Origin of the sequence: Calothrix sp. NIES-2100 (assembly GCF_963875285.1) — a bacterium.
In the GTDB taxonomy this organism is placed as follows: domain Bacteria; phylum Cyanobacteriota; class Cyanobacteriia; order Cyanobacteriales; family Nostocaceae; genus Aulosira.
This window is the reverse complement of the sequence record NZ_CAWNLA010000001.1, coordinates 9,580,205-9,637,875: the sequence shown is the minus strand read 5'-3', so window position 1 is coordinate 9,637,875 and position 57,671 is coordinate 9,580,205. Positions and strand designations below refer to the sequence as shown.

Annotated in this window: 42 protein-coding genes and 2 pseudogenes (1 of these 44 cut by a window edge); 22 read left to right on the top strand and 22 right to left on the bottom strand. The window is 41.6% G+C overall.

Going from position 1 to position 57,671, the window contains the following annotated elements:
* From AACU32_RS39210 to uvrC, 3 genes are all read left to right on the top strand, one after another.
* Nucleotides 1–804: the 3' portion of an LL-diaminopimelate aminotransferase gene (locus AACU32_RS39210; protein WP_096607588.1), read on the top strand. The gene continues 396 nt to the left of window position 1, outside the view; the window shows 804 of its 1,200 coding nt (coding positions 397–1,200); the start codon falls outside the window, past its left edge; it ends in the stop codon at nt 802–804.
* Between the two features lie 372 nt (nt 805–1,176).
* Nucleotides 1,177–1,590 carry a response regulator gene (locus AACU32_RS39205; RefSeq protein ID WP_096607587.1) on the top strand — a complete coding sequence of 138 codons (414 nt, stop codon included), beginning with the start codon at nt 1,177–1,179 and terminating at the stop codon, nt 1,588–1,590.
* 288 nt (nt 1,591–1,878) lie between these two features.
* A complete protein-coding gene (gene uvrC / locus AACU32_RS39200; RefSeq protein WP_096607586.1) occupies nt 1,879–3,750 on the top strand; it encodes an excinuclease ABC subunit UvrC in 1,872 nt (623 codons plus the stop codon).
* Here the strand turns inward: uvrC and tnpA are convergent.
* On the bottom strand, nt 3,712–4,008 hold the full coding sequence (gene tnpA / locus AACU32_RS39195; protein WP_096607585.1) for an IS200/IS605 family transposase: 297 nt from the start codon (nt 4,006–4,008) through the stop codon (nt 3,712–3,714). The genes uvrC and tnpA overlap by 39 nt on opposite strands.
* Nucleotides 4,009–4,017: 9 nt before the next feature.
* Between tnpA and AACU32_RS39190 the strand changes: the two genes are divergently transcribed.
* Nucleotides 4,018–5,283, top strand: a complete 1,266-nt coding sequence (locus AACU32_RS39190; protein ID WP_096608374.1) for an inorganic phosphate transporter — start codon at nt 4,018–4,020, stop codon at nt 5,281–5,283.
* Nucleotides 5,284–6,128: 845 nt separating this feature from the next.
* On the top strand, nt 6,129–8,642 hold the full coding sequence (locus AACU32_RS39185) for an EamA family transporter (protein WP_096607584.1): 2,514 nt from the start codon (nt 6,129–6,131) through the stop codon (nt 8,640–8,642).
* 207 nt (nt 8,643–8,849) lie between these two features.
* On the opposite strand, the gene bchI is transcribed toward AACU32_RS39185, so the two are convergent.
* The 3 genes from bchI to AACU32_RS39170 form a co-directional block, all read right to left on the bottom strand.
* Entirely contained in the window at nt 8,850–9,974 is a 1,125-nt protein-coding gene (gene bchI, locus AACU32_RS39180) for a magnesium chelatase ATPase subunit I (protein WP_096607583.1), read from the bottom strand.
* Between the two features lie 165 nt (nt 9,975–10,139).
* On the bottom strand, nt 10,140–10,775 hold the full coding sequence (locus tag AACU32_RS39175; protein WP_096607582.1) for a hypothetical protein: 636 nt from the start codon (nt 10,773–10,775) through the stop codon (nt 10,140–10,142).
* 264 nt (nt 10,776–11,039) lie between these two features.
* Nucleotides 11,040–11,366: a YbjQ family protein gene (locus tag AACU32_RS39170; RefSeq protein WP_096607581.1), complete on the bottom strand. Its 327-nt coding sequence runs from the start codon at nt 11,364–11,366 to the stop codon at nt 11,040–11,042.
* Nucleotides 11,367–11,580: 214 nt separating this feature from the next.
* Here AACU32_RS39170 and AACU32_RS39165 point away from each other — a divergent pair, with 214 nt between their 5' ends.
* A complete protein-coding gene (locus AACU32_RS39165; RefSeq protein ID WP_339378632.1) occupies nt 11,581–11,742 on the top strand; it encodes a hypothetical protein in 162 nt (53 codons plus the stop codon).
* 213 nt (nt 11,743–11,955) lie between these two features.
* Here the strand turns inward: AACU32_RS39165 and AACU32_RS39160 are convergent, their stop codons facing one another.
* Complete coding sequence (locus tag AACU32_RS39160; protein WP_339378631.1) at nt 11,956–12,096, bottom strand: hypothetical protein; 141 nt, start codon at nt 12,094–12,096, stop codon at nt 11,956–11,958.
* A gap of 600 nt (nt 12,097–12,696) precedes the next feature.
* Here AACU32_RS39160 and AACU32_RS39155 point away from each other — a divergent pair.
* Nucleotides 12,697–13,377 (top strand): tetratricopeptide repeat protein, encoded by a 681-nt coding sequence (locus tag AACU32_RS39155; RefSeq protein WP_096608373.1) that lies wholly within the window; start codon nt 12,697–12,699, stop codon nt 13,375–13,377.
* Nucleotides 13,378–13,379: 2 nt separating this feature from the next.
* On the opposite strand, the pseudogene AACU32_RS39150 reads toward AACU32_RS39155, so the two are convergent.
* The 3 genes and pseudogenes from AACU32_RS39150 to AACU32_RS39140 all read right to left on the bottom strand — a co-directional run.
* A pseudogene (locus AACU32_RS39150) lies at nt 13,380–13,511 on the bottom strand (ABC transporter ATP-binding protein); the annotation flags it as partial.
* 122 nt (nt 13,512–13,633) lie between these two features.
* Nucleotides 13,634–13,816, bottom strand: coding sequence for a zinc ribbon domain-containing protein (locus tag AACU32_RS39145; RefSeq protein ID WP_339378630.1), 183 nt, complete (start codon nt 13,814–13,816; stop codon nt 13,634–13,636).
* Nucleotides 13,817–13,931: 115 nt separating this feature from the next.
* Nucleotides 13,932–14,837, bottom strand: coding sequence for a peptidoglycan-binding protein (locus AACU32_RS39140; RefSeq protein WP_096607580.1), 906 nt, complete (start codon nt 14,835–14,837; stop codon nt 13,932–13,934).
* 467 nt (nt 14,838–15,304) lie between these two features.
* Here AACU32_RS39140 and AACU32_RS39135 point away from each other — a divergent pair, with 467 nt between their 5' ends.
* Complete coding sequence (locus AACU32_RS39135; protein WP_096607579.1) at nt 15,305–15,919, top strand: hypothetical protein; 615 nt, start codon at nt 15,305–15,307, stop codon at nt 15,917–15,919.
* Between the two features lie 233 nt (nt 15,920–16,152).
* On the opposite strand, the gene AACU32_RS39130 is transcribed toward AACU32_RS39135, so the two are convergent.
* Nucleotides 16,153–16,527: a DUF4870 domain-containing protein gene (locus AACU32_RS39130; protein WP_096607578.1), complete on the bottom strand. Its 375-nt coding sequence runs from the start codon at nt 16,525–16,527 to the stop codon at nt 16,153–16,155.
* A 327-nt stretch (nt 16,528–16,854) separates the two neighbouring features.
* Between AACU32_RS39130 and AACU32_RS39125 the strand changes: the two genes are divergently transcribed.
* Complete coding sequence (locus AACU32_RS39125; protein WP_096607577.1) at nt 16,855–17,115, top strand: hypothetical protein; 261 nt, start codon at nt 16,855–16,857, stop codon at nt 17,113–17,115.
* 187 nt (nt 17,116–17,302) lie between these two features.
* Here the strand turns inward: AACU32_RS39125 and ilvC are convergent, their stop codons facing one another.
* The 3 genes from ilvC to AACU32_RS39110 form a co-directional block, all read right to left on the bottom strand.
* Nucleotides 17,303–18,298 (bottom strand): ketol-acid reductoisomerase, encoded by a 996-nt coding sequence (ilvC, locus tag AACU32_RS39120; RefSeq protein ID WP_096607576.1) that lies wholly within the window; start codon nt 18,296–18,298, stop codon nt 17,303–17,305.
* A 185-nt stretch (nt 18,299–18,483) separates the two neighbouring features.
* Complete coding sequence (locus AACU32_RS39115) at nt 18,484–19,350, bottom strand: aldo/keto reductase (RefSeq protein ID WP_096607575.1); 867 nt, start codon at nt 19,348–19,350, stop codon at nt 18,484–18,486.
* Between the two features lie 155 nt (nt 19,351–19,505).
* Nucleotides 19,506–19,946, bottom strand: coding sequence for a thermonuclease family protein (locus AACU32_RS39110; RefSeq protein WP_096607574.1), 441 nt, complete (start codon nt 19,944–19,946; stop codon nt 19,506–19,508).
* Between the two features lie 198 nt (nt 19,947–20,144).
* On the opposite strand from AACU32_RS39110, the gene AACU32_RS39105 reads away from it, so the two are divergent.
* The 4 genes from AACU32_RS39105 (at nt 20,145) to AACU32_RS39090 (ending at nt 27,218) form a co-directional block, all read left to right on the top strand.
* Nucleotides 20,145–21,059, top strand: coding sequence for a DUF4349 domain-containing protein (locus AACU32_RS39105; RefSeq protein WP_096607573.1), 915 nt, complete (start codon nt 20,145–20,147; stop codon nt 21,057–21,059).
* Nucleotides 21,060–21,212: 153 nt separating this feature from the next.
* Nucleotides 21,213–22,745, top strand: coding sequence for a SagB family peptide dehydrogenase (locus AACU32_RS39100; RefSeq protein WP_096608372.1), 1,533 nt, complete (start codon nt 21,213–21,215; stop codon nt 22,743–22,745).
* 152 nt (nt 22,746–22,897) lie between these two features.
* Complete coding sequence (locus tag AACU32_RS39095; RefSeq protein ID WP_096608371.1) at nt 22,898–25,699, top strand: PAS domain S-box protein; 2,802 nt, start codon at nt 22,898–22,900, stop codon at nt 25,697–25,699.
* A gap of 7 nt (nt 25,700–25,706) precedes the next feature.
* Nucleotides 25,707–27,218, top strand: a complete 1,512-nt coding sequence (locus tag AACU32_RS39090; protein ID WP_096607572.1) for a hybrid sensor histidine kinase/response regulator — start codon at nt 25,707–25,709, stop codon at nt 27,216–27,218.
* A gap of 48 nt (nt 27,219–27,266) precedes the next feature.
* Here AACU32_RS39090 and AACU32_RS39085 read toward each other — a convergent pair whose 3' ends face one another.
* The 4 genes from AACU32_RS39085 to AACU32_RS39070 all read right to left on the bottom strand — a co-directional run bounded on the left by AACU32_RS39085 (nt 27,267) and on the right by AACU32_RS39070 (nt 32,148).
* A complete protein-coding gene (locus AACU32_RS39085; protein WP_096607571.1) occupies nt 27,267–29,798 on the bottom strand; it encodes a DUF3769 domain-containing protein in 2,532 nt (843 codons plus the stop codon).
* Between the two features lie 218 nt (nt 29,799–30,016).
* Entirely contained in the window at nt 30,017–30,133 is a 117-nt protein-coding gene (locus AACU32_RS39080) for a photosystem II reaction center protein I (protein ID WP_096608370.1), read from the bottom strand.
* A 464-nt stretch (nt 30,134–30,597) separates the two neighbouring features.
* Nucleotides 30,598–31,341: an acyltransferase gene (locus AACU32_RS39075; protein WP_096607570.1), complete on the bottom strand. Its 744-nt coding sequence runs from the start codon at nt 31,339–31,341 to the stop codon at nt 30,598–30,600.
* A 678-nt stretch (nt 31,342–32,019) separates the two neighbouring features.
* Nucleotides 32,020–32,148: a hypothetical protein gene (locus tag AACU32_RS39070; protein WP_339378629.1), complete on the bottom strand. Its 129-nt coding sequence runs from the start codon at nt 32,146–32,148 to the stop codon at nt 32,020–32,022.
* Nucleotides 32,149–32,619: 471 nt separating this feature from the next.
* Between AACU32_RS39070 and AACU32_RS39065 the strand changes: the two genes are divergently transcribed.
* On the top strand, nt 32,620–32,934 hold the full coding sequence (locus AACU32_RS39065; RefSeq protein WP_096607569.1) for a hypothetical protein: 315 nt from the start codon (nt 32,620–32,622) through the stop codon (nt 32,932–32,934).
* 538 nt (nt 32,935–33,472) lie between these two features.
* Complete coding sequence (gene glgP / locus AACU32_RS39060) at nt 33,473–36,037, top strand: alpha-glucan family phosphorylase (RefSeq protein WP_096607568.1); 2,565 nt, start codon at nt 33,473–33,475, stop codon at nt 36,035–36,037.
* A 43-nt stretch (nt 36,038–36,080) separates the two neighbouring features.
* On the opposite strand, the gene AACU32_RS39055 is transcribed toward glgP, so the two are convergent.
* The 4 genes from AACU32_RS39055 to AACU32_RS39040 all read right to left on the bottom strand — a co-directional run bounded on the left by AACU32_RS39055 (nt 36,081) and on the right by AACU32_RS39040 (nt 47,404).
* The gene (locus tag AACU32_RS39055; RefSeq protein ID WP_096608369.1) at nt 36,081–36,815 is read right to left on the bottom strand and encodes a DUF429 domain-containing protein; all 735 of its coding nucleotides are present in this window, start codon (nt 36,813–36,815) and stop codon (nt 36,081–36,083) included.
* A 262-nt stretch (nt 36,816–37,077) separates the two neighbouring features.
* A complete protein-coding gene (pip, locus tag AACU32_RS39050) occupies nt 37,078–38,028 on the bottom strand; it encodes a prolyl aminopeptidase (protein ID WP_096607567.1) in 951 nt (316 codons plus the stop codon).
* Nucleotides 38,029–38,128: 100 nt separating this feature from the next.
* The gene (locus AACU32_RS39045; protein ID WP_096607566.1) at nt 38,129–43,570 is read right to left on the bottom strand and encodes a trifunctional serine/threonine-protein kinase/ATP-binding protein/sensor histidine kinase; all 5,442 of its coding nucleotides are present in this window, start codon (nt 43,568–43,570) and stop codon (nt 38,129–38,131) included.
* A gap of 486 nt (nt 43,571–44,056) precedes the next feature.
* Complete coding sequence (locus AACU32_RS39040) at nt 44,057–47,404, bottom strand: S8 family serine peptidase (protein WP_096607565.1); 3,348 nt, start codon at nt 47,402–47,404, stop codon at nt 44,057–44,059.
* A gap of 1,120 nt (nt 47,405–48,524) precedes the next feature.
* Here AACU32_RS39040 and trpS point away from each other — a divergent pair.
* The 3 genes and pseudogenes from trpS to AACU32_RS39025 all read left to right on the top strand — a co-directional run.
* On the top strand, nt 48,525–49,535 hold the full coding sequence (trpS, locus tag AACU32_RS39035; protein ID WP_096607564.1) for a tryptophan--tRNA ligase: 1,011 nt from the start codon (nt 48,525–48,527) through the stop codon (nt 49,533–49,535).
* A gap of 60 nt (nt 49,536–49,595) precedes the next feature.
* Nucleotides 49,596–50,525, top strand: coding sequence for a methylenetetrahydrofolate reductase (locus AACU32_RS39030; protein WP_096607563.1), 930 nt, complete (start codon nt 49,596–49,598; stop codon nt 50,523–50,525).
* Between the two features lie 113 nt (nt 50,526–50,638).
* Nucleotides 50,639–50,849, top strand: a pseudogene (locus tag AACU32_RS39025) (Uma2 family endonuclease); the annotation flags it as partial.
* Here the strand turns inward: AACU32_RS39025 and AACU32_RS39020 are convergent.
* The gene (locus AACU32_RS39020) at nt 50,835–51,971 is read right to left on the bottom strand and encodes a serine/threonine protein kinase (protein WP_096607562.1); all 1,137 of its coding nucleotides are present in this window, start codon (nt 51,969–51,971) and stop codon (nt 50,835–50,837) included. The pseudogene AACU32_RS39025 and the gene AACU32_RS39020 overlap by 15 nt on opposite strands.
* 62 nt (nt 51,972–52,033) lie before the next feature.
* On the bottom strand, nt 52,034–53,068 hold the full coding sequence (locus AACU32_RS39015) for a serine/threonine protein kinase (protein WP_096607561.1): 1,035 nt from the start codon (nt 53,066–53,068) through the stop codon (nt 52,034–52,036).
* A gap of 147 nt (nt 53,069–53,215) precedes the next feature.
* Here AACU32_RS39015 and AACU32_RS39010 point away from each other — a divergent pair, with 147 nt between their 5' ends.
* From AACU32_RS39010 to AACU32_RS38995, 4 genes are all read left to right on the top strand, one after another.
* Complete coding sequence (locus tag AACU32_RS39010) at nt 53,216–54,001, top strand: Uma2 family endonuclease (protein WP_096607560.1); 786 nt, start codon at nt 53,216–53,218, stop codon at nt 53,999–54,001.
* Complete coding sequence (locus tag AACU32_RS39005) at nt 53,985–54,125, top strand: hypothetical protein (RefSeq protein WP_339378628.1); 141 nt, start codon at nt 53,985–53,987, stop codon at nt 54,123–54,125. Before AACU32_RS39010 ends, AACU32_RS39005 begins: the two co-directional genes overlap by 17 nt.
* Nucleotides 54,126–54,159: 34 nt before the next feature.
* Nucleotides 54,160–55,428 (top strand): ATP-binding protein, encoded by a 1,269-nt coding sequence (locus AACU32_RS39000; protein WP_096607559.1) that lies wholly within the window; start codon nt 54,160–54,162, stop codon nt 55,426–55,428.
* A 71-nt stretch (nt 55,429–55,499) separates the two neighbouring features.
* A complete protein-coding gene (locus tag AACU32_RS38995; protein ID WP_096607558.1) occupies nt 55,500–57,527 on the top strand; it encodes a tetratricopeptide repeat protein in 2,028 nt (675 codons plus the stop codon).
* Nucleotides 57,528–57,671: the final 144 nt, after the last annotated feature.

Below are 57,671 nucleotides of genomic sequence, written 5' to 3'. Positions count from 1 at the left end.
GTATACTTAGCTAGCGGTCAAATCTACCCGATGCCATTACGGGCAGAAAATGATTTTTTACCCGTATTTAACGATATTCCCGCTCCTGTGTTGGCACAATCGCGGATGATGGTTTTAAGCTATCCCCACAATCCTACTTCCGCGATCGCTCCTTTAGCTTTCTTCCAAGAAGCAGTAGCTTTTTGTCAGCAGCATAATATCGCCCTGGTTCACGACTTTCCCTACGTAGATTTGGTATTTGCAGAAGACCAGAACAGGGGACTGTTAATCAACTCAGATTTGTCCCTCGTTCCCTCAATTCTGCAAGCTGACCCAGATAAAAGCATCTCGATTGAATTGTTCACCCTTTCCAAATCCTACAATATGGGTGGCTTCCGGATTGGCTATGCCATTGGTAATGCCGAATTAATTCGGGCTTTACGTCAAGTCAAAGCAGCCGTTGATTTTAATCAGTATCGGGGAATTTTGAATGGTGCGATCGCCGCTTTGAGTGGTCCCCAAATCGGAGTGGAAAAAGCTGTGGCGACCTTCCGCCAACGTCGTGATACATTCATTAGTGCTTTACATCGTATTGGCTGGCAAGTTCCCACACCCAAAGCCACAATGTATATTTGGGCAAAATTGCCAACTACTTGGAGTCATAATTCCCAAGAGTTTTGTACGCAACTAGTTAAAAAGACTGGAGTAGCAGCAGCCCCTGGTGCTGGCTTTGGCAAATCTGGTGAAGGGTATGTTCGCTTTGCCTTAGTACACGAGCCACCTATTTTAGAAACTGCTGTTGAGAGAATTGCTGAGTTCCTGTAGGAGCATGGAGTCAATAGTCATTGGTCATTGGTCATTGGTCAATAAATTCTCCACTCTCGACTCTGGACTATTGACTCTGGACTCTTAACCATTGACTATTGTTGATGCCAGTGGGCAAAAATAGCGGAAAATACACCAATTTATTTATTATCATAAATTACCACAAAAAGAGTTAAAGAAATTATTAATTTTTTAATTAGATCCTTTTTAGGATAATAATATAAAGCGTAATTAAACAAAAGCTAAGTTCAATTTATTGAAATATTACCGACATTCATGAAGTAAATTGGCTATCTTCCTAATACTTTATAAGGAGTTTTGTTTAATTTTTTTAACAGAAAGTCAGGGTTTGATAACAAATTATAACTAACAATGACAGCACAATTACTCCCTATAAATCAGCGTTTAAAGTCCCAACGACTTAGACGAATTTTGCTAATTGAGGATAATGATGTAAATAGAATGTTGCTGAGCGACTATCTAAGTTACTGTGGATACAATGTCCACAGTTTGTCGGTAGGCTCTGCTTTATTCTCAACTGTCAATAAATTCCAGCCGGAGTTAATATTATTGGATTTAAAATTACCCGACATTGATGGTTATTCATTGCTAGAAAAAATCCAGCATAATCCGGTTTTATCACCGATACCGATCATTGTAGTTTCAGCCTTTGCTTTTAGGGACGATCGAGAACGAGCAATGAATTTGGGCGCTGCTCACTATTTTGTGAAACCTGTCAATCTGAAAGAGCTAACGATGATAATTGAAGAAAAATTAGCGTCTTGATCGCTCTACTTTCATTAGTAACTAGGACTTACGCATTAAGTACGGAATGTAGGGGCAATTCATTAATTGCCCCTACAGCATATCAAGGCTTTGGGATGATTTTTGCGTAAGTCCTCGTTACTAGTCATTTGTTATTTTTAAACACAAATGACTAAGGGGAATTTCATACTTCATAGTTCAGCCTTCAGTCTTCAGCTGACTTCATCCGAGACTTAGGAAATTGACACAAAAAAATATATTTTCTTTAAAATAGAAATAGGTGGATTGTTAATTTACCTAGATTTTGTCGTGATAAAAGTTGCTCAAACACTGCTTAAAGATACTGAACGCCTGGAAAACCGTCTAGCCGAAATCCCGGCGGAACCAGGTGTTTATTTTATGCGAGACGCAGACGATCGCATTATCTACATCGGGAAATCGCGGAAATTGCGATCGCGCGTGCGTTCCTATTTCCGTGATGGCTACAACAAAAGCGATCGCATTGCCACAATGGTAAAACAAGTGGCAGAAATTGAATTTATTGTTACGGATTCTGAAGCAGAAGCCTTGGCGCTGGAAGCCAATTTGATCAAGCAGCACCAGCCATATTTTAATGTGCTGCTCAAGGATGATAAAAAATATCCCTATGTTTGCATCACTTGGTCAGAAGATTATCCACGAATTTTTATCACCCGCAAACGCCAATTAGGTAAGGAAAAAGATAAGTTTTACGGGCCATATACAGATGCAGGTTTATTACGGGAGATATTACGCATATCAAAGCGGATTTTTTCCCTGCGACAACGGCCACAACCACTATTTAAAGACCGTCCTTGTTTAAATTATGATTTAGGACGCTGTCCGGGAGTATGTCAACAGCTAATTTCACCGGAAGAATACCGTAAAACTGTGCAGAAGGTGGCGATGGTATTTCAAGGGCGAACTCAAGAATTGATTGAGATTTTGACACAGCAGATGGAGAAATCCGCCGAAGCGTTGAATTTTGAGTCAGCAGCGCGGATTCGCGATCAAATAGCTGGGTTAAAATCGCTGACCGCACAGCAGAAAGTATCCTTACCAGATGATACAGTTTCGCGGGATGCGATAGCCTTGGCAGGAGATGAACAACTCGCTTACATCCAATTATTTCAAATTCGGGCTGGGCAATTAGTCGGACGCTTGGCATTTGTAGCGGATGCCCACGCTGAACCTGGTGCTATTTTACAACGAGTTTTAGAAGAACACTACCAAACTGCTGACGCAGTAGAAATTCCCATAGAAATTTTGGTACAGCATGAGTTACCAGAGGCGGAAATCTTAGCAGATGTCTTAACTCAGCGTAAAGGACGAAAAGTCACAATTTTAGCTCCTCAGCGCCAAACTAAGGCAGAATTAATTGAGATGGTAGAGCGCAATGCTCAATATGAATTGCAAAGAATGCAAAAATTGGGCGATCGCAACCAGCAAGCAATGCAAGATTTAGCCGCGATTGTCGATTTACCCGACTTACCCCACCGCATTGAAGGTTATGATATTTCCCACATTCAGGGGTCGAATGCAGTCGCTTCCCAAGTAGTATTTATTGATGGGTTACCAGCTAAACAGTACTATCGCCACTACAAAATTAAAAATCCCACAGTTACAGCCGGACATTCAGATGATTTCGCCAGTTTAGCGGAAGTTATTCAGCGTCGCTTTCGCAAATATATTGAAGATCCGCAATTACAACGTGTCGGAAATCCTGACTGGCCGGATTTAGTGATGATCGATGGCGGTAAAGGTCAATTATCATCGGTTGTCGCTATTTTACAAGAAATGAACTTATTAGAAGACTTGCGCGTTGTGAGTTTAGCGAAGCGACGAGAAGAGATTTTTTTACCTGGAGAATCTCAACCTTTAGAAACCGATGCAGAACAACCAGGGGTACAACTGTTGCGAAGATTGCGAGATGAAGCCCATCGTTTTGCTGTCAGTTTCCATCGCCAACAGCGTAGTGACAAATTAAAGCGATCGCGTTTAGATGAAATTCCTGGCTTAGGACACCATCGCCAAAAGCTGCTGTTAGGACATTTCCGCTCTGTTGATTATATTCGCCAAGCAACACCCGCACAACTAGCCCAAGTCCCTAGCATCGGCCCACGTTTAGCTCAAGAAATCTACAATTATTTTCATCCTGCTTGAGTAGAATAGAGAGCTTACTTCTGGAAACTCTTGCCTTAAATATCTTGACGACCGACCCTTAAAAGCTTTAACCACTTGAGATATTGAATGATGCGGGTCATATTCGACCAGTAAATGAATATGATCTGGTGCAACTTCTAAGGCTTTGATCACCCATTTATTCTCATTAGCAACAGACTGAAATATTTCAATGCACCTAAGTTTTAGTTGTTCGTTGTTAGCAAAAATCCTTCTACGTCTACATGGTATCCAGACCAAATGAACAGTATGCCAATCACCCTCACCCTCGTCACCCTCCTCGCTTTCTACGTCGCCTTTAACCTTGGTGCTAACGATGTTGCTAACGCAATGGGAACATCTGTTGGTTCCAAAGCTGTGACGTTGAAACAGGCGTTAATAATTGCTGGGGTGTTAGAGTTTGCAGGTGCGGTATTGTTTGGTCAAGAGGTAACGGAAACTCTGGCGACGAAAGTGGCTAACCCCGCCTTATTTGCGGCTACACCCCAAATTTTAGTTATGGGGATGGTGACAGTGTTACTAGCCTCTGGGGTGTGGCTACAAATTGCCACGTCACGAGGTTTGCCTGTATCCTCTTCTCATGCAGTTGTCGGTGCGATCGCAGGTTTTAGTTGGGTAGCTTTGGGAGTCGGTGCGATTGATTGGTCATCCATCGGCTCAATTACCATTGGCTGGATTTTAACGCCAATAATTAGTGGTGCGATCGCGGCTTTATTCTATAGTCAAATCAAGCGCTGGATTTTAGACCAACCTAATCAACTGGTGCAGTTAAATGAGTGGCTTCCCTGGTTGAGTGCGCTATTAATAGGAACATTTGGCGTGATTGTCCTCCCATCCCTGACTCAACCGCTAACAAATTTTTTGATTGACCAATTTGGGTTTAATCTACCCGCTTACGATATTCCCATATTTACAGGTGCAGTCGCCGCCGTTGGACTGACTTTCTATAGCTGGCGACAATTAGATCAAAATACAATCCAAAATCCAAAATCCAAAATCCAAAATCAAGTTGAGCAATTATTTGCTCGCTTTCAATTGCTGAGTGCTTGCTTTGTTGCCTTTGCTCATGGTTCCAATGATGTGGGGAATGCGATCGCGCCGCTGGCTGCGATCGTTTATATTAATCAAACTGGTAGCGTACCCATAAATGGCATCACCATCCCCATCTGGATTATAATCCTGGGCGGTGTGGGAATTGTTGCTGGTTTAGCCATCTGGGGTAAAAAAGTTATTGCCACAATTGGCGAAAATATTATTTCCTTGCAACCTAGTAGTGGATTTTGTGCCGAACTCGCCACCGCCACGACTATCTTAATCGCCTCTCGTTTAGGTTTACCCGTCTCCACCTCCCATGCCCTTGTTGGTGGTGTGGTTGGGATTGGACTAGTGCAAAATCTCAAGTCGATTCAATTCCAAACTCTACAGGGTATCGCCGCTGCATGGCTAATTACAGTCCCAATCAGCGCCATCCTCAGTGCTGCGATCTTTAGCATTGCCAAGATAATTTTTCTCTAAAAATTACTAGTCAAAAGTCAATAGTCAACCGTCAAATGTTTTTTGCACAATCCTGGCTAATTCATTAGAATATTTTCCAGAGGGTAGCAAGATTCTGAATTCGCGCAAAACAATAATTTAATCCCGCTTCCAGATATAAACTGTCGCTTAAGTTACATTCAAGGCGAATTAATCGATATAGTATTTCCTAGTCTGCTGAAATACAAATTTATCTGTGTTTATCTGTAGTTAATTTAACTGAGAACCGCTATCAGTTTAATAATTGAGACAACTTTGTAGGTAGTAAGCTATTACGCCTTTAAATTACACAATTACTCATGAGGTTAGTTGACTGTTGACTGCGCCGCACTGAAGCTCACTGGAAGTGTTGACTGTTAACCGTCAGCAGTAAACACTAAATAATCTGCAAATTAGATGCGTGACAGCTTACCGAAGTATTCATTCACAAGTATTTAACAATTTCTATTTGTATAAAAAGAATACGTATTGATTTGCAGTCAAATGATCTATGAAGGATAAATATGGAGTATAAAATTTAATCCTTCATCGTTCATCCTTTCTGGTCAAATTTTTTATCCCGAAAAAATCCTGCTAAAAATATAAATGGTTGAATTAAGACTGACAGGATATTTACCTATGAGGCTGAAAAAAACACACTTTCGTAAGTAATAACCTAAATTGTATGCTTTGCCAACTCTGTGTTGAGCATGACAAAATTACGTTGATATGCGTAAGTCCTGTTAAAATTTTTGGTTTATCTGACAAACTCTCGGAAATATACTATGAAAGCCAAGCAGTTATACGGGAAGCAGCTTTATCGTCAAGGTGTTAGAGGTTAAAAGCTAATGGGGCGATTTGAGAAGCAACCAGACAACCCACGAGTTAGAGGCGATTTATCCAGAGCCGCTGAAAATGCTCTTTGGGCTGTTGTTGAGGATTTGGAAAATCTTCAGCAGCACGTACTGAGATCATTGCAGGAAGAAGTAAAGCGGCTTCAGGGGGAAAAAAATCGTTTAAGCGATGATATTAATCAACTGCTTGATGAAAAAGAACAGTTACAACAGGCGCGTCAAATCAGCGAACAGCAGGTGTTAATTCGTCAGTTAGCAGAAGCTTTGGCAAAACATATATCTTCCCAACTCCAATCTTCGCTGACGACTTTAGCTAACCAATCACAATCAATAGAGAAAAACTCTTCCGCCAGACAAGCATTGGCAGAAGGGAAGAACAATGAGAATGTGGAGCAGATGCTAGGTTCCTTGGATGATAGCCTGACTATCACCTTTAACTCGCTGCAACAAGAGCTAAAGAACTACCAAAGCAATCTTTCCCAACAGTTGTCTCGGATGCACGGTCAACAACAGCAAGGGGAATTAATTATAGCGGAGTTAATTAACCGTTTGCAAGAACTGGAAAAAACAATTGCAAAAACTCCACTAAAAGCCACACAAGTATCGCCACCGACTGTATTGCAATTACCTGAGCAGCAAGCAGTTATCTCACCAACCACAGTTTTACAACTTCCCCAACAGCAGCAGATTGCTTGGCAATCTTCCCCCGATTCACAACAGATGAGCAGCCAAGCGGCTGTAGAATCTTCAGAGAATAAAACTACTTCACAGTCGGAAACTTTCGCCACACCACTGGAAGCAACTGTCTTACCAGCAAAGGAAAATGTCACCGAACCAATTTCTGTGCTTTCCCCAGAATTATCAGAGAGTGAAACTACACCAGAGCCTTCTTTACTATCAGCGCCAGTCACATTAACAGCATTCAGCAGCAACGACTCTGAGCCAATTTCTGTGCTTTCCTCAGAATTATCAGAGAGTGAAACTACACCAGAGCCTTCTTTAGCGTCAACGGAAGCAACATCAACAGCATTCAGCAGCAACGACTCTGAACCAATTTCTGTGCTTTCCTCAGAATTATCAGAGAGTGAAACTACACCAGAGCCTTCTTTAGCGTCAACGGAAGCAACATCAACAGCATTCAGCAGCAACGACTCTGAACCAATTTCTGTGCTTTCCCCAGAATTATCAGAAAGTGAAACTACATCCGAACCTTCTTTACCATCAACGGAAGTAACATCAACAGCATTCAGCAGCAACAATTCTGAAACAATTTCTGTGCTTTCCCCAGAGTTATCAGAGAGTGAAACTGCACCTGAACCTTCTTTTGAGTTACCAAAAGCCACACCCCCACCAGCCAGCCCCAATCAGCCAATTTCAGTCATCTCCAATGATTTGTCGGCGAGTAAAACTAAATCGGAGCCGGTTTTACCATCGCCCAAACAGAGAGTAGCACCCCCATCACTACCTTTACCTGGCTCCTCAACCTTATCGTCTATTCAGATAGGTTTCTTGCTGATTGTGTTGTCAACGGTGGTTTCATCGCTTTACAACGTAGCTATTAAGGTGATTTTCCAGCAAGGTGCGGAAATTTTGGGAGTGCAAGTAGAACGATTGCTATTACCAACTTTAGGTAATGTGTTATTAATTTTGATGCTGCGGTTGCTGGTGGTTGTACCACTAATGTTGATGTTAGCGCCGATGATGCATCCACGAGTCTGGGAAGACTTGCAAACTCTATTTAGCTCAGTACGCAAAAGTTCTACTTCCAGCAATAGCAAGACAATCAAGATTTTACAGTTGTCTATCGCTAGTGGCTGCTTTTTGTTTTTATCGCAAGTGCTGATTTATGTAGCCATCGCCCAAGTCACAACCGGAATGGCGATCGCACTTTTCTTTATCTATCCAGTAATTAGCGGACTTTTATCTTGGTTTTTGTTCCGCGATCGCCCCAGCGGATTCCGCTATGCAGCCATTGGTGCTGTTTTTTGTGGTGAATTACTAATTTTGGGCGGTGCTAGTAGTATTTCTGTTGGTAATGTTCCCCTCGGAAGTACTACAGCGATTTTATCAGGAGTAGCTTTTGCTGTTTACGTCATCCTCACCAGAATATGTGCTAGCAAATTGCATCCAGTGTCCTTTACTGTGATTAACTTCGCTACCATGTTGCTGTTGAGCTTAATTGGCTTAATGATTCCCTTTCCTGGGGAATTAAGCTTAGTACTTGAACCTTCTCAATTGTTAGAAGTTATTTTATGTGCTTTTATTTTAGGTGTACTAACTCTGTTTGGTTACGTCTGCAATAATGTTGGCATTCGTCAACTAGGCGCACCTCGTTCAGCAATTATCGGTGCAAGTGTCCCATTTTTAACAGTGATTTTTGCTGGTTTGCTAATTCAAGAAAATTTAGAATTTGTGCAAATTTTGGGAGTAATGCTAGTAACTTTTGGCGCAGCAGCTTTTAGCTTTGAAAAAGTGCGCAATCAGCTTAATTCTAATTCACAGACTTAAGTACGAACGCGATCGGGTTCTAGTGGTGTATTTAACTAATTGTGATTAATACTTCGTAGGGCTGGGGAAACCCCGCCCTTTGCGATACTTGGACTATAATACTGTAAAAACGGCAGATTTCTGGCATCAAATTACCTCCTCAATAATGCTAATAGTTATTAGTAAACTCATGTGATTGTTTACTAATAACTATTAACTGTTTGCTGATTACCGAACACCAGTTTTAATTTGACCTGTGCCGTTTTTTTGTGCAGTATCATTTTCCGGTAATTCCACACCAAAGACCCGCGCAAAAGCTTTTTCTACCTTATAACCAGAATCAATCGACTCTAAGGGGTCTTTCCGTAGCCTATGACGCAGACATAGGGTAATTACACGGCGGATGTCATCAACTGTAACTTCGGTGCGTCCTTCCAATGCAGTTAAGGCTTTGGCGGCGCGGTTAGTCACAATGTCACCCCGCAAACCATCTACATCTAGTTCTGAACATATTTCCGAAATTTTTACCCGCAAATCGTAGTCGCTGGTGACTTGTGGTAACAAATTCTGCGCATTGACAATTTGCTGTTGTAGTGCTTCTTGCTCAGTTTGGTACTTATCGACAAATGCTAGAGGATTTTGGTCAAATTCTGCCCGTTGCTCGACAATTTGCACCCGCAAAGCTGGTTCTTTTACCGTGTGGATTTCCGCGTGCATTCCAAAGCGATCGAGAAGTTGGGGTCGCAGTTCACCTTCTTCCGGGTTACCAGAACCGACAAGCACAAACCGGGCTGGGTGACGGATAGAAATCCCTTCCCGTTCTACTGTGTTCCAACCACTAGCGGCGGAGTCCAGCAACACGTCTACTAGGTGGTCATCTAGTAAGTTAACTTCATCCACGTAGAGAATACCCCGGTTAGCTTTTGCCAAAAGTCCCGGTTCAAAGGCTTTCACACCTTCAGATAAAGCTTTTTCGATGTCGATGGTACCGCAAACCCGGTCTTCTGTGGCTCCTAAAGGCAGGTCTACCATCTGCACTTTTTTGGGAACTACAGGAATGGATGCTCCCTGTTGTAACAGCTGGCGGACTTCATCGCTCATCAAGTCGGGGTCATTGGGGTCACTGTTGAAGGGGTCATTAGCAACAACAGAGATTTCCGGTAGCAAATCGGCCAGGGCGCGGATAGTTGTGGATTTGCCCGTGCCGCGATCGCCCATAATCATTACACCACCGATTTTGGGGTCAATCACGTTCAACAGCAGGGCCAGTTTCATTTCTTCCTGACCAACAATTGCTGTAAACGGAAATACCACACGTCGCGTACTCGCTGTGGTTTGAGCAGTAGGACTCACTAAATTACCTTATCAAGATTTTTCTGATTACCGTTCTTTATTGTGCCATAGCTGGGGCGATAGAGAGTCTATTATCAGCAGTCAATAGTCAAAAGTCCATAGTCCACAGCCGAGAATTTCTTGACAATGGACTAATGACCAATGACTAATGACCAATGACTATTTTTAAGTATTGTACGTAGTAGTTCTTGGTTTGCGAGCGCCAGCAACTGCTCCTATCAGTGAAGCAGCTAAACCCAACAAAGAACCAAATACAAACCACCACAAGCCTCTAGAGGTAGCCGCAGCAATCTCACGAGCTTGTTGAGCAGATACATTAGGTATATTTTGTTGCACATTACCCAAAGGTTGTTGTGTTTGGTTGAGAACTGCTGCGGCGTTAGAAGCTGCTACACCAAAAGCACCCGATACCCCGCTTGCTAATAGCCAAGAGCTAAGCGCTAAAGTGGTAGCCCAAAGAATCGCGCCGTTAAGTAAAGCTGTGTTGCGGTTCATCGGCCCACAAGCACGAGTTGTCACCCAACCACCAGTAAACAGGGAAATTAATAAAGCGATCGTTGACCAAAGACCTACGTTACTAGCAACATTAGGTGCAATACTTCTAGGTGCGCCTGAACCTGCAACATTACCTGCACCGATCGCACCAAATAATGCACTCAAAATTAATTGTGTAACTAACGCAACCAACACCCCAGAAATGATCGGTCCCCAACGCACAAGGTCGTGATATTCAGTAACTCGACCTGCGACAACAGGCTCAGGAGGAATAACTTGGTCTCCTACCCGATTTACATATGACATAAACTATTTTCTCCCTGACTGCTTCAGCAAAATTTTTACCAGTTATATTTTTGCTTTTGATTCAAATTAAATTACTAAATATAATTATTTCTCTCTATCAGCAGAAAGAGTTACATACTCTATCTTTAGTAGGAATAATTTTTAGTTAATTATTTCCTGTAAACAAATTAAAACTATGTTTATATAATAACTTTTATTGAAAAATATTACACGAATTATTAGCAAGTAAGTAGGTCTATTACCGAATTTATCACTATAGAAAAACTAACGCATCTTCACAGCAGTACCCGTGGCAGTAATCAATAACAGCACTCCTGACTGATCGACATTGATTGTACCAGTATCAATTTCAATACCTATTACAGCATCCGCGCCTAAACGCTGTGCCCGTAGTTCTAATTCTTGTAATGCTTTGCGTTGACCTTGTTCAAATAAACGTTCATAGCTACCAGTGCGTCCACCGACAATATCGCGAATGCTAGCCAAAAAATCCCGTAAGAAATTGCTACCATAAACGACTTCAGCCGTAACAATCCCCAAATATGACTGAATAACTGCTCCTTGAACCACATCAGTTGTCGTCAAAATCATAATTTACCCTCATTAGATAATTTGTCAGTTCATCAATTATAGTAATTCTTAATCATTTACAGCTACTCGATTATGAGAAACTTCTTTAACTACATTGATGAAGTTGTACCAATTTGAACAAAGAATGTGACAGATGGGTAGTAACACTACATTGTTGTGCCCTTACGAATAATGTATGTGTCGCCAACATAATTTGAATTGGTATTAGATAAGATTGAGTAAAGTTTCCCTCCGTAAACTCTTCCAAACAAAAGGGGAAATACTTGAACCATTAATTCCAGTAGCAAAATCTGGTGGTCGGAAACCAGAAGTGAATATTTGGCAACTACTCAACGCCGTTTTCTCTGTTTTGTGTGAGGATATTTGTCCCTCATGAACAGCTGTGCGTAAATTACAGCCAAAAAAATTACCGACCGAAGGGTACTGAAAAACTTTAATGAAGGAATTGATACAAAAAATAAGTACCCCGATTTTCCTACGAGTTAATGTGTGTTTTAAACCTATCTCCTCGTAGAAGAGAGGTTTGGAGAGAGGTTTTGAGTAAATTTTGCAACTTTTCAAACAACCGCGAAGAAAGCGGGAAACCCTATCAAACATCTTCTGGTGCGTCTGCTACGGGTAGCTTGCTTAAGAGTAGAGGTACATCGCTAACGCCAGTTGCTTCTATGTGGAAATAAAAAATACCACTCTGGCTAATCACTCTGCGACGGGAGCGCAAAACAAAATTCATCTCATCAATGAGCAACACCCAGAGGAAGAGAGGAACATTTAGCAGTTTAGATAGATCTAATCTATAGGATGACTATCTGATTTTTGAATTATACGTGGCATTGCCCACCCTACACTGAAACTTCCAGAGTAGGTCATTTGTTCAAAAAGCAAACCGGATTCCTATAGTACTTCTCACATGAGGATGAATATCAAACAAATCAGCTTCTAGAATCTCGAGTCAATCTTCTAAATTTATCTATGAGTAAAATTGATTTTCCTTTGCCACTCATGCTACTGCATAAATATCATCACACTTTTTTTACTTAAAAGCGCTTAGTTTTAGATATTTAGGTATAAATTTAACTTGCCAACTGGTATAAATTTAACTTAATTATCTTCACAAAGCATTTTGGTTTAACCATACTGTGGAATATACGCTCATTCTCCTAGCTCTGACTGATGAGTTCAGTAAAAACTCGGGTTTCATAGCACCAGTACTGACAGTGTTGATGAGAAATTATTAATATTTTATAAAACGGAATAAATACAGTTTTCAAAACTCAACATTTCTGTTTTAATGTACAAGAAAAAAGTTCCCTTGAATCTCAGGAAATTTACTGTGTACAAACAGATTACATTTATAGTAAGCATTTTGTTATTAGGTAATTTTGCTGCCACTATATCCCCAGTGGCTCAAGCTCAAGTCTTGGTGGCACAAGCCAGGACTCCAGAAGTCAAGCAAATGCTGGAAGAAGGGCGCAGACTAGTCGATGCCGGTGATTATAATGGGGCAATCTCCATTTACCAACAAGCAGCAAGTCTCGAACCGAAGAATGCGAAGATTCAATCAGGTATCGGCTATTTATATGCTCAACAAGGAAATTTTCCCGCCGCACTAGCCGCTTATCGTCGGGCGCTGGCCATTACCCCTAACAACGGCGATTTTTACTACGCTGTGGGTTACATCAAAGGTAATATGGGAGACACGGCAGGAGCAAAAGAAGCTTACCGTCGTGCTATTCAACTAAATCGTAATAATGTTAATGCTTATTTGGGATTAGCTGTTACTCAAGCTCGTTTGGGAGATTACGAAGCAGCTAGCTGGGCCTACGAACAAGCAATCAATTTGGATCGCAATAATGCCCAAACTTATGAGTTAATGGGTTCAATGTATAAGCAAAGACGGCAAGCCAAACAAGCTGTCAACGTACTGAATAAAGCTCGTGACTTATACCAACGACGCAATGATTTTGATGGTGTCGCCAGAGTCGAAGCATTACTACGTGATTTAGGCGGATGAGGTTAAACTAATTGGCGTCCCGTTAGTTCTACGAAAATATCTTTTAAATTAGAGGGACGCACTATCATCCCGGTTTTATTGGGCTGTTGTTCTAGGTAAATATTAGCTGCTTCTAATATCGGAAAAAATAGATATTAAGAGTGAATTGCGCTATCACCTTACACTTGAGTCACCTGCTATATAAATACTAGACAAGTCTAGACATTTACTTTTCACTTCAATGGGAGCATGAGAGCGGCTATCCCGAAGTTCGCTTTCACGCTCTAGCCAAACATGATAAATTAATTGCTGCGTTCAAATCCCTGTCCATCGAATGTCCATAACTTTTACAGTTGTAAGTTTTTTCTTTTAGCGGCATATCTTGAATATGTCCACAATTGGAACAGGTTTTACTTGATGGGAACCAGCTCTCAGCAATATAAAGGTTATTCCCAGTCACAAGACCTCAGTTGTAAGTAAATCTAGCTATTCCAGCGTAATTTAATCAGCAATGCCCACCGTTACCAATTTGATTTGGTAAGGTGGGCAAATATTTTAATTTAAGATACCAGACCTCATCCAGGGAAACTCTTCAATAAATCATCACCAGGAATAACTGTAGTGTAGAAGACATAGTCATTATTAGCTACAAAACGGCGGTCTTGTTTAATAATTGCCATAAATTCTCGATGTCCATCTCGCCTACGCCCAACTAAACAACCTGCACTGGCATTCTTGATATCATTTACCGGAGCATCATAGCCCCAGTGTTGATTAACTTGGAAAAGACCTGTGTCAAGTTTATCGTTGGTGCGTTTAAAGTCTTGGTTTAAATCTCGGTGAACAGTAATCGGTGCAACTTGGATTAAAGCTTCGTGGCGGTCTGCATTGCCGTGGTAGCCTACAGCCCAAGCTTTATATTGCCCAAATTTAATTCTGGCAGCTCCTTTTTCATTCATGGGATTGTAGGTATAATATTTACCTGGTTCAGTAGTAGCTTGCCAGTGGTTGACAATTTTGGGGACACCTTCGACGATTTCGATCACAACCCGACGGTCATTAAATTGATTGGGTGTGTCACTGTTGAGAGTCCAATCTTCATTCATTCCCTCTAGATAAACAATGTTGTATTGTCTGGCTCCTGTGAATATCTGATAGCCTTTTAACTGCAAGTATTTCACAATTCTGCTGTCAATACTATTACTGAGTTTTAAAGGTGGTTTAGGTAGTTCATCTGGTTTAGTTTCAATTAAATTCTTGGCTGTGACTGCTCCTAAATAATCATCTTCTCCAGACTTAGTTAATTCTTGAAATTGTTTGAGTGCCGCCGCAGAAACTGGCCCAAACTTCCCATCGGCTGGTTTGTCTAATAAATCCAAGCCAATTAAAAGTATCTGAATCTGAGTGGTTAATTCTGCATCTTGACCAATCGCTTCAAAGTTCCATTTTTCTTGTTTTCCTAGGAAATCTTGTAGTTTCATCGCTTACTTGCCTCCATTCATTTATTTACTAAGTAGGTACAAACATGGTTGTGTCGATTAATTCTGTTTGAGAACATAGCCTGAGATACAAATTCTCGTCAAAATTATTACTTATCATATACAATCTTAGTATATATAAGTACATATTTCCTGCTGAAAAAGCACTTATATAGTGTAGGAGAAGGATGTTATTAAATACAAGATTTCTGTAGTTACGTAATGTAAATTTAATGATCGCTATAAAACTATGTAATAGCTGAAGCTGATTACTGTGAATAAAACTAATTTTTGTATAAATAAATTTACAATTTTTGAGATGGCGCTCATCTTTTGCAGATGGTAGCATAAGCAACTGGCTATTAACGCAGAAAAATTTAATTTTTTGTATCAAAAAACTTAAATTTTGGAAAAATAAGTTACCTTTGTGGCACTCAAAAATCCAGTGCTATTACTTAGTGCCGATAACAATGACAACAGAAATATCACTTCGTCTTCGCGACCTCAAACCAGAATATCAGAGACTTTGGAACATTTGCGAAATCAAACCAGAGAATTTGCCGCAGACTCAAGAGATAGTTGCGAAAATCTGCTCACATCGTCGTCGATACCAAGCAGTACAGCGAGAGATTAATGTACCTTGGTACTTTATTGCAGTCATCCATAACATGGAATCATCTCTCAAGTTCACCAGACATCTGCACAACGGCGACTCGCTAAAAAAACGCACCGTTAAAGTACCACCAGGCAGACCTGTTGCTGAACCCATCAAAGGCTGGGAAGTAGGATATACTTGGGAGGAAAGTGCAATTGATGCTTTAACTTTTCAAGAATTCGATCAAGTAAAAGACTGGAGTCTAGCTGCCCAGCTTTGGCAGATCGAGAAATATAATGGTTTTGGCTATAGGAATTACCATCCAGAAGTTCTGACTCCTTATCTATGGTCAGGTACTAATCTCTACACCCAAGGTAAATATAAAAGCGATGGTAAATGGGATGCTAATGCAGTTTCCGCCCAAATTGGTGTAGCAGCTTTGCTCAAAATTCTGCTCAAAGTAGAAAATCTACAAATCCCATTAGCTTAAGATTGAAAATTTAAAACATACCAAAATTTTGGTGTGGGTCACAAAAGTATAAAACTGCTGCATTCTCAATATCTAGGACTGACACACCCCTACTTGAAAATAAGACCCCTCCCCGCAAGCGAGGAGGGGAATCAGAATTTTTTTTCATGTGTCCTGGTGTACGCCGGGAATGATAGCTACTTACTCAAATCTTGGGTAATTAACTTGTTGGTACTTTCACAGAGATGGTTTAATTACAAAACTCGAAAAATAAACGGATAACGGAACGGTTCATCTGGGGTAGTCAAACAATGAAATAGCGCCCAAATTGTCAGGCCCCAGTGCAGTGCAAAGCCCAAAGCGACAACGGGGAAAAATAAAATTCCGCCAAGTCCAAAGGTAAGCCAAGATAGAATCCCAATTGGTACTCCGATGACAGTTGCCCAAAACCAAACATTGAAGTGAAAATTAATTGATTCTTTGGCGTTGCTTTTCACAACTGGGTCGTCGGAAATCATGTTAATGACAATTGGAACTCCGACTGAGAACAATGTTGTACTAAAGAAAATCGCCCCATGAGATAGAGAGGATAGCAATTTACGCTTATCAGAATCGTATGTAACTTGCATCCTGGTGGCTCCTCCACTTGCTTTATAGCTTTGATTGTAACGGACACTGAATCAGTTTTGTATTGCAGTTTACCGTACTCCAGCTATTTTGCGCCTTTCTCTTGGTATGCATTAACTTTGACTGGTATTCATCAATTTAGATGATTGAGGTTTACCGAACCTGCAATATCCCCGACTTCTCCAAGAAGTCGGGGATATTATCGGGAGCAAGCCTTTATAACTTATGTGATAGCACTAAGTTAATATTTTGTAATACAAGTAACATAAAAGTATCAGCTAGGGTGGGTAATGCTCACCCTATAAATTATTTGAGAAAGGTGGTAGAAAATGGGTCGCATAAATCCCTACACGCTACAGTTACAGATTACTCGCATGTTTGAGCAAGGGCAATCATTCTTTGCTACCACCAAGGTGCAGGAATGGTTGAAAGAACGTAATCACGATCCACTGGAGTATGACATTATCTTCCATCAAAAACCTGCTCCCCCCGGTTCTAAAGAAGTTATGGTGGTGGAGATTGAATTACGTCGCAAAGATGGACAGCCTGTAGACCCGTGGTTACAAGAACAAGCGAACCTTCATGCTTGATTTGGGGCATGGGGCATCCCTTCTGGTGCGTCCGCTACGCGAACGGCTCCGCTCAGGGCAAGTGGGCATTGGGCATTGGGCATTGGGCTAAGGAGTATGGGGAAGAGATGGGGCAGATGGGGCAGAAAACTCCCCACACTCCCTCATCTCCCTCATGCTCTAGTCCCTAGTCCCTAATCCTTAGTCCTTAAGCTTTTTTCAACCAGCTAAACATAGCGCGTAAATCTTTGCCAACTTCTTCAATGCGATGTTCAGCTTCTTGACGACGCATGGCGGTAAATCCAGGTTTACCAGATTGATTTTCTAGGACAAATTCCCGTGCAAATTGCCCAGATTGAATTTCGCTGAGAATCTTCCGCATTTCTGCTTTGGTTTGCTCATTGACAATTCGAGGGCCACGGGTGTAATCGCCATATTCAGCAGTGTTGGAGATGCTGTCGCGCATTTTGGCTAAGCCACCTTCAACAACTAAATCAACAATCAATTTGACTTCATGCAGACATTCAAAATAAGCTAACTCGGGTTGATAACCTGCTTCTACTAAGGTTTCAAATCCGGCTTTAATCAAAGCGCTCAAACCACCGCACAATACTGCCTGTTCGCCAAACAAATCAGTTTCGGTTTCTTCGCGGAAGGTGGTTTCCAGAACACCAGCACGAGTACCACCGATACCTCTAGCATATGCCAAAGCGCGATCGCGTGCCCGACCACTAGCATCTTGATAAACTGCAAACAGCGCCGGTACGCCTTGTCCTTGTTCATAAGTCCGACGGACTAAATGCCCAGGGCCTTTGGGCGCTACCATTACCACATCTACGTTAGCCGGTGGTACAACTTGACCAAAGTGAATATTAAAGCCGTGGGCAAAGGCGATAACATTCCCTTCTACTAAATTTGGTTCAATTTCGTTTTTATAAACTGCTTTTTGGACTTCATCAGGCAACAAAATCATGATAAAGTCAGCAGCATTAGCTGCATCTGCGACATTTTTCACAGTTAAGCCGGCTTCTTGAGCCTTGGCAGCTGACTTACTGCCCGGATATAGCCCGACAATCACATCCAAACCGCTATCTTTAAGATTCAGGGCGTGAGCATGACCTTGAGAACCATAGCCAATGATTGCAATGGTTTTTCCAGCCAAAAGGTCTAAATTGGCATCTTCGTCATAATACATCCGGGCCATAGCGCATCTCCTGTCAGCAAGCATCATTTATTGGCAGGCTTTTGATTTTACCCCATATTGCGTAACTACGGATAAGCAATTAAAAAGAGGGGCATGGGGCATTGGGCATTGGGCATTGGGCATGGGACAAGGGGGACAAATGACCACTGACCATTGACTATTGACCACTGACCATTGACTATTGACTAAGTTGCTTGATCAATTTTTTGGACTTCTGCTGGTGATAGTTGCACATGAATAGCAGCTACAGAGTCTTCAATACTAGAAATTTTGCTAGCGCCGGGTATGGGTAAAATAGCGGGTGATTTGGAACGCAACCATGCTAGGACGATACAATAAACTGATACGCTTTTTTCTTGAGCTAATTGGGCGATCGCAGAAATATCTTGCAAGTTTTGATGGCGACGACTTCCACCAAAGGGACTCCAAGGCAAAAAGGTTAATCCTTCCTGTTCACAATACTTCAACACACCGTCATTTTCTGGCTGTCGTTCCCAAGGACTATATTGATTTTGCACTGAAACAATATCCACTACATCCCGCGCCTGTTTAATTTGTTCTAAGGAAAAGTTAGAAACTCCTACAAATCGAATTAAACCAGTTTCTACCGCTTCTTTAACTGGCGCTAGGGATTCTGCAATGGTATATTTAGAATCGGGGGCGTGATATTGCCAAATATCTATAGGTTTACTACCGCCTAAAGCCTGGAAACTTTCACGAATTGTTTGACGTAAATGTTTGGGGTTTCCGTTGCGTACCCAATTCCCATGAGGACGCATCAAACCGCCTTTGGTTGCCACAACTACATGGCTAACATCGCCTTTGTAACTGCTAAGTGCTTGGGAAATGAGTCGTTCGTTATGGTGCTTATCTGATTCATCTAGGCAGTAAGAGTCAGCTGTGTCAATGAATGTGATACCCAAATCCAAAGCACGATGAATAACTTGGATGGATTCTGATTCGGAAGGACGATTCGATATCGACATCGGCATTCCACCCAAACCGATCGCACTCACAGAGACACCCGTTTTTCCTAGCTGTTTGGTTTCCATGCTTCTAGTTCTTATTTGCAGTGCCACTAATGTATTAGCTGTTTAGAACTATTTTGACAATTAATCTTTAGACAGGGTTACAACAAACATTCCTGTGATAGCGATTTGGCTTTAAGATTAAAAGTCTTGAATTTTGCTGCACCAAACTTCTGACATCACCTTGGTGTATTCCTAATCTTTACAGGATTAAACTGTTGCCATAATCCCAAGCGCTTATTTTTCGCATTGGCTTGGGCAATTAAAAATTGAGTTTTGCTTTCTTCACAGTAAAATAAAGTTTCTTCATCTACAACAGCATTACCCTCTTCAACCAAACGGAGATTGACTGAGCGATTATCAACAAATACTTCACCCAGTATGTGCCTACTTTGTGCTTGATCTACACTTTTGATCACCACCGGGCTACCTGATGGTAGCAGTTGTTGGAGTTGCTTGGTGGCTGCGGCAACATACTGCTGCTTAGTCTCTTTTGGTGTATTAATACACACTAATTTCACTGTAGCTGTTTGTCCAGCATCATCTTTTACACGAATTGTATTGCTATCTGCTACACCGATTACTGTAGCTAGCACTAACATTAACTGTATTAAACTCATTTGTTGGTGATGTGTTATTTTATGCTTATTTATCGAATTTATCTCAGTAATTAGCCAGTAATTGTGAGTTAAATCACAAGCTGTCGCTGAAAACTCATAAGGGCGATAATCTCTGTTACATAAATTGCAACAATACCAACTTTCAGTTTGGCTCTCAGCGATACTGAGATTAACTTCATCTATCCTGGGGTTTAAATTATGTCAGCCTCAATTAAATTACCGGACAAATCTGGTTTAGTGGTGAGTGCGCTGTTCTTAGGGATGATTTTTACTAGTTGTGCTTCTGTACCGCAAACATCTAATCAAGCAATACCGAAAATTGCAGCGGATCAAGCAGCAACAAATGAGAGTGCTGGGAGTGTGGCGCAAAAATCACAAGCAGCGCCAGTACCTCAATCTCGTCCCCAATTAATTAAAAAAGCAGCTATGACTGTCATTGTTAACTCTGTAGATCAGAGTATTGATGCAGTCGCTAAAATTATCAATAACAAACAAGGAGACTTAATTGGGTTAAATGAACGTCAACCAACGAAAGAAAATGCACGTCATACTGCATCGATAACGCTGCGTGTACCGCAAAACCAGCTAGACTCGACTCTCAATGAAATAGCTAAATTGGGTACAGTAGAAAATCGCAATATCACAGCCGAAGATGTCAGCAATCAACTGGTAGATGTGCAAGCGAGATTAAGCAATCTGCGGAAAACAGAAGCCAATTTGCAAAAAATCATGGATCGTTCAGGTTCTGTGAGAGATGTATTAAGTGTTGCTCAAGAACTGAGTAATGTCCGTCAATCAATTGAGCAAATAGACGCGCAACTGAAAAATTTACAAAATCAAGTTGCATACTCTACTATTACATTGAACTTAGAAGCAGCAGTTTCTAGCAGTAGTCCACAACGGGGTTTAGGTTCACAAATTCAAGAAACTTGGAACAACTCTAGCCACTCGGTTGGCGAGTTCACCGTTGGGTTATTAAAATTGGCTATTTGGTTAATAGTTTACAGTCCTTATTTTGTGATTTTAGCTGCTGCTATCTATGGCGTGAACCGTTGGCGACGCAATTCCCAGGCTGTGAGAGTAAAACCACCAACAGAGTCCGAAGTTAGTTGAGATATAACTGAACTGGTATCAGTTTGGGATGCAAATCTTTATCGTGACTCAGTCTCTTATTGCGATCGCCAAGATTGTACCAATTAACACGAAATAATCAGCCACAGGAATGTCAAGATCAAAATAAGGATGCCCAATGCTATTGAAAGTACTATGCCCGAACTACACCAATCTATTGCTCAGCACTACCACGAACGCACTAAATATGATCCCCAGACGCTGGCCTCGAAAACTCAGAGGTTAGATTGGGCTAAGCAACCCGTACCTTTCAAAGAGTACAGAATTGGCTCTGCTTTCGATCTTAGACCCTACCTACAAGCAAATTCCCAGACTGCTACTGACAGTGCAGATGCTAAATGGTGGCAAAGACTTTCACGACTATTGTTTTGTAGTTATGGGCTAACGGCGAGAATGCCTTCTATGGGCAGTGGGGTATATTTACGATCTGCCCCTAGTGCTGGGGGGTTGTACCCGGCTGAGGTTTATGTGGTTTCTCGAGGAACCGAGTTGCTACCAGCTGGGCTATATAATTACCAAGGTCGGACTCATTCCCTGATGCAGTATTGGGAAAATGATGTGTGGCAAAGATTACAAGCTGCTTGTTTTTGGCATCCATCCCTTGAGAGTACTCAACTGGCGATTGTGATTACTGCGGTATTCTATCGTTCGGCTTGGCGATATGAAGACCGGGCTTATCGGCGGATTTTTTTGGATACAGGACACCTGTTGGGTAATATCGAGTTAGCGGCGGCGATGAATGATTATCGTCCCCACTTAATCGGTGGTTTTGTTGATGAGGCTGTTAACGATCTACTTTATATCGAACCGCAACAAGAAGGTGCGATCGCAGTTTTACCTCTGGCAGACTTGTTAGATATCAAACAAAATTTACCAGTAGGACGAACTGCTTTGCCTTCTGCTACCGAAACTGATTACCCAATTATCCCCGATGGCGAACTGCTAAATTATTTTCATCGTCACACGCAAATCCAATCTGGTACAACTGGCAAACTCAATTTACCAGAAGTCAAACAAGAAAAATCCTTAGAGGATAAATATAACTTCCCTTTCTGTCTGAAAATTCCCACAGCGACAACACCCATCAATTGGGGAGAAAATCTCACAGATTTGGAAAATACCATGCACAAGCGCCGTTCTACCCGCGCTTATAGTGGTGACGATTTGACCTTAGATGAACTCAAAGCTTTACTTGATTTCACATACCAACCCGAAAATTACATTTACCAAAATTTAGATCGTTCTCCAGACTACTTTGATCTAAATTTGATCGAAACATTTATTGCTGTTTGCGGTGTCAAAGGATTAGAAGCTGGTTGTTACTATTACGCACCTAAAGCCCAAGAATTGCGACAAATTCGCTTTAAAAATTTCCGGCGAGAATTACATTTTCTCTGCTTGGGGCAAGATTTAGGGCGAGATGCATCAGCTGTAATATTTCATACATCTGATTTAAAATCGGCGATCGCACAGTATGGCGATCGCGTTTATCGGTATTTACACATGGATGCCGGACATCTAGGACAAAAGCTTAATTTAGCAGCAATTCAACTTAATTTAGGCGTTAGTGGGATTGGTGGCTTTTTTGACGATCAGGTAAATGAGGTTCTCGGTATTCCTACAGATGAAGCAGTTCTCTACATTACGACTTTGGGACGACCAAGATAGAATTAAAGTTTCAGATCCCCGACTTCTTTGAGAAGTCGGGGATCTGAAAGCAGCGTTAATTCAAAAATCAGGGCTTTAATTATATTTACATTTTGTAACATATCTCAATTTAACTACTTACTTAATAATTAAATTTTGTCATCCAAGCAGTGATACGATTACCTAAAAATGAAAGCCAACGACTGGAATTACTACATCAATATCAAATTTTAGATACACCACCAACAGAGATTTTTGATGAGCTTGCTCAGTTAGCTGCTGATGTTTGTGATGCACCAATTGCACTGATTAGTCTAGTCGATGCTGAGCGAGAATGGTTCAAGTCTAAGGTGGGAATCAATCAATCAGAAATTCCTCGCAGCGTTTCTTTTGGTGCTTACACAATTCTGGAAAGTGAAATATTAATCATCCCAGATACCTTAGAAGATGAGCGATTTGCTACAAATCCTCTGGTGATTTCCCAACCTTATTGTCGCAGCTATGCAGGAGTTCCGCTAATTGCTGGTAAGGGCTGCGCTATCGGTAGTCTTTGTGTAGTTGATTCTACTCCTCGCGATTTCTGTGTTAAAAAGCAAAGAATCTTACAAAGATTAGCACAGCAAGTAATTAGATGTTTAGATTTACATCAAGAAAAAATTATTAATGATAGCCAAAGCAGTTTTAATCTCCTATTTCTGAATCATCCCAATCCCATGTGGGTGTTTGATTGCCAAAATCTACAATTTTTAAATGTAAATAACGCTGCTGTTATTCACTATGGCTACTCTCGGGAAGAATTTTTGCAAATGAGCTTGACTGATATTATTATTCCCGAAAATCCACCTATTTTACTAGCAAATTTATGCCAGGAAGAGAGTGAGATAAACCGCTCTAACCAATGGCGACACCGCCGCAAAGATGGACACATTATTGATGTAGAAATTATAGCCAACACAATAGAATATGCAGGCTACAAAGCTTGTTTAGCGGATGTCAGAGATATTACACATCGCAAACGTATAGAACAAGCGCTGCAAGAAAACGAAGCCAAATTACGCACAATTTTTCAAGCAATTCCGATTCCTATAGTAATTTCTCGTCTGTCTGATGGGCTGATTTTATATGCTAACCAAGAGTTTCTCCAAACCGTTCTGTTATTTCCAGATGATTTAGTTAACTGGCAAATAAGTTCAGAGTTTTACCAAAACCCCCATGAGCGACACATAATTTTAGAAAAGCTTACTCAACAAGGCTATGTTAATAACTATGAAATCCAATTAAAAAGAACAAATGGCACTTCTTTTTGGGCAATTGCTTCATTTCAGTTTTTAACATTTAACGGAGAAGCTGCTATTTTAAAAGTTTTGTATGACATCACCGATCGCAAAAATGTAGAAGCAAGTCTCAAAGCACAAAATGACTTTCTCCGCAATATTTTTGCGAATATTCCGTTGATGATTGCCCTGATAAATGTCAAAGGTCAACTCCAATGGGTAAACCAAGAGTGGGAAAGTATTTTAGGTTGGAATTTACAAGATTTCCAAAATCAAGATATTCTAGATGTTTTATATCCTCAAGCTGAAGATCGTCAGCATGTAATTAATTTTATTCAGTCTGCACAACGAATTTGGGGTGACTTTAGAACGCAAACTAAATCAGGTCTTGTTATTGATACTTCTTGGACTAATATTAACCTAGCAAATGGACAAATTATCGGTATTGGTCAAAATATTACAGAACGTAAACAAATTGAACGAGCTTTAAAAACTCAAGTTGAACGGGAGCAATTGATGCGAACCGTTGCTGGGCGAATTCGTCAATCTTTAAATCTCCAAGATATTCTTGATGCTACGGTGAGAGAAGTACGAGATTTACTTCAGGTTGATCGAGTGGTAGTTTTTCGCTTTGCTGGTGATATGAGTGGGACAGTGGTGGCTGAATCAGTGGCTAATGGCTGGACTGCTTCTATAGGCGCAAAAGTAGAAGATACTTGTTTTCAAACAGGTGCAGGTAAGGAGTATTATCAAGGAAGTAAAAGAGCGATCGCTAACATTTACGCAGCTGGATTATCCCAATGCCATATTCAGCTGTTAGAACAGTTTGAAGTCAAAGCTAATTTAGTAGTACCCATTCTTCTAGAAGTAAATGGAGAAAATTCTCAACCTTATCTGTGGGGTTTATTAATTGCACACCAATGTTCTCATATTCGCGAGTGGGAAGAGCATCAGTTAGATTTACTAGATCAACTATCAGTACCTATAGCGATCGCTATTCAACAATCTACCATCCTTCAGCAAGCCCAAACGGAAATTGCCCAACGACAAAAAGCAGAGGTTGAGTTAAGAAGTGCATTAGCAGAAAAAGAAGTTTTGTTAAAAGAGATTCATCATCGAGTTAAAAATAACTTGCAAATTGTCTCCAGCCTACTACAACTCCAGTCTCAAACCATCAGCGATCCTGAAGTCATCAAAGTTTTGAGAGATAGTCAAAATCGCATCGATTCCATCTCATTAATTCACAAAAACTTATATACTGCCCCTAATATTGGACAATTGGATGTTGCTGACTATATCCAGAACTTAGCAACCAGTTTATTAATTTCTTATCAAGTATCACCTGCTGAGATTGCTCTAGAAACTTATATAGATTCTGTCTATTTGAATGTTGACGCAGCGATTGCCTGTGGATTAATTATCAACGAATTAATAACAAATGCCCTGAAACATGCTTTTCCTAACTCAACCTTAGGCAAGATAGTTATTAGATTATGCAATCTTGGTGATAGTATTGAAATTACTATCCAAGATAATGGTATTGGATTTGCAAATGATTTTAATTGGAGAAATACTAATTCATTAGGTCTTTCATTAGTTTATGATTTAGTTACTGAACAATTAGAAGGAACTATTACTTTAGAAAAGGCTCCCGAAACACTATTTAGAATCAGATTTCCCCAGTTAACTTTACAGCAGTAAGCGCCAAATGGTTCAAGCGAGGATTTTAGTTGTAGAAGATGAAGTGATTGTGGCCAGAACTATTGCTAGCCAACTCAATCAACTAGGTTATGTTGTGACGGGTATAGCTTCTTCCGGAAAAGTTGCCATTGCTAAAGCATTGGAAACTAAACCTGAAATAGTTTTGATGGATATTATCCTCAAAGGAGAGATAGATGGCATTACTGCTGCTAGTTATATTCATGAGCAACTAGATATTCCAGTAATTTTTCTCACTGCATACAGCGATAATCAAACTTTAGAAAGGGCAAAAATTACTCAACCTTTTGGATATATTGTTAAACCTTTTACGATTAAAGATTTACAAATAGCCATAGAAATAGCGCTGTTAAAATATCGCTTAGAATGCGAGCTACGGGAAAATCGAGATCAGTTAGCAACCATATTAAACTCGATGAGCGATGCTGTGATTGCCACAGACGAACAGGGAATGGTGACATTTATGAACCCGGCATCTGAAGCTTTAACTGGTTGGCAAAGAGAAGAAGCATTAGGAACTGAAGTATCCAGGATTTTTAATCTTGTTGATGAAGTTACAGATACTCCGATAGAAAATCCTGTCACAAAAGTGCTGCAAGAGCATAATGTGGTTTATTTAGGCGATTACATCTCTCTAATTGACAAAAATGGTAGAAGAATACCAATTGGCGATAGTGCTTCACCACTAATGCGACGACCAAATCAAGTCAATGGCGTGGTAGTTGTTTTCTGGGATATGAGCGAAAAGCGTCAAACAGAGTTGCTCAAGCAAGCTTTGGAAAAAGAGCAAGAACTTAACAGTCTCAAATCTCTATTTATCTCTACAGTTTCTCATGAATTTCGTAATCCCCTAACTGTGATTCAAACTGCAATTGAATTAATTGAAATTCAGGGAGATAACTTATCAGAAGCAAAAAAAACAACATACATCAGGCGAATTAAAAGTGCTGTGCAAAACATGAAGCACTTGATGGACGATGTACTATTTATGGGTCGCTCTGAAGCGGGAAAACTTAGGTTTAACCCTACTCCCATCAACCTGGATGAATTCTGTCGAGAACTCATTGCAGAATTTTCTTTAATTGGCAGTAACTTGCATGAATTTATATTTACCTCTAACTGTGAGATAACAGAAGCTTGGATGGATGAACACCTCTTACATTACATGTTAGGAAATCTCCTTTCAAATGCAGTTAAATATTCTCCCGCAGGCGGAACAATTCAATTTGATCTAAGATGCAATTTGGTTGAGAGAGTAATAACTTTTATAATTCAGGATCAAGGAATTGGTATTCCAGAAGTAGACCAAAGTCGTCTATTTGAATCATTCTATCGAGCCGCAAATGCACACTTAATTCAGGGTAACGGACTGGGTTTAGTTATTGTTAAAAGGTGTGTCGAAGCTCACAATGGTCAAATTACCTTTACCAGTCAAGTAGGAGTAGGTACGAGATTTACAATAATTTTGCCTTTAACCACAGGAATTTCTAGTAGTCAATAGTCAACAGTCCTCCTTGTCCCCCCTGCTCCTTTGCTCCCCGATTTCCGATCAAGGCTCCTGTCTCACACCGCCGACAACTGGCTTAACTTGTTCGCCGGAAAAGGGATCGGTACCGCCACCCCAGTTAAAGTCACTGATTCGGAAGCTAATGCCGCCTAATTGTAGTACTGGATTGTAACGTAAGGTCAGTCCATAGGTGCGGCGGCTATATTCCAAAATATAGTCGGTGCTACTTTCTCTACCTGTATCTAAGTTGACAGATGTTTGAAAGCCTAGGCGAAATGGGCCATAGATTTGCTGTGTAATTCCAGCACTCAGTACTTTGGTGTCAACCGCGCGATCGAATAAGAAGGGTGATAGTCCGCTGTTGAGACCTTGGGAATAACTGAGATTAAAGGCGGTATAGTCTAAATAAGGTCGAGAAAAATGACCAATTTGCCCTTGTAAGCCAATCGTCCCTATGAGGGTACTTTGGTTATCACCATTGGTGTAATAACTAGTAGTACCTGTAAGACCAGCGATCGCTTGCAAGTAGGGTACTACTGGGTTTGGTGTGTATCGTAATCCCTCAGTAGCCGTAGGTGCTAAGGGTTGTCCCTGCCATAACAATAAACCACCGCTGAGAGCCGCACTACCTTGGAGGCGACCCAAGGAAATGCGATCATTGTCTCTATTTGGTTCTAGAAGGTCAAGGCGATCGGTATTGGCATTAATATACTGCGCACCTGCTTGATAGCTGAGGTTCACACCGCTGTTACCTAGGGGAATTATTGGCGAGATGACTACACCACCCAGACTACTTTGCACGGTTTGATAGCCAAGTGTACCGTTGTAGAGGCGATCGCGATAGCTGTATTCTAGATTCAATAAATGGGGATTTTGGTCGCCTAATGTCTGCCGCAGGCGCAAGCTAGCCCGCAGGTTGTTTTCAACTTCACTTAAATCCAAGCTGGTTAACTCGCCGTTACCTTCAATCACAGACTTGGGATTCAAATTCACATTCAGCCTGCTTCTAATGCCAAACAGCCCAGGAACATCACTAGTACCTTGTTCCACGGCTTTTTGGATGAAAAACTGGGGTGTGATCGACCAGGTTGTCTTGTCTGTAGTCACAGGTTGAAAGCTACGTTCCAAATATAAGCCGCCCCGCAGATCGCCATCAAAGCCCGGAGAAACGATCGCCGGAGTCACTTCCCGCTCCCGACGGTCAATTTGCTGCTGTTCTCGGGGAATACCTATAGCCAATTTTTGGTCAAACACTAACCGCGATCCCTGACTCCTGACTCGGTCTACTAAAGGTGATTCTCGTGTAAGGGTGACGGTACCAGCCCTTAACACCAATTCTGGGGGTGAAAAAGGGTCGTTAGTGATACTCACATCTTTTGCTTGCCAACCACGGGGATAAAATTGAATCTGTTCAGCTTCAAAGCGTAGGCGGTTGACTACCCCCCCAGATTTCGGTTGGGCAATGTTTCTTGCATCGGCTCTACCTCCCACTGTCACATCAATTCCGCCGGGACTGTTGACACCAGAAAGGGGCTGATTGGAGCGAATGCGATCGCTTACCGGACGCTGTGGTACTCCCCCTGCTGTCACATCTGTGGGTAAAAAAGCTACATCTTTTTCTGCTGTGGGTAAGTAAATTTCCCCCCTACCTTTTTCTAGTTGCCCACTATCTTGAATAAAGTTATAAGTAAAACGTTGTCCTCGCAACACCTGATCGCCCCGTGTTAATGCTACGTTGCCGTCGCCGACAGCGATCAAGTTATCTAAACTGATTTGCAGGCGATCGGCATCCACTACCGCCCCATCAAATCGCACTACTACATTTCCTTCGGCGGTGACAATCCGGCGTTGGTCGTCATACACCTGGCGATCGGAAATTACTTCTACTGTTCTTGGTGTAGCCGGCGCTGTGTTGCCAGGAGGAGTTGTAGAAGGTTGACTTTGCGGTTGATTTGTGCTGTTGCCTGGAGGTGCAGTTTGTGGCTGTGGGGTCTGAAATTCGATCGATGATGGGGTAGACGAGTCAGTTGTGGGACTGCGAGACTTAAATTCGATAATATTTTGAATGCCTTGAGATGGCTGTTGATTGCTAGGTGTGGCTGGTTGCTGGGTTTGGGTATTACTTGGCTGTGTTGGTTGGGTAACTTGTGCAACTGGGAATAAGTTCTGATTGTTTGTAGCGTCTGCGACTATGACAGGTGCATTGATGCTAAGACTATCATTCTGTTGAGGATAAGCAATAGCTAGTGGCTGCCCTAACAAGGCGGCACTTTTAGGAGCAATTAAGGGAGAAAATTCTGGTGGGAAAGTGGTTGGGGGACTAGGAGGAGAAACTAATTGATTGCGACTCAGCTTGATGCGATCGCTCAGTGATAGAGACTTTGGCTTTTTCTCTACAGTCGCCGGCTGCGGCGTTGCTTGTTGCTGCTGGGATGTTTCTTGATTTTCCTGCGTCCCAGTATCTGTTGCAATTAATGAATTAAACTTAGTTTCACTAGCAGATGAAGTAGAATTTGCAGGTTGGATCGCTTCCGTAACGGGCGGCGTTGCAGGTGGCAGAACTGGATGAAGCATATTTCAGCACAATCAAGCTAACAAATAGCCAATAAGTAGCCGGAAGGATTACACCTTTAGCCTTCCCACTTTACCGCCAGCAGCAAGTGGGTTGAATCAGGACAATAAATTGCCAAATTTAGTTACAGTTTCTCACCCTAATTAAAGCAACTCAGTGTCCATAACTTCTGGTGTTTTTCGCCTTCCGGCATGATGATCGCGGATGATCAATCGCGCTTTTACTCTAAATCCCGACGTCCGGGGTTACGAGCTGGATCATTTGACAAAAATCCAAACACGAAGATAGTCACAAAGAAGGCAACAACAACATAAACAACGATTTTTAAAGTAAGCATCAGAGATATCTCCAAAAGGTATGAGAAAGCAAATTTCTCTTTCGGTATCTGCCCCGGCAGAAATGATAGCTCCTTTATATTACCCAAATCTCGTCCCCTTTTTTGGCAGACTCTGGTGCGGATGGAGAAGTAATTCCCCAAGAGTAGGGGGATGAGGGGACAAGGGGGATGAGGGGGACAAGGGAGAAATTATTTTCTGATCTCCCTCATCTACCCCATCTCCCTCATCTCCCTGATCTCACCTCAATCTTGTGACGGATACTAGCGCCATAGGTTTCCCACTGGAGATGCAGAGTAGCTTACACGCAAAAATCGCTGTTTTTTGATAAACTGCCGTCGGTCGATCATAATCCCAAAAAATTAGCTCCGCCTCAGTATTTTGTACTGCAGTGCGATCGCTTGCATTTTCAGTGTACAAAGTGTCTCAGTTAAGAGATCTCCAAAAAATAAACAACAGTCAACAGTCACAATAAAATATTTTTTACTTGTAAGTCCCTAACTGTACGCAGTTCAGTGGGGCTGTCTTCGGGCGCTAAATTCTTGGGAATACGGCTTTTGACGACTGTTGCTGGTATACCCACAGCAACAGAGAAGGGAGGAATATCTTTTGTGACAACTGCACCTGCACCAATGACACTACCTTTACCAATAGTGACACCATCTAATACAGTTACCCCATGTCCTAGCCAACAATCATCCTCAATCACAATTCCTTTGCGCGTAATCCCTTGATAGCGGATTGGCTCTATTGGCTCTGCGAAATTATGATTATTAGCATATATTCCTGTGTGAGATGCAATCATACAGTACTTACCAATTTTGATGTCTCCTGGCCCAGCAATACACACGTTAGGGCCAATGAATGTTTCATCATCTATATATATGGAAGTATGATCTAAACAACCGATATCAACGTTACGCTCTATCGCTACTTTATTACCTAGGTAAATTCTATTGTTCTCTCCTCTCCCATCTATCCGCACACCTTTAAAGATATATACATTTTTGCGGATTTCTAAACATTTACTGCCAAGAAATTCTACACCATTTTGAATATAAACTTGACTATCTAGCTGGGCAAACATCATCCGATATACCAGATTTCTTAACTGGGGACCAAAAGTGATCGCTGGAATATCACCTAACAATGTAGTCCATACAACTTCTTGGAGACGTTGAATTTTAGCCACTGAATTCTGATTTTTCATGGTTACTTATGCCGCAAATAAATTGTAGTTGTGACTGAGGAGACTTCGCGATATTCCACCACATTAATTTTGCTGGGCTGCTAGATCCCTGCTACCTAAGGTGCTAGTACAGCTTGGCGAAAGTCATTATTTAGTTTTGAGATTGAAAAAGCTGGACAAAACAGCAATTGTTCGGTCTTTTACCTGATGATCACTCCATCCTCTAGATAGAAATCTACAGGATTTGCTTTGTCAAACTGCCTTTTGGTAATAGATTTGCAATTGAATTAAATCGGCAATTATTGCATTTAATTGGTGTCTGATTTCCTGGTTTATTACCAAAATTATCTCTATAAGTAAGTCGGTGGAAAAAAACCAAACTATGTTAAGAAACGTAAATTGGCTTGAAACCCTTACCAATGACAAATGACAAATGACAAATGACAGTCCTCGCCAGTTATGTTTAATTGCACCGCCCTACTTAGCAGTATAACTTTTTACTAGAGTGAAATCATTCAATTGCAATTTCAAGTAGTTGAAATATCTATCAACTACTCTAGTGAACAAGCTTTTTGTGAACAATAGTGCATTGTTATTTCTCCAGTCCCAGTGTCAGAAAATTTACCTGATGATTTTTCTGAACTTTGAGAAATAAAATTGTTCAATTATTTTGGTTATTTATGACTATATAAAATTATCTTAGGGTGGATTGTCGCCAACTTCCGCCATCACATTGAAGTTCACCATCGGTGCAAACAAGTAAGCACTTCCTCGACTGCTATGACGGCTTTCTTGCAACGAATTTCTAGAGTATGCTTCTCTAATCATGTTGCACACAGATGATTTACAAATTAAACACAACACTCTGCTAATTACATGAGTGCATTTTAACTAAAGGTGCTTCTAAATATAACATATTTTATTTTTAGTGGCTGGCTTTCACAAAAATATTTTTTACTGGCATAAGAAAATACAATTACTAACCGAAAATTGGGATTTAATTTAATTAATAAATGAATATTTTATACCTGATTAAAAATAACTGAGTGTAGAGTTTTACCTTAAATAATTCTTAAACTATTTACTCATATTTTCTCATTTGCCCATGTGAATATCTAACAATTTGTAAATCATTTGCTGAGATAACCCAATCGGGTGATGTGTGCTGAGTTGTTTCCATTATAAATTTTGAAGAAAACTTAGACATTGCAGGCTAATTTAGGCGACTCGACCAGAGCAATCGCCCAAAATTAGGTATCACTTTCAACTTTTACACTTAGTTTAAGAAGTAGGCGTTTGATGAAAGAAATTGTTCAACAAGCTTTAAACACTGGCTATTTGAGTATTGCAGCCCAAAATCAGATCCGATTGCTGCTGCAAAGTGAGTATGACTCCGAAGACTTAGATGCTTACATCATTTTGCAGCGAGCTGTTGTCGCAGGTGATGTCAAGCCAGAACAACGCATTTCAAAAGCCTCTAGCTCTACTACAGCTAAAGATGCTGCATCGAATATCAAACTTGCTTATCAAGTTGCAGCTGAAATTGCTTGTGTTGCGGCTATGGCTCTGAGTATGCCAAAAAACCCCCAGGATTCTTCTTATTTGGGTGCATAATAGATAAATTGAGTAATTTTCCTTGACTGTTGGGTGAAACATCTTCTACCCACTTAGATGGCTGGCGATCGCTCAGCTACAGCACAAGACTTTTTTCTCAAATTACTAGAAATCCTCAAGTAAGATTATTAAAAAATAATTAAAAATTTGCATCTAGTTTGAACTGATAGCAGATTGTTTCCGGAAAATTTAAAACTCGTGAATCTGGCTGCTGGAAAGGTTCTTGTCAGTTATTATCCAGCGAGCAAGCAAATCTAAAACAAATATAAATACTGGCAAAATTTAATACATAGGGATATATTAATAATTGGTTATTAAATCACAGTCAATAGTTAAGTTTTCCAAGAGCAAGCAAAGCTGCTAGGAGACAGCTGAAGACACGAAACAGTCTTGGTGTAAACTCTAGTAATCCTGACAATAATGATTCTCAATGCTTAACAAAGTCACAGGATTCTTACAAACATAGTATAAAGAATTGGCAACATTGGGTAAAGACAGTAAAAAATAACCTTAGCTACACTTGGAGTTTTGCCAACCTATGCAGCCAATTCGTACATTCAATGTCTCTCCTTCTCTTCCGCCGCGACTCGAACAGCTGCGGCGGCTGGCATACAACTTGCACTGGGATTGGAACGTTGAGAGCAAAGATTTATTTCGCCGTCTAGATCCCGACTTGTGGGAGTCTAGCCACCATAACCCAGTGTTAATGCTGGGTACAATTAGCCAAGGGCGACTGTTGGAAGTTGTGGAAGATGAAGGCTTCTTGGCGCAAATGGACAGAGCTGCGCGTCAGCTCGAAGATTATTTGCAAGAGCGTTCTTGGTATCAAAAACAGCGCAGCCAGTCACCAAAAGAATGCTACGCTTATTTTTCCGCTGAATTTGGCTTGGTAGATTGTCTACCAGTCTATTCTGGAGGTTTGGGTGTTCTCGCAGGTGATCACCTGAAATCAGCCAGTGACTTGGGATTACCGTTAGTTGGTGTCGGCTTACTCTACCAACAAGGATACTTTGCTCAGTATCTCAATGCCGATGGGTGGCAGCAGGAACGCTATCCGATCAATGATTTCTACAATATGCCTTTACACCTGGAGCGTAATTCTGATGGTTCAGAATTGCGGATTGCGGTAGAATATCCAGGACGCAAGGTCTACGCTAGGGTTTGGCGGGTACAAGTGGGAACAGTACCACTGTATTTATTGGATACCAATATAGAACCCAACAACCCCTACGACCACGACATCACCGATCAGCTGTATGGTGGCGACATCGACATGCGTATCCACCAGGAAATCATGCTGGGGATTGGTGGTGTGCAAATGTTAAAAGCTTTGGGCTATAAAGTTACTGCTTACCACATGAATGAAGGCCATGCTGCCTTCTCTGCCCTAGAGCGCATCCGCCTGTTGATTCAAGAAGAGGGTTTGAGTTACGCTGATGCTAGACAGGTGGTAGCTTCCAGTAATATTTTCACTACCCACACCCCAGTTCCTGCCGGGATTGACTTGTTCCCGCCCCAGAAAATTTTAGATTACCTGAAATATTATGCAGGGATCTTTGGCTTGCCTGAAGAACAATTTTTAGGGCTAGGACGGGAAAATACAGGTGATTTATCTGGGCCTTTTAGTATGGCGGTGTTGGCGCTGAAGATGGCAACATTTTCTAATGGCGTGGCGCAACTGCATGGTGTGGTATCCCGGCAGATGTTTCAGGGATTGTGGCAGAAAGTACCAGTAGAGGAAGTACCCATCGCCGCAATTACAAATGGTGTTCATGCTCGCAGTTGTGTGGCGAAATCAACTCAAGAGTTGTACGATCGCTATTTAGGGCCAAATTGGTCATCAGCACCACCAGATAGTCAGCTATGGGAGAGGATGGACGCGATTCCTGATGAGGAGTTGTGGCGCAATCACGAACGCTGCCGTTTGGATATGATTTTGTATGTGCGCGAGCATTTGGTCAAGCATTTACGCGATCGCGGTGCTTCGGCTTCGGAAATTGCTCAAGCACAGGAAGTTTTAGATCCTAACGTTTTAACCATAGGTTTTGCACGGCGCTTTGCTACCTATAAGCGTGCTACCTTGTGGATGCGCGATTTAGAACGCATCCGGCAGATTTTACTTGGTAATAAAAACCGGAAAGTGCAATTTGTCATCGCTGGTAAAGCACACCCGAAAGATATTCCCGGTAAAGAACTGATTCGTGATATCAATCATTTCATCCGCGAACAACATTTAGAAAAACAAGTGGTGTTTGTCCCCAATTACGATATTCATATATCGCGGTTGATGGTGGCTGGTTGCGATATCTGGTTAAATACACCCCGTCGTCCTAGAGAAGCTTCTGGTACTAGTGGGATGAAAGCCGCCATGAACGGACTACCGAATTTAAGTGTCCTTGATGGCTGGTGGGATGAAGCTGATTATGTCCGCACTGGTTGGGCGATTGGACATGGAGAAAATTACGAAGATCCCAATTATCAAGATGAAGTAGAAGCCAACGCCCTCTATGATTTATTAGAGAAGGAAGTTGTGCCGCTATTTTACGATCATCGTGATGCTGATGGCTTACCCCGTCCTTGGGTAGCGAAAATGAAGGATGCAATTCGCTTGAACTGTCCTTTCTTTAACACAGCCCGGATGGTGCGAGAATATGCCCAACGCGCGTATTTCCCCGCAAGCGATCGCTATCATACCCTGACTGCGAATAACTACGCCCCAGCCAAAGAATTAGCCGAATGGAAAGCCAAACTCAGCGACCATTGGTTTAATATCAAAATCAAAGATGTTGACGTTTCCGCAGCCGCAGATATTGAAGTTAACCAAACCGTGGCGGTGAAAGCTAAGGTAGATTTGGCAACTTTGACAAACAACGATGTGCAAGTGGAATTATACCAAGGCACAATTGATGCCAATGGTGATATAGTCAACGCGATTCCTGTAGTCATGGATTACCAAGGCGAGGATAAAGACGGTTTAAGTGTTTACACGGCTAATATTATTTACACAACCTCTGGTTTGCAAGGCTTGTCTTTGCGTGTATTACCGAAACACCCATACCTCTCGAATGCTTATGAACCGAGGTTAATTGCTTGGGCTGAGTAAATAAAGTCAAAAGTCAAAAGTAAAAAGTCAAACCTTTTACTTTTTACTTTGTTTGGGGGATGACAATGTAACCAGTAGTGCGATCGCCTAATACTAAGTTACGTTGTTCACCCCAATACCACCAGTGTGCAGCAATATAAGCGCAGATTAGACTATCTAATTTGTCTTCAACGGCTTTAAGTGCTGCACCTGTGGTGGGGATTTCCGGGAGAAATGAACCGCAGAGGCGCAGAGAACGCAGAGGTGGGTGGAGATTGGGTAGGATATCGAGAATATAATTGTAGAGTTTGATCAGTTCGAGGCGGCGATCGCCTAAGCGTCCTTTTTTATATTTAAGAATGCGTTCTAAGTTGAAGAAATGAACGATTGCGGGATGGGGAAAGACTTCGATTTGATATCTACCAGGTTTTTGCGCTTCAATGGTAGGTGCGTGGACAAAACCACGGGATTCTAATTCTAAACCAAAGTTGACAGTGCGCTCGGCAAAAGCTAAACCCAAATTGGCTGGGTAGCATCCAGCATGATATTTACCAAAGTATTTGTGACTGAGTTTGTCTGGTAAGCGACTCCCTGTAGCGTTAGGGATTAAGGTGGGTGCGTCTACAGCAATCAGTGCTGGTTCCTCTGGTTGTACGCAAGTATCGATCCAGGTGAAAATATCTGCGATCGCTTCTTTGCGATCTAAATCCAAAATCTCTAATTGATCATCGATTAATTCTAAATAGCATAGTCCACTTGGTTGCGATTTCCAGCCTAAATCAATACCCAGAAATTTCATTTTCATTATCAATAATAACAAAGAATGGGACACATTGATTGGCAGCATCCCAAATGTGTAAATTGATTTTTTTGTAGTGAGGGACATTAGGGAGCAAGATGCTCCCACTACAAATTTTTTTTGGCAACATTGGGATGTCCCCATTGATTTCTAGGGGCGGGTTTTCCCCAGCCTTGAAGATAATCCGTGACACTAATTTAGCCAGAAATGATATTTTTCATCACAACTGACAACTGACAAATGACAACTGACAACTGACAAATTACGAATTAATGCCAAACTTATTCGTAGCTGCAATTAATGCACTCCGAATTCCCGGTTCGCTCATCGAATGTCCCGCATCTGGAACCACAATAAATTCTGCTTCCGGCCAAGCACGATGCAATTCCCACGCTGATATCATCGGACAGACTACATCATAACGACCCTGAACAATTACAGAAGGAATATGCCGAATTTTATCAACATTTAAAAGCAGTTGATTTTCATCCTGAAAAAATCCCTTATTTATGAAATAATGACATTCAATACGTGCAAACGCTTCAGCAAATTCAGTCTCACCAAATGTTTGCATCAAGTTAGTATCGGGAAATAATCTACTAGTGCTAGCTTCCCAAATTGACCAAGCACGGGCTGCTTCTAATCTGACTTGCAAATCGGGGCTGGTTAGGCGGTGATAATAAGCTGTGAGTAAATCATCTCGTTCTTGGGGGGGAATTGGTTTAAGATATGCTTCCCAAGCATCAGGAAAAATATAGCTAGTACCTTCTTGATAAAACCAATGCAATTCTTTTTTACGTAGCATAAATATGCCGCGTAAAATTAATTCTGTACAACGTTCGGGATGGGTTTGACTATATGCTAATAATAAGGTGCTACCCCAACTACCACCGAATACAGCCCACTTTTCTATTCCTAAATGTTCGCGGAGTTTTTCAATATCACTGACTAAATCCCAAGTAGTATTTTCCCGCAATTCGGCGTGAGGTGTACTTTGACCACAACCACGTTGATCAAACATCACCAATCGCCATTTTTCGGGATTAAAATATTGGCGATAAAAAGGTGGACAACCACCACCGGGGCCACCATGTAGTAAAACTATTGGCTTTCCTTGGGGATTACCTGACTCTTCAAAATGAATTTTGTGTAATTCAGATACCTGTAAATAATCTTCGTTATAAGGTTCGATTGCTGGGTAAAGTTCGTACATTGCTAGGATTTAGGGAAGGTCAATGGTCAAGGGTTATTAGTTATTTAAGCTTGGATTTTTAGGAGAACGAAAAGTTCTGCGTTCGCCAAAAAATATTACTTTAGCGGATAGGAAGCATAATTTCAAATTCGGTTCCCTCTGCTGGGTGCGATCGCACAGTCAAAGTCCCGTCATGTTGTTGGATAATCGAATAGCTGACAAATAATCCCAAACCTGTACCCCTACCTATGGGTTTTGTCGTAAAGAACGGGTCAAAAATCCGGTCTTGAATACTTTCAGGAATTGTACTATCTGTATTAGCGATCGCAATTCGTAACCGTTCAGAGTCGATCATTTCCGTCCGAATCCGAATTTCTGAGTTTTCGCTGCTTTGGGGATGATCTCGAATTGCATCAATCGCATTGTTGATAATATTCAGGAAGACTTGATTCAACTGGCTAGGAGAGCAAGTCACCAGAGGTAGGTTACCATACTCCTTGACTACTCGGATTTCGGGTTTATTTTCAGAGGCTTGCAAGCGATTCTGTAAAATTAATAACGTGCTTTCCATGCCACTATGTAAATCTACGGCTTTAATTTCGGCTTCATCTAAGCGAGAAAAGTTCCGTAAACTCAAGACAATCTGGCTGATGCGATCGCTCCCGACTTTCATCGATTCTAAGATTTGATTGACATCCTCAAATAGAAAATCGAGGTCAATTTCCTCGCTCATGGCTTGAATAGCTGGACTAGGTTGAGGATATTCCTGTTGATAAAGTGTCAGCAACCTCATCATGTCTTCAATATAACTTTCTGTGTGGGTGAGATTGCCCTTGATAAAACTAACTGGATTATTGATTTCGTGAGCAATACCTGCTACCAGTTGACCGAGTGATGACATTTTCTCACTCTGGATTAATTGTGCTTGAGTTTGTTGCAATTTTTTCAAGGTTTGCTCTAAATCTTGGGCTTTGAGGTTGAGAGCCTGGGTTTTTAGCTCAACCTCTGCTTCTAGGGTGTGGGAATAGTTTTCGGTCTGTTGATACAGACGAGCATTTTCCAGAGAAATGGCGGCTTGGCTAGTGAGGAGTTGGAGAATCTCGATGCGATCGCGACTAAAAGCACCGACAGTTAAGTTGTTTTCTAGGTACAAAATCCCCACCAGTTTTCCTTGGCGACTGATGGGAGTACACAAAGCTGATTTGGGCTGATGGATGATGATATAGCGATCGCCTGCAAATTGTGCTGCTTTACTCAAGTTTTCAAACACAGCTGTCTCTTGAGTCCGTGCCACCGTGTAAATTAAACTCTGGGGAAGTTCCTGGGATTGATCCAGCGGTATTTCTAAGGTTTTCGCCCGTTGTTGATCGGCTTGAGCGACAATTAACCATTGTTCGTCTTGGCGAAGAACCAAATGACCGATTTGTGCGCCAGCATTAGCGATCGCAATCTGCATCAAGGTTGCTAAAAGTTTCTCTAATTCAATTTCTTGTGATATAGCTTGTGCTGCTTTCATCACGGCGGGAAAATCTAACCATAAATCCTGGCTGCTAGAGCTTTTAGTTACACGTCTCATCAGAGTTGAGGAGATTGTTGCATCAGATGCGATCGCAAAGTTAGTCTGTTGGAGAATAGGTGTCAGTAGTTGGGGATATTGTTGTTCTAAGTGGGCGACTTTTGCCTTTGCACCCCAACGGGTGTAGCAGTAGTAGGCTTGTTGCATATAGCCGGAGGCCACCTTTTCCTTACCCCAAGCAAGGTAAAATTTAGCAGCCAGTTCGTTAGCTAAAGCTTCTTCTTGGATATATTCGTTAGTTTTGGCTCCAGCGATCGCCTTGTCGTATAGCTTAATAGCTTCTGCATTCTGTCCTAATACCCGGCATTTTTCGGCGGCGACTAAATCAAGCTTATGTTGGTGATTCATCCGAGCATAGTGCGCCCAGTGCTGTTGCAGGTGCGATTGGTTTTGTTCCACTCGCGCTAATGCTGCTGATGTTTCCGGTGATTTCGGACTCAATTGTGCTAACGCAATCAAAGAATCATAGAAATAAAACACTGCTTCACTAAACATTCCCCTCGCAGCCATTAAATAGCGCTTATCTTCAATTGCATGGCTTTTCGCTGATTCAATTTCCCCAAACAGGTAACATAGCATCAGCTTATATAAATGGAAGTTATACAACCCAGAAAAATTATGAGCAGAGATCAGTAGAGGCAGAAATTCTGCTTCTTGAAGCACTTCTCCAGATAAGGTACTCGGATGCTCTGTACCCTGGAGCAAATTTAACATACTCTGCCAATAGATTCGACAGTTATTAGCCGTTGTTAATTGATTCATTTGCACCAACCCATTGCAGTAAGCACGAGTCTCCTGTTCCAAGGTTGCAAGGGGCTGACTGCACCAAAAAGAATGAAAACAGAAAGCTTGGGCATTATATCCTGCATACTCCTGATTTCCTACTTCTAAGGCACTTGTATAGTTTTCTTGCAGGAGTGGCAGTATTTCTTTGAGGTGGGATTTACGGTGTACGATGAAGATTGCCGCTGTCAGTAATACCCCTGGTTTGACAGCTTTGGCATCGAGTTTGGAGACGACAGCCAGTGCCAACTGACCAAACTTGACTCCTGTCTCGACATCGTGCTGCATATTACAAGCAATATTGCCATAGGAAGCGTAACTATGGGCTGAAGCCGATGTATTTCCATATTGAATCGATAGCTTGACTGACAAACAAACCAGTAATGGATGGAAGGGAGAACCAGAAAGGTAAGCAGCTGGCATAATGCTACTGGTGATCCGCAGAATGGCGATTTTTTCTCCATCCGTCATCATTGGAAGGTGAACACAATCTGCAATTTCGCGATCGCCAATCAGTTGTTCAATGTCTGCAATTTCTTGTTGAATATCATTCTTTGTGGGTGTTTCCGGAAAGGTGATACCTAGCTGCTGTAATACTTGTTGACCAATGGTAATGGCTGTGTGCAGTTGATTCCGAGAGACATTTGACTGAATTTTAATTCGGTAAACATTGATCTGTTCCAGTAACGAATGCGTTTGTTTGATGACTGTATCAATAAATTGCTCCATCGCCGCAAAATCACCGCCTAGCCAAGCTAATTCAGCCGCTAAATCATGGAACTCTAGACTAATTTCATATTGACGTTGCCAAGCATTTTTTCCGAGTATAGATAATCCAGTATTGGCATATTCACGAGCAGCTTGATAAGCAGTAGCGCTTTTGGCTTTGCGACAAGCAATCAGATTAAGTTGAGCTAATTCATCTCGTTCTTTTTGTTCGGTAATTAAAGCTGTTCCATAGTTTAATTGATTGACTACCTCAAAAATGCGGTCAACTCTTACTTCTTTTGATATCTTTTGGAGCAAAAGTTGTCCAATTTGGTAATGGGTGGATTGTTTTTGGTCTTCGGGAATTAGAGAATAGGCAGCTTGTTGGACGCGATCGTGCAAAAATCGATAGGCTACATTTTCGCTGTTGCTAGTATTCCCATCTACCCGATCAGAATTGAGATAAAATTTATATACTTGACTTTGTGGCAGAATCAGACCTTCCTGTAAGGCTTTCCATAAAGCATCCGCAGCATCTGCTTGTGATTGTTCCCAAACGATCGCTAAGGTTGCTAAATCAAACTGATTCCCGATACAAGCAGCTAATTTGAGTACTTGTTGTGTTTCGCTGGGTAGTTTCTGTAACTGTTGCGCCATAAATTCCACCACATTATCGGTGAGGGAAAGCGCATGGATTTGGGTAATATCACATTCCCACCCCCCCGTAGCCCCCCCTTTGTAAGGGGGGGTTGGGGGGGTAAACTTAATTTGTCCATCTTCGTGCAATGCTTTGAGAAACTGGGTGATAAAAAACGGATTTCCTTGAGTTTTGCGATCAATTAATTCTGTGAGGGGACGCGATCGCTCTGTGGGACAATGTAATGTATCAGCAACTAACTGATTCGTATCACTCAATGTTAAGGGTAAAAGCGTAATTGTATTAATAGTCTTCTGAGCTTTCTTCAGTTCCTCTACCGTCAAGATAAATGGATGTGCCGCTTGTACTTCATTGTCTCGATAAGCCCCTAACAATAGCAGATAGCTGTTATCCTGCATCAGGAGTTTCATCAACACGAGCGAGGCGGAATCTGCCCACTGTAAATCATCCAGAAACATCACTAACGGATGTTTTGGAATTGTAAACACGGCAATAAATTTTTGGAACAATAAATTAAAACGATTTTGTGCCGCAGTTCCTGATAGTTCTGGCACAGGGGGTTGCCGATCAATAATTAATTCTAGTTCCGGAATTACCTCAATTAAAACTTGTCCATTTTCGCCCACTGCTGCGAGAATTTTAGTTTTCCATAGTGCTAAGTGCGTGTCAGATTCTGTCAACAATTGCTCCATTAAATCCCGTAAAGCTTGCACAAAGGCTGATAGGGGGATATTGCGATTAAACTGGTCAAATTTTCCTTTAATGAAATACCCTTGCTGACGGGTAATTGGCTTGTGAACTTCATTGACTACCGCAGTTTTCCCAATACCAGAAAATCCTGCTACTAGCATCATTTCCGATGTACCATTGGCGACGCGCTCAAAAGCTTGGAGTAAGGTTGTAACTTCTTTTTCTCGTCCATAAAGTTTTTCAGCGATGAGAAAGCGATCGCACACATCCCGCTGACAAATTTCAAAATTTATAATTTTGCCAGTATCTTTTAATTGATATAAACAAGTTTCTAAATCGTACTTTAATCCCAAAGCACTCTGATATCTATCTTCAGCATTTTTCGCCATCAACTTGCTGATCATATCGCCTAATACTTGTGGTATTTCTTCCCTCTTGCCTTCTGGCTTTGGTGCTTGTTTAGCAATATGACAATGCACCAACTCTATCGGATCATCAGATATAAATGGTAATTCTCCTGTTAACAATTCATAAAATGTCACCCCAAGAGAATAAAAATCACTGCGGTAATCTATGCCTCGATTCATCCTTCCAGTTTGTTCGGGGGCAATATAAGCGAGGGTTCCTTCTAAAACATTAGGACTTTTAATTTCTTGGGTTTCTTTAGGAAGTAATGAAGCGATACTAAAGTCAATTAGTTGAACTTGTTTGGTTTGTGGGTGAATCAGGATGTTTGCAGGTTTGATATCTTTATGAATTACACGGCTTTGGTGTAAACAGTGGAGAAGATTGGTTAATTGAATTGCAATTGTCAAAAATTCAATTAAGGAGAGAGTAGTGTTTTTAATGTATTCTCGTAAAGAAACTTCCCCCCTATCTTCCATCACCAAAATATAACCATTACCATAAGATTCTAATGATAAAGGATGAATAATACCAGGAATATTGAGATTTTTACTAATAGTGTATTGATTGCGAAATTGTAATAATTCGTTAAAACTAGGATATTCAGATGTCAGAAGTTTAATGACTACTGCAAGTGTTTCTTGCTCTCGAATAGCTCGATAGACTTTGGTTCTGGAGCCTGCATACAGTTGAGAACTAATTTGATATCCGGGAATACTAGGGATTTGGCTCGTAATACTCATTTATACTGACCTCACAGCGTTTTTGTTTCATGAGGCTAGTATTCCCTTAAAACATCTCAGTTTTTGCAAAGAGGGGAAAAATCATTCAGGATATGTAAGATTAGCGTGTTTATATACCGATAGCTCTAGATTAAAAGGTATAATACCAATTCTATGTGAGGTTGCACATTAATGCCCTCATCAACCAAGGGTGGTTCTAGACAAACAAAGCCTGCCTAAGCAGACGATAACTGCTATAATCTCCTGGCTTGTAGCCAGGACATTGGTAAAAGTTGTTAGAGGTTGTTTGAAAAGTGGTTGGCTGTGATTTTAGGCACTAATAGATCCCCCCTAGCCCCCCTTAAAAAGGGGGGAAAACTTCTTAAAGTCCCCCTTTTTAAGGGGAGCCACTGCGTTGGACGGGTTTCCCGGCTTGAAGCAAGTGGCGTGGATAATGGGGGATCTAAAACGTTTTGCTACCCAAGACAGGACTTTTCAAACATCCTCTTAGATGACTGGAGACTCAAGAATAATATCCAAGCTCGAAATCAAGCCGGAACTAATATTGAGGGTAGCAAACTGAGTGCTTTGAATTCCATTATTAAAGCTCAAAGCACCTGTAGTTGCGTTATAGCTGAACTGGTTAAGATTAGTCGCACCCAAGAAAGAACTTTTAATGAGAATCTTATCCCCAGCAGCACGAGAGAAGTCTGCGATGGAATCAATTCCTTCAGATAGAGAATTGAAAACAAAGATATCAGCACCAGAACCGCCTTTCAGGGTATCCTGACCAAGACCGCCGATTAGGGTATCGTTACCGTTATTGCCTGTGAGGATGTTATTGCCATCATTACCTGTGAGGATATCATTAAAATTAGTACCTGCGATCGCCTCTATATTCATCAATGTATCACTGCCGCCTTGGCCATCACTCGCTGTGCCCGTCTTCAGGTTAACGTTGACACCAGTGGTCGCATTTTTATAAGTGACAGTATCAGTCCCGGAACCACCATTGAAGATATCATTGCCAGCACCACCATCAAAAGTATCATTCCCTAAGCCGCCTGTGAAGGTGTCGCCGTAATTAGAACCGACGATCGCCTCTATATTCATCAATGTATCACTGCCACCTTGTCCATCGCTAGCTGTGCCCGTAGTCAGGTTAACATTGACACCAGTGGTCGCATTTTTATAAGTGACAGTATCAGTCCCGGAACCACCATTGAAGATATCATTGCCAGCACCACCATCAAAAGTATCATTCCCTGAACTGCCTGTGAGGGTATCGGCGTAATTAGAACCTGCGATCGCCTCGATGCTAATTAATGTATCACTCCCACCTAGTCCATCGCTAGCTGTGCCCGCCCCCAAGTTAACGTTGACACCACTGGTAGCACTTCGATAACTGGCAGTATCGCTACCGGAACCACCATCGAGGGTGTCATCCCCAGCCCCACCGTTGAGGGTATCATTCTCCGTACTACCTTTGAGGGTATCATTCCCAGCACCCCCACTGAGGTTATCGTTACCAGCACCACCATCCAAATTATTATTACCTATGCTGCCGGTGAGGGTATCAGCGTAATTAGAACCGAGAATCGCCTCGATGCTCATTAAAGTATCACTGCCACCTAGTCCATCGCTAGCTGTGCCAGTTGTTAAATTAGCTTTGACAGCACTGGTAGCACTTCGATAACTGACAGTATCATAACCTGCTGCGCCACCATCCAGGTAATCACTACCAGCCGCACCATCAAAGGTATCATTTCCTAAGCTGCCGATCAGGGTATCAGCGTAATTAGAACCTGCGATCGCCTCGATGCTAATTAATGTATCAGTGCCACCTAGCCCATCGCTAGCTGTACCCGCCGTCAGGTTAACGCTAACACCACTGGTAGCACTTTTATAACTGGCAGTATCGTTACCTAAACCACCATCAAGGCTATCATTCCCTAAGCTACCTGCAAGGCTATCATTACCAGCATCACCATTGAGGTTATCATTACCAGAACCACCATCAAGGGTATCATTGCCATTTTCACCATAGAGGTAGTCATTGTCTTGACCCCCAAAGATGATATCATTGTCTTGTCCACCATAAATAGTGTCTTGTGCAGACCCGATTACAGCACTAGCTGAGTCGCCATAAAGGCGATCATTACCATCTCCGCCATTGATCAAGTCATTACCCAGATCGCCATAAATCGTGTCATTACCTTGTCCACCTGCAAGGGTATCATCTCCAGCGCCACCATAGATGGAATTATTACTAGCATTACCAGAGATAGTCTCACTATTATCAGCACCGTAAGCTGTGTTGGTGGGTACCAGCTTAATGTAGTTGAGATTGAAACCACCTGTGACCATATCCAGGCGCAGTTGATGACTCCCCGCGCTTAAATTTACTCCTTTGGCGATCGCATCCATCCAAACGTCATCCGCTCCTGTAGAATTAAAGCTGATGATTCGTTCTTGCTCACCGTCAATCGCCGCCTTAATTTGTTGATTGTTGCCCACAGAAGCAACTCGCAATTGTATGTCATAAAATTTATTCTCAGATAAATTAAATTCATAAGCTAGCCATTCCCCTGCTTGAATTCCAGTGACATCAAAGCCATCGCCATCACTGCTATTTTTGATATCTACACCTAAATCTCGGCGATATTTTTTACCTTCATTGGTAGATGTTTTATCTTCGGCATCATTGTAATTCTCCGCTTGAATTTTAATTTCCGATACAGCAGATCCACCAGTATTGTTATTAGTACTTTCCGGCTGCACTAAAGTACTCCCAACAACCTGTTGATAGGCTTTAAACACATTCAAGCTACCGCCAGTGACGGTTTTACCTTGCAGAGAATCGAGCTTGTCAACAGTTGACAGTAAGGCGTATCTGAGTTCTAAAACAGTTAGATTGGGGTTAGCAGCTAAAAGTAACGCCGCAGCGCCAGCCACTTGGGGAACAGCCATTGATGTACCATTCCATGCAGCGTACTGATTATTAGGTAAGGTACTGTAAATATTTACCCCAGGTGCTGCTAAGTCTACAGAATTTTCACCATAGTTGGAAAAAGAGGCTAGTTGATCTTTTTGATCTATAGCTGCAACAGTAATTATATTCGGAAGATCGTAACTGGCGGGATAACGTGGCGTAGTATCATTATCTTGACCAATATTATCACTATTACCATTACCTGCTGCGGCTATAACTAAAACGCCACGCTCATAAGCATACTGTAGGATATCATATTGCTCTTGATCGAAATATTTGGAGCTAAAACTCAGGTTGATGATTCTCGCTCCGTTATTGATCGCATAAAGTGTACCTTGGTTTACGCTCCACAAATTCCCTTGGGTGTCACCTGAGCGGAAATGCTTCGTAGCCATAATTGAGACATTTGGACTAACCCCAATTACTCCCTGGCTATTATTGCCTACAGCACCAATGATACCGGCAACGTGAGTTCCATGACCGCCTTTTGGGCTGTCGTCAATGGGTTTATTGTCTCCATCCCCAAAGTCCCAACCGTGGACATCATCAATATAGCCGTTGCCATCATCATCAATACCATTGTCTGGTATTTCATCGGCATTCGTCCAAATGTTAGCGTTTAAGTCAACGTGATTGTAGTCAACACCACTATCTACAACAGCCACGATGACATTTTTGCTGCCTTGGGTATAGTCCCATGTTGCGGTGGCATTAATCTTGCTTAAATCCCAGAGATTGCCAAAATATAAATCGTTGGGTATCCAATCTGGTACTGGTGGCTCACTATCTCCATCTGTCTGTTCGTCAGTACTTTGTTGGTCATCACTCATACTTAACTGAGCATTTTTATCAATTATTTCCATTTAGTGAAAACCACCTTCAAAAATATAATTAAATAACGAAAACAGCCAACAATATTTTTATCTTCAGATAAAAATATTGGCTAATATTGAAAGGAGAAGGGAATAAGCAGAAAAAGATTTATGTCATTCCTCAAACTTTGTCAAATAATGGGAATGCATCCTGATTATCAAACAATTAATTGCTAGTTTATCCAAGGTAATGAGCAATCTGCAAATTATATTGCCATGCTTTTTGAAGAATATTATGAAGTTTTAGTGAAGTTATTTTTTTGCTAGACACAATGTATTTTAAAGCACATTAATATTCAAGTTTAGCTAGGACAATAATTTATTATTAGGCAAAAAGGTGAAAAAATCCAGCTTAGTGAAGCTACTGCCACAGTATTTACTGGTATAAATTTTAAGACATATTGTTGTATATACATAAACAAAGCATCAGTTTTGAGAAGTCAAATAGACTGTTTGCTTGACTTTAAAGAGTAGTTTATAGACTTTATAAAATTGAAATCTGCCTTATTTCAGAAAAAAAGAGAATAATGTTGCAGATTGATGGAAAATATAACTCCACACTTCAAGCAAAAGAGCAAAGCTGCTTTTTGCTTATTTTATCTATTTAAATAATCTAGAGTTGAGTAATTTAGTGCTGTTTGGCAGCAGCCAAAGCTGACAAGATTATGATTTTATTCTTTGATAAAAAGAAAATAAAAGCAGACAATTAATACCGATTTACAAAAATTATCGACACAATAGATTACTTTGTCGTTAGCGCCAACAGTCAAGCGATCGCTCTCATCCCTACTCTATCTGACAAGAATTTAACTTTTATAGATATTTTGTAAAGCGAAGGTGCATAAAGGAGATGAGGCAATACGGTTCGGATAAGCAATTTTCATCTCTCTTTTGGGAAAGGGAAAAGGTTAAGGGGTAAGGGGGAAAGGTTTGAATGGGCCCTTTTCCCTTTTCCCTTTCCCCCTTAACCGATCCGTATTGGGAGACAAGGGAGAGAAATGCCCAATGCCCCATGCCCCATGCCCATTGAAGCTAGAAAATGTCAAAATTAAATGTGTTTTGTAACTGCCGCTTAAGATAGGGCAGATTTGAGATAAATAACTGGAAATTTATGGGCAAGCAGCGCGTTCTGTCGGGAGTTCAACCAACTGGAAATTTACATTTAGGCAACTACTTAGGAGCAATTCGTAACTGGGTGGAAGCCCAGAGTGATTACGACAATTACCTGTTTGTCGCTGATTTGCACGCAATTACGGTGCCACACGACCCCAAAGAGTTGGCATCTAATACCTATAATCTGGTTGCTCTCTATCTGGCTTGTGGTCTAGATTTAGATTATTCCACGATTTTTGTCCAATCTCACGTCTCGGCACACAGCGAACTCACCTGGTTGCTCAACTGCATTACTCCCCTCAACTGGCTGCAAGACATGATCCAGTTTAAGGAAAAAGCTGTCAAACAGGGGGAAAATGTTGGTGTCGGCTTATTGGACTACCCAGTGCTAATGTCTGCTGATATTCTGCTTTATCAGGCAGATTTTGTCCCTGTGGGGGAAGACCAAAAGCAACATTTAGAATTAACGCGGGATATCGTCAACCGATTTAATCACTTGTTTGCTAAACCGGATCAACCAGTGCTGAAGCTACCAGCACCTTTGATTCGGAAAGAAGGGGCAAGGGTGATGAGTTTAACTGATGGTACACGCAAAATGTCCAAGTCCGATCCGTCGGAATTAAGCCGGATTAATTTGTTAGATACACCAGAGCAAATTACCAATAAAATTAAACGTTGTAAAACCGATCCGATTCGGGGTTTAACTTTCGACGATCCAGAGCGTCCTGAGTGTAATAATTTGTTAACTCTATATCTGCTGTTGTCTGGTAAAAATAAAGAAGAGGTAGCAGCCGAATGTCAAGATATGGGTTGGGGACAATTCAAACCATTATTGACCGAAACTGCGATCGCAGCCCTGAAACCGATTCAAGAGAAATATCAGGCAATAATGGCAGATAAAGGCTCTCTGGAGTCAGTATTGCGGGAAGGACGGCAAAAAGCTCAAGCAGTTGCTAACCAAACACTAGCAGAAGTCAAAGCTGCTTTGGGTTATTCTCTACCTCTTTAAGGATTTCGCTTTTAGGAGTAATTTGCTTTACCCTGAAAGAAACTGGAAATTCTGAATGTTATGTCTGATACCCAAAGTCCGACAGTCTTGAATGCCTTTCGCCAAGCTGCGCAAGCAGGCGAATTTTTAATTACTGCCGAGGTAGCACCACCTAAAGGCGGAGATCCAAAACATATGCTTGATATGGCGGCGACCCTTAAGGGGAGGGTTCATGCTGTCAATATTACCGATGGTAGCCGAGCAGTATTGCGGATGTCTTCGTTAGTTGCCTCGGCAATTTTATTACAACATGGAATTGAACCGATTTGTCAGATTGCTTGCCGCGATCGCAATCGGATTGGTTTACAAGCTGACCTCATGGGCGCTCATGCTCTAGGTATCCATAACATTTTAGCTCTCACTGGTGATCCAGTAAAAGCAGGCGATCACCCTGATGCTAAAGGTGTCTTTGATTTAGAAGCCGTGCGATTGCTGCAACTGATTCGCAAACTCAATCAAGGCGTTGACTCTAACGAACAACCCTTGACCGATGGCGCACTCGATTTATTTGTGGGTGCAGCAGTTGACCCCCAATGTGCGAGTTTGTCAGGTTTGCAAAGCCGATTTGAACGTAAATTACAAGCAGGAGCGCAATTTTTTCAAAGTCAATTAATTACAGACTTTGAGCGACTAGAAAAGTTTATGGACACAGTTGCCGCAGGTTGTAATAAACCTATTTTAGCAGGAATTTTTCTGTTAAAATCAGCAAAAAATGCCCAATTTATTAATAAGTGCGTTCCTGGTGTAAATATTCCTCAGCACATTATTGATCGGTTAGCCAAAGCCAAACATCCATTGGAAGAAGGCGTAAAAATTGCCGCTGAGCAAGTGCAAATTGCACAGCAATTGTGTCAAGGTGTCCACATGATGGCTGTGAAGCGAGAAGATTTGATTCCGCAGATTTTAGATTTAGCTGGAGTAGCGCCAGTTAATTTAGTGTTAACTAAGTAAACGGTTGAGGCGATCGCATTTTTCTGATTACAAAGCAGAGGAAGTGCGATCGCCCAACCGCGCCTTTGATTGCTAAACTAAAAAACAACCCTTACCTCTGCAAAGGTAGTCTTATAACCTCTGCAACCAATCCCGCAGGCGAACTAACTCCTTTCCCCGACCATACGCAGCTACCAGAGTCTGACAGTACTTTTTTGTAAGCCAGTCGCTTGCGAGGGTTCCCCCATTGTGCAAACTGGCGCGAAAAATTGCCAAGAGCATCCGCAAAATGTTTTACTCACTGATTTAATTAGATCTGTTATGAACAAATTACATTCTCAAGGTGCAAGATATGATTAGAGGCATAATAGCAAGAATAACAGTTACAGCCCAAACCCAGAAAGTAATATTAGATCCATCTCGTGTCAATCTTATGAAATAACCTATCCATCCAGCATAGACTATTAAAGAAATAGGCACCAGAAGGTGCAGTGGTAGTCTACTTAGTCTAAAATCTGACTCTAGCTCATCTTTTGCCAGCATTTGCTCCAATTCATTCAAAGAAGCAAACGCCGACTGGGACTTAGATTGGGGACGAATCACTTCTATGCTGTAACTTGGCTGAATTTTAGGTGAAGGCATTGCTTTTGCTACTTCTAGCATTGCCAACCACTGCTGCATTGACTGAGGGCGGTCTTCTGGCTCCAGGGCCATTCCTTTGAGAATTGCTTTATTTAATTGGTCACTGATGTCTGGAACAATTTGTTTGGCTGGAATCAAAGAATCATTATCAAGCTTACGATCTAGAGAACTTGTAGGAGATCGACCTGTGACTGCATAATAGAGCGTAGCAGCTAGGGAGTAAATATCAACTGTTGGCTGTCGACTGCCTCTAAGTGTTTGCTCATAAGGTGCATAACCCTGGTTACCAGCCTTATTAGTTGAACTAATGGCTGAAGGAACTACTTGTTTAGCAATGCCAAAATCAATCAAAACCGCTTTACTATCGCTCTCCAGCATGATATTTCCTGGATGAGCATCTCTATGTACGAGCCCTGCCTGATGCACTACCGTCAAAGCTTCCCCAATTTGGCGAATATACTGTATAATTTCTGATTCTGGTAACGCCCCCTTGCGGCGCACCATCTGAAACAAATTTTCTCCTGGCACAAAGTTCATTACTAGGCAGTGGGTGCTGCCTTCTTGAAATCTGTCAATCACTCTCACAATATGAGGGTGAGGAGATTGAGATAGCTGTTCCAGTACCCGCCCTTCCTGAATAAATTGCTTTATGTATTTGTCATAATTCTCATCATTCTTCAGATATTCACTGGGTGTCTTGATAACAACTGTTTTTTTGAGACCAACATCGAATGCCTTGTAAGTAGTTCCGAATCCCCCCTGCCCCAGGACTTGATCGATTACATATTTACCACCTTGCAATTTTTGGTCTTTCATCCAGCTCATGAATACCTCTAAGTGCAAATAAAATTACCTTAATCTGCATTATGATGAAAGCTTAGCTAATTTTACGGTGTTTTTTGAGATGACGGACTTGGAGAAAGTAATGCTGGGCTGGAAGAAGGAGAAGGTTTGAATTTATCCATCAAGGCACCTATTCCCGCAAGCAAGGTTCCAATAGCTGCGATCGCTGCAATAACTACCCCCCAAACCTGAATTTGTTGCTGCCAATTTGAGTTGGGTTTAGATCCTACAATTTGTTCAGGTTGGGGACTTTCCCTAGTCAACCCCAAAGAATCGAGCCATTCTCGCATTGACTGCGATCGCTTTTTTGGATCTAGCTTCATACCTGTTAAAATTGCTCGGTTAGTGCGATCACTAATCTGAGGATTCCATTCTTTTGGAGACACTAAATGCTCACCGTCAACTTTGCGCTTCATTGCATTGACAGGTGTTCTTCCTGTCAAAAGTTTATACAGAGTAGCTGCGAGTGAATAAATATCGCTATATGCACGAGCTATAGTACCTTTTGCATAAAGCTCAGGGGGTGTAAATCCATCAGAAGTTTCCTTCGTCCGGCTTGTGGTTAAGATATGGTCAAAATCTAGAGCTAGACCAAAATCGATTAACACTGCTTCTAACTGCCCCTCTCGGTTTCGCAACAAAATATTTCCCGGATGCACATCTCGATGAATCAGTTCATTTTCATGTATAACTATCAGTGCTTCCCCAATTTGCTGAATGTAACGTAATGCATCTTGTTCCGAAAGTATTGGTGGACGAAGATTAGCCAAACTATCTTCACCAAGATATTCCATTACCAAACACGGAGACTCTCCTTCCCTAAAAAGTTCTGTAATCTGCACAATATGCTTATGGTTACATCCTCTAAGTTTTAATGCTTCACTGTAAAACATACCCTCCAGTCGTGCGCGATCCTCTTGGCTTAGGGAATTGAGCAAGCTATCGTTTAAAGTTTTAATAACTAAGCGATCGCCATTTTTGTTTTTTACCAAATAAGTGATGCCAAAGCGTCCCCTTCCCAATTCCCTTTCAATAGTGTATTTACCACCTTGCAATTGCTCGCCAGCTACCCAAGCCATCGTTGCAACTCCCAAAATACATAGATTAATTTTCACACACCAGACTCTTGATAATTTAAGTTATTTTCTCCTCAGGAGTGCGATCGCCCTTTTCCTCCCCCAATTGCTACACTAAAAAACAACCCTTATCCCTGCAAAGGTAGTCTTATGACCTCTGCAACCAATAGAGCAACCGACCTCACTCCATTTCCTGACCATACGCAGCTACCAGAGTCTGATGGCACTTTTGTGAAGAACTTTCAAGAACATCCCCAAAGCATTTTACTAACAGACTCGATTAAACCGATACTGCAACAACGTCATCCCGATGGACAATACTGTATTGGGCAAGATTGTGGGATCTACTGGCGTATGACTGACCCCCCAGAAAAAGGCGCAGCAGCACCAGATTGGTTTTACGTAGGGAATGTACCGCCCTTGCTTGATGGTCAAACACGCAGGTCTTATGTATTTTGGCGAGAGTTTATTGCCCCATTAATTGTCTTAGAATTTGTCTCTGGTGATGGTAGCGAAGAACGAGACACAACTCCTTGGAAGGGCAAATTTTGGATTTATGAACAGGTGATTCGTCCTCCCTTTTACGGCATTTATGAAGTTAATCAAGCCAGCGTCGAAGTTTATGAATTAATTGGTGGAAAATACCAGTTGCTATCACCCAATGAACGCGGACATTATTCCATCACACCTATGGGAGTAGAGTTAGGTATATGGCAGGGAGAATATCAGAATATGGAATTACCTTGGCTACGCTGGTGGGATGAGCAAGGTAATTTGTTGTTGACTGGTGAAGAAAGAGCCGAACAGGAACGCCAACGCGCCGAACAAGAATCTCAACGGGCGGAACAGGAACGCCAACGCGCCGAACAGGAACGCCAAAGAGCCGATCGCCTAGCTGCACAATTGCGATCGCTTGGGATTGAACCAGAAGCATAATCAGGTTTTTGCGATCGCTGATTGTAGCGTCAGGAAGATGCGATCGCCTCAACAAGTTAATAATGTAATTAAGCTCTCAGCTATACAGCTAAAATTCAGCCAAAAGCTGAGTATTATCTCTTGACTATTGATTATTAACTATTAAATTGATTAGATTAATGTCACAAAATCCCTTCTACGTTGGTGGCCCAGTACCTCCAGATTACTTTTTCGGGCGCAATTCTGAAGTTAGAATCGCTTTCGATCAAATTTCCCGACGTGCCCATTTAGCTATTTATGGTAGTCCTGGTATGGGCAAGTCTTCGCTTTTGAGATACTTAGCTTCACCGATAGTTTGGCAAGCGCGAGGACGAGATGCAACTCAAGCATTCATTATTTCTATTAACTGTACAGGGATAAGTCCTTTTACTCCCTCTGGTTTTTGGCGCGAAATCCTCAGTCTGTTGCAAGATGAAGCTGAAGGTGATGACGCACTATACGCTGATATTAAGCAGTTGTTGCAGGAAGAAAAGGTAGAGAAAGGAGATTTGCGCCGGATGCTGCGGAAAATTGGGCAGCGTGACAAGTTCTTATTGCTGTTGTTAGATGATTATGATGCGGCGCTTCACCCCAATGACCAATACACGGAAACCCAAATGCTCACTTTCTTGAGTGAGTTCCGCGATCTAGCAGTTCACAGCAATGAAGGTAAATATCTCTCAACTATTGTTACCACTTTTCGCCGCCTCAACGAACTAGGCCCGACAATTACACCAGGGGGTTCACCTTGGTATAACCATTATCTCTTTCGCCTCCTCAGACCCTTACCCGCTAATGAAGTGAATGCTAGGCTTGCTATACCCATTCCCGGTAATTTGAGAGCAGGAGTTTTAGATATCATCGATGGACACCCAGCACTGCTGCAAAATGCCGGTTATCTATTGTATGACACTATCCAAGCTGGGCAAACTCCTGATATTGAGTCCTTTACACGAGATTTTGAAAGCGCTACCGAGCAATACTTCCGCGATACATGGAGATTTTCCACAGAGGAAGAGCAAATTCTCTTGATGCTGATTGCGCTGGTTCGTTTGCAAGGTCGCTTAAATAGAAACACTCGCTACACTTTAGGTGATATTGACCTAGTTTTCAGCCAAAGGAGTCGAGAATTAATTGATTTGGAAGAACGGGGAGTAATTGGGCGCAGATTAGAAGAAGGGAAAACCGTTTACACTTTTAATTCATCGATGATGGAGTGGTGGGTAATCCAAGAAATCTACAATACTAATGAGGCGCAACTGGAAGGAAGGGAGAAAGTTTTTCTCAATTTGATGAGCCGCGAACAAGCTGGTACAGTCAAAAAAGCGATCGCTTGGGTATGGCAACATCAAGATATAGTCAAGTCTTTAGTCTGGATTGCGCGTAAACTTGGGGGCGATCCTACTTGAGAAGTAATTGTCACTTGCCTTATGCTTAAGGTACATATGAATCTACTTCCTCTGGGGAGGATTTGGCGAGAATGGTGTCTGCAACCGATTGGGAAGATAATCCTTACATTATTGGTCGCCCAATTTACGAACCAGAGTTATTTTTTGGCCGTGAAGATTTATTCAATTTTGTCCAAGACAATCTAAATAAACGGGCACAGGTAATTTTGCTGCATGGCCAGCGCAGAATTGGCAAGTCTTCTGTACTATCTCAAATTCCTAACTTTATCACTCTAGAGCAGTTCTTGTTCGTGCCTTTGTCTTTGGAAGGTAAAAGTCAAAAGTGCCTGAGTGAAGTTCTCCACGAGTTGGGAAGAGATATTATTGATTACCTGGAATTGTCCAAACGCCAAGTTATTCTGCCAAGCAAAAGAGATTTGGCGGAAGATGCACAAATATTTTTCAATGATTTCTTACCTCAAATTTATCAAGTAATCGAAGGTAAGAATTTAGTACTTTTGCTGGATGAATTTGATGTTTTAGGTGATTCTGAAGAAAATTCCGCTGTTTCTCACTTCTTCCCTTGTCTCCAGTCAATTGTCTATTGGCACAAGGAACTTTTTATTATTCCAGTTGTGGGGCGACAATTAGATGATATGCCTAACTTACTGAGTTTATTTAGGCAAGCTCCCCATCGAGAAATTGGTCTTTTAGATAGACATAGTGCAGAACGGCTAATTGTTAAACCTGCTGAGGGAATTCTCACCTATGAAACTGAGGCGATCAATGCAATTTGGCAACTAGCAGCCGGACATCCTTATTTTACCCAAGTTATCTGCTTTGCGCTGTTTTCCCAAGCTAGGGATGAGCAACGCTGGTTAGTAAATCGTCAAGATGTAGACAATATTGTAGAGTCGGCGATTGAGATTGGCGAGGCTGGTTTAGCCTGGTTCCGGGATGGGTTACCAATAGCGGAAAGAGTAGTTTTTTCAGCCGCAGCCCAAGCCCAACAGCAGAAAAACGCGGTAGTTAAAGGCGAACCTTTAACACATCTGGTGCAGTGTGGTGTGGTTTTAACTGAGCCATTTCATACAGCAGAAGAACGCTTGCTAGAATGGGGCTTTTTCAAGCAATTAGGAGCTTCCGGGATACCAGAGTTATATTATCTGAATACTTACAAAATCACAGTTGAATTAGTGCGGCGCTGGCTAATGAAGCGGTATCCATTGCGCAGAGAAATTTGGGAATTAGCAAAACTCGACCCGGAGAGCGATCGCATTTATCAACAAGCAACAAGGCTATATCAAAATAATGATATCCAAAACTCGCTTCAGCTATATGAACAAGTATTACAAATTAACCCCAACCACTTTGATGCACTGTTTAGATTAGCTGAGGTATGCATAGATGTCAAAGACTTTGATGCAGCCGTAGAACTCTATGCTAGAGCTTATAAAGTTGATCCAATTCGCAACAAGGAAGGATTTGTTCAAGCTTTGCTCAGTTATGGGCAAGAATTAATGGAGCAAAGTAGATTTGAAGCCGCAAAAGAGCAATTTCGCCAAGCCTTAATACTTCAACCTGATAATACAGTTATCCAGACAGCTTTAATTGCGGCTCAAGAAGAAACAAAGATTTATCGAAGCGGTGAGAGATTTGTGATTACAAACGGTAAATATGTTGAAAAATTGAGTGATGCAATAATTAGTAGTCACCCGATTAATATCGGCGAGCAAAGTATTAATATAAATCAAGGTATTGACTTAGGCGAGGTGACAGTTAGTGATGCGACTTATTTAGTTAATACTAGTATTGCTCAACTGCAAAATTTAGACGCTCCCGAAGCAGTAAGATTGGCAAATTTACTTCAACAGTTGCAAACAGAAATCGTCACAAATAGAGAATTAGAACCGGAAGATAAAGCCGAAGCTTTAGAACAAGTAATTGCTTTAGCTGAAGCGGGGAAATATCCTGAGGAAGGGCGGATGCGCAGGATAGCAAGAACTTCACTGAAGATTTTGATCGGTACACTTGCAGGTTTACCGAGTTCTGCAACTTTAGTGAGAACTGCTAATCAATTACTACCCGCGATATCTAAATTATTGAATTTGAATTTGTAAAAGGAGCATTCCAATTTTGAAAAAAAGACAGTAGGGGGAGCATCTTGCTCCCTACTTTATTGTCCAAGCGGGCAAGACTTCGACAGTCTCAGTCCGAGGATGCCCGCACTACAAAATAAAATAAATTTACACATTTGGGATGCT

Bases quoted from the DNA above. Each gene is read 5' to 3' on its own strand.
- AACU32_RS39130 (WP_096607578.1), bottom strand. From the start codon at position 16,527: ATGCAAGTTACATACGATTCTGATAAGCGTAAATTGCTATCCTCTCTA.
- trpS (WP_096607564.1), top strand. From the start codon at position 48,525: ATGGGCAAGCAGCGCGTTCTGTCGGGAGTTCAACCAACTGGAAATTTA.
- AACU32_RS39020 (WP_096607562.1), bottom strand. From the start codon at position 51,971: ATGAGCTGGATGAAAGACCAAAAATTGCAAGGTGGTAAATATGTAATC.
- AACU32_RS39070 (WP_339378629.1), bottom strand. From the start codon at position 32,148: ATGATTAGAGAAGCATACTCTAGAAATTCGTTGCAAGAAAGCCGTCAT.
- AACU32_RS39055 (WP_096608369.1), bottom strand. From the start codon at position 36,815: ATGAAATTTCTGGGTATTGATTTAGGCTGGAAATCGCAACCAAGTGGA.
- AACU32_RS39185 (WP_096607584.1), top strand. From the start codon at position 6,129: ATGGGGCGATTTGAGAAGCAACCAGACAACCCACGAGTTAGAGGCGAT.
- AACU32_RS38995 (WP_096607558.1), top strand. From the start codon at position 55,500: ATGGTGTCTGCAACCGATTGGGAAGATAATCCTTACATTATTGGTCGC.
- AACU32_RS39075 (WP_096607570.1), bottom strand. From the start codon at position 31,341: ATGAAAAATCAGAATTCAGTGGCTAAAATTCAACGTCTCCAAGAAGTT.
- AACU32_RS39170 (WP_096607581.1), bottom strand. From the start codon at position 11,366: ATGATTTTGACGACAACTGATGTGGTTCAAGGAGCAGTTATTCAGTCA.
- AACU32_RS39090 (WP_096607572.1), top strand. From the start codon at position 25,707: ATGGTTCAAGCGAGGATTTTAGTTGTAGAAGATGAAGTGATTGTGGCC.
- AACU32_RS39015 (WP_096607561.1), bottom strand. From the start codon at position 53,068: ATGGCTTGGGTAGCTGGCGAGCAATTGCAAGGTGGTAAATACACTATT.
- AACU32_RS39010 (WP_096607560.1), top strand. From the start codon at position 53,216: ATGACCTCTGCAACCAATAGAGCAACCGACCTCACTCCATTTCCTGAC.
- glgP (WP_096607568.1), top strand. From the start codon at position 33,473: ATGCAGCCAATTCGTACATTCAATGTCTCTCCTTCTCTTCCGCCGCGA.
- AACU32_RS39080 (WP_096608370.1), bottom strand. From the start codon at position 30,133: ATGCTTACTTTAAAAATCGTTGTTTATGTTGTTGTTGCCTTCTTTGTG.
- AACU32_RS39190 (WP_096608374.1), top strand. From the start codon at position 4,018: ATGCCAATCACCCTCACCCTCGTCACCCTCCTCGCTTTCTACGTCGCC.
- pip (WP_096607567.1), bottom strand. From the start codon at position 38,028: ATGTACGAACTTTACCCAGCAATCGAACCTTATAACGAAGATTATTTA.
- ilvC (WP_096607576.1), bottom strand. From the start codon at position 18,298: ATGGCCCGGATGTATTATGACGAAGATGCCAATTTAGACCTTTTGGCT.
- AACU32_RS39160 (WP_339378631.1), bottom strand. From the start codon at position 12,096: ATGAATTTTGTTTTGCGCTCCCGTCGCAGAGTGATTAGCCAGAGTGGT.
- AACU32_RS39040 (WP_096607565.1), bottom strand. From the start codon at position 47,404: ATGGAAATAATTGATAAAAATGCTCAGTTAAGTATGAGTGATGACCAA.
- AACU32_RS39100 (WP_096608372.1), top strand. From the start codon at position 21,213: ATGCCCGAACTACACCAATCTATTGCTCAGCACTACCACGAACGCACT.
- AACU32_RS39140 (WP_096607580.1), bottom strand. From the start codon at position 14,837: ATGAAACTACAAGATTTCCTAGGAAAACAAGAAAAATGGAACTTTGAA.
- AACU32_RS39135 (WP_096607579.1), top strand. From the start codon at position 15,305: ATGACAACAGAAATATCACTTCGTCTTCGCGACCTCAAACCAGAATAT.
- AACU32_RS39000 (WP_096607559.1), top strand. From the start codon at position 54,160: ATGTCACAAAATCCCTTCTACGTTGGTGGCCCAGTACCTCCAGATTAC.
- AACU32_RS39125 (WP_096607577.1), top strand. From the start codon at position 16,855: ATGGGTCGCATAAATCCCTACACGCTACAGTTACAGATTACTCGCATG.
- AACU32_RS39205 (WP_096607587.1), top strand. From the start codon at position 1,177: ATGACAGCACAATTACTCCCTATAAATCAGCGTTTAAAGTCCCAACGA.
- AACU32_RS39175 (WP_096607582.1), bottom strand. From the start codon at position 10,775: ATGTCATATGTAAATCGGGTAGGAGACCAAGTTATTCCTCCTGAGCCT.
- AACU32_RS39045 (WP_096607566.1), bottom strand. From the start codon at position 43,570: ATGAGTATTACGAGCCAAATCCCTAGTATTCCCGGATATCAAATTAGT.
- AACU32_RS39115 (WP_096607575.1), bottom strand. From the start codon at position 19,350: ATGGAAACCAAACAGCTAGGAAAAACGGGTGTCTCTGTGAGTGCGATC.
- AACU32_RS39065 (WP_096607569.1), top strand. From the start codon at position 32,620: ATGAAAGAAATTGTTCAACAAGCTTTAAACACTGGCTATTTGAGTATT.
- AACU32_RS39085 (WP_096607571.1), bottom strand. From the start codon at position 29,798: ATGCTTCATCCAGTTCTGCCACCTGCAACGCCGCCCGTTACGGAAGCG.
- AACU32_RS39105 (WP_096607573.1), top strand. From the start codon at position 20,145: ATGTCAGCCTCAATTAAATTACCGGACAAATCTGGTTTAGTGGTGAGT.
- AACU32_RS39110 (WP_096607574.1), bottom strand. From the start codon at position 19,946: ATGAGTTTAATACAGTTAATGTTAGTGCTAGCTACAGTAATCGGTGTA.
- AACU32_RS39030 (WP_096607563.1), top strand. From the start codon at position 49,596: ATGTCTGATACCCAAAGTCCGACAGTCTTGAATGCCTTTCGCCAAGCT.